This window comes from Pseudoalteromonas sp. ND6B (assembly GCF_000764215.1).
Classification (GTDB): Bacteria; Pseudomonadota; Gammaproteobacteria; order Enterobacterales; family Alteromonadaceae; genus Pseudoalteromonas; species Pseudoalteromonas tetraodonis.
Map to the genome: position 1 here is coordinate 1 of NZ_JQFL01000080.1, position 56,727 is coordinate 56,727.

Annotated in this window: 63 protein-coding genes, 3 tRNA genes and 1 riboswitch (1 of these 67 only partly in view); of the genes, 25 read left to right on the forward strand and 41 right to left on the reverse strand. The window is 40.7% G+C overall.

From position 1 onward, the window contains the following. The 6 genes from ND6B_RS01995 to ND6B_RS01970 all read right to left on the reverse strand — a co-directional run. Positions 1 to 396 (reverse strand): transposase (locus tag ND6B_RS01995; protein WP_033102530.1); only part of this gene is annotated, 396 nt, incomplete at its 3' end. Between the two features lie 34 nt (positions 397 to 430). Then, positions 431 to 676: a hypothetical protein gene (locus ND6B_RS01990; protein WP_033104246.1), complete on the reverse strand. Its 246-nt coding sequence runs from the start codon at positions 674 to 676 to the stop codon at positions 431 to 433. Between the two features lie 159 nt (positions 677 to 835). After that, the gene (locus ND6B_RS01985; RefSeq protein WP_152333070.1) at positions 836 to 1,870 is read right to left on the reverse strand and encodes a hypothetical protein; all 1,035 of its coding nucleotides are present in this window, start codon (positions 1,868 to 1,870) and stop codon (positions 836 to 838) included. A gap of 123 nt (positions 1,871 to 1,993) precedes the next feature. After that, positions 1,994 to 2,326 (reverse strand): hypothetical protein, encoded by a 333-nt coding sequence (locus ND6B_RS01980; RefSeq protein ID WP_033104248.1) that lies wholly within the window; start codon positions 2,324 to 2,326, stop codon positions 1,994 to 1,996. Between the two features lie 335 nt (positions 2,327 to 2,661). Further along, positions 2,662 to 3,750 carry an IS91 family transposase gene (locus ND6B_RS01975; RefSeq protein ID WP_033104249.1) on the reverse strand — a complete coding sequence of 363 codons (1,089 nt, stop codon included), beginning with the start codon at positions 3,748 to 3,750 and terminating at the stop codon, positions 2,662 to 2,664. Continuing rightward, positions 3,747 to 4,580 carry a tyrosine-type recombinase/integrase gene (locus ND6B_RS01970; RefSeq protein WP_033104250.1) on the reverse strand — a complete coding sequence of 278 codons (834 nt, stop codon included), beginning with the start codon at positions 4,578 to 4,580 and terminating at the stop codon, positions 3,747 to 3,749. The genes ND6B_RS01975 and ND6B_RS01970 overlap by 4 nt, the downstream gene beginning before the upstream one ends. Before the next feature lie 185 nt (positions 4,581 to 4,765). Between ND6B_RS01970 and ND6B_RS01965 the strand changes: the two genes are divergently transcribed. Both ND6B_RS01965 and ND6B_RS01960 read left to right on the forward strand, forming a co-directional pair. After that, entirely contained in the window at positions 4,766 to 5,095 is a 330-nt protein-coding gene (locus ND6B_RS01965) for a hypothetical protein (RefSeq protein ID WP_033104251.1), read from the forward strand. Next, positions 5,095 to 5,832, forward strand: coding sequence for a hypothetical protein (locus tag ND6B_RS01960; RefSeq protein ID WP_033104252.1), 738 nt, complete (start codon positions 5,095 to 5,097; stop codon positions 5,830 to 5,832). Before ND6B_RS01965 ends, ND6B_RS01960 begins: the two co-directional genes overlap by 1 nt. 202 nt (positions 5,833 to 6,034) lie before the next feature. Here the strand turns inward: ND6B_RS01960 and ND6B_RS01955 are convergent, their stop codons facing one another. From ND6B_RS01955 to prlC, 6 genes are all read right to left on the reverse strand, one after another. Next, a complete protein-coding gene (locus tag ND6B_RS01955) occupies positions 6,035 to 7,036 on the reverse strand; it encodes a TniB family NTP-binding protein (protein WP_033104253.1) in 1,002 nt (333 codons plus the stop codon). Next, positions 7,033 to 8,898 (reverse strand): Mu transposase C-terminal domain-containing protein, encoded by a 1,866-nt coding sequence (locus ND6B_RS01950; protein ID WP_033104254.1) that lies wholly within the window; start codon positions 8,896 to 8,898, stop codon positions 7,033 to 7,035. The genes ND6B_RS01955 and ND6B_RS01950 overlap by 4 nt, the downstream gene beginning before the upstream one ends. Then, positions 8,895 to 9,560, reverse strand: coding sequence for a TnsA endonuclease N-terminal domain-containing protein (locus ND6B_RS01945; RefSeq protein ID WP_235420579.1), 666 nt, complete (start codon positions 9,558 to 9,560; stop codon positions 8,895 to 8,897). Before ND6B_RS01945 ends, ND6B_RS01950 begins: the two co-directional genes overlap by 4 nt. A gap of 201 nt (positions 9,561 to 9,761) precedes the next feature. Next, complete coding sequence (locus ND6B_RS01940) at positions 9,762 to 10,517, reverse strand: class I SAM-dependent methyltransferase (protein ID WP_033104255.1); 756 nt, start codon at positions 10,515 to 10,517, stop codon at positions 9,762 to 9,764. Between the two features lie 65 nt (positions 10,518 to 10,582). Next, entirely contained in the window at positions 10,583 to 11,761 is a 1,179-nt protein-coding gene (locus ND6B_RS01935) for a response regulator (protein WP_033104256.1), read from the reverse strand. 162 nt (positions 11,762 to 11,923) lie between these two features. Next, the gene (gene prlC, locus ND6B_RS01930) at positions 11,924 to 13,975 is read right to left on the reverse strand and encodes an oligopeptidase A (protein WP_013463996.1); all 2,052 of its coding nucleotides are present in this window, start codon (positions 13,973 to 13,975) and stop codon (positions 11,924 to 11,926) included. A 252-nt stretch (positions 13,976 to 14,227) separates the two neighbouring features. Between prlC and gorA the strand changes: the two genes are divergently transcribed. Beyond that, on the forward strand, positions 14,228 to 15,589 hold the full coding sequence (gene gorA / locus ND6B_RS01925; protein ID WP_028834537.1) for a glutathione-disulfide reductase: 1,362 nt from the start codon (positions 14,228 to 14,230) through the stop codon (positions 15,587 to 15,589). 155 nt (positions 15,590 to 15,744) lie between these two features. Here the strand turns inward: gorA and zapE are convergent, their stop codons facing one another. Beyond that, entirely contained in the window at positions 15,745 to 16,833 is a 1,089-nt protein-coding gene (zapE, locus tag ND6B_RS01920) for a cell division protein ZapE (RefSeq protein WP_033104257.1), read from the reverse strand. Positions 16,834 to 16,966: 133 nt separating this feature from the next. On the opposite strand from zapE, the gene ND6B_RS01915 reads away from it, so the two are divergent. The 3 genes from ND6B_RS01915 (at position 16,967) to ND6B_RS01905 (ending at position 20,046) form a co-directional block, all read left to right on the forward strand. Beyond that, the gene (locus tag ND6B_RS01915) at positions 16,967 to 17,401 is read left to right on the forward strand and encodes a YhcB family protein (RefSeq protein ID WP_008115546.1); all 435 of its coding nucleotides are present in this window, start codon (positions 16,967 to 16,969) and stop codon (positions 17,399 to 17,401) included. 122 nt (positions 17,402 to 17,523) lie between these two features. Then, complete coding sequence (locus ND6B_RS01910; RefSeq protein ID WP_008465125.1) at positions 17,524 to 18,876, forward strand: Do family serine endopeptidase; 1,353 nt, start codon at positions 17,524 to 17,526, stop codon at positions 18,874 to 18,876. Positions 18,877 to 18,963: 87 nt separating this feature from the next. Beyond that, a complete protein-coding gene (locus tag ND6B_RS01905) occupies positions 18,964 to 20,046 on the forward strand; it encodes a trypsin-like peptidase domain-containing protein (protein WP_013463993.1) in 1,083 nt (360 codons plus the stop codon). A gap of 91 nt (positions 20,047 to 20,137) precedes the next feature. Here the strand turns inward: ND6B_RS01905 and murA are convergent, their stop codons facing one another. The 7 genes from murA to ND6B_RS01870 are packed head-to-tail and all read right to left on the reverse strand — an operon-like array spanning position 20,138 to position 24,804. After that, positions 20,138 to 21,397, reverse strand: a complete 1,260-nt coding sequence (murA, locus tag ND6B_RS01900) for a UDP-N-acetylglucosamine 1-carboxyvinyltransferase (protein ID WP_008465122.1) — start codon at positions 21,395 to 21,397, stop codon at positions 20,138 to 20,140. A gap of 14 nt (positions 21,398 to 21,411) precedes the next feature. After that, positions 21,412 to 21,669 (reverse strand): BolA family protein, encoded by a 258-nt coding sequence (locus ND6B_RS01895; RefSeq protein ID WP_033104258.1) that lies wholly within the window; start codon positions 21,667 to 21,669, stop codon positions 21,412 to 21,414. A gap of 5 nt (positions 21,670 to 21,674) precedes the next feature. After that, a complete protein-coding gene (locus ND6B_RS01890) occupies positions 21,675 to 21,968 on the reverse strand; it encodes an STAS domain-containing protein (RefSeq protein ID WP_008465119.1) in 294 nt (97 codons plus the stop codon). Then, positions 21,961 to 22,641 carry an MlaC/ttg2D family ABC transporter substrate-binding protein gene (locus ND6B_RS01885; RefSeq protein WP_024601339.1) on the reverse strand — a complete coding sequence of 227 codons (681 nt, stop codon included), beginning with the start codon at positions 22,639 to 22,641 and terminating at the stop codon, positions 21,961 to 21,963. The genes ND6B_RS01890 and ND6B_RS01885 overlap by 8 nt, the downstream gene beginning before the upstream one ends. A gap of 5 nt (positions 22,642 to 22,646) precedes the next feature. Beyond that, a complete protein-coding gene (gene mlaD / locus ND6B_RS01880; protein ID WP_013463990.1) occupies positions 22,647 to 23,195 on the reverse strand; it encodes an outer membrane lipid asymmetry maintenance protein MlaD in 549 nt (182 codons plus the stop codon). 14 nt (positions 23,196 to 23,209) lie between these two features. Further along, positions 23,210 to 23,989 carry a lipid asymmetry maintenance ABC transporter permease subunit MlaE gene (gene mlaE / locus ND6B_RS01875; RefSeq protein ID WP_013463989.1) on the reverse strand — a complete coding sequence of 260 codons (780 nt, stop codon included), beginning with the start codon at positions 23,987 to 23,989 and terminating at the stop codon, positions 23,210 to 23,212. Continuing rightward, positions 23,989 to 24,804, reverse strand: coding sequence for an ATP-binding cassette domain-containing protein (locus ND6B_RS01870; RefSeq protein WP_013463988.1), 816 nt, complete (start codon positions 24,802 to 24,804; stop codon positions 23,989 to 23,991). The genes mlaE and ND6B_RS01870 overlap by 1 nt, the downstream gene beginning before the upstream one ends. Positions 24,805 to 25,070: 266 nt before the next feature. On the opposite strand from ND6B_RS01870, the gene ND6B_RS01865 reads away from it, so the two are divergent. The 12 genes from ND6B_RS01865 to mgtE all read left to right on the forward strand — a co-directional run bounded on the left by ND6B_RS01865 (position 25,071) and on the right by mgtE (position 34,676). Next, the gene (locus ND6B_RS01865; protein ID WP_033104260.1) at positions 25,071 to 26,039 is read left to right on the forward strand and encodes a calcium/sodium antiporter; all 969 of its coding nucleotides are present in this window, start codon (positions 25,071 to 25,073) and stop codon (positions 26,037 to 26,039) included. 3 nt (positions 26,040 to 26,042) lie between these two features. Further along, positions 26,043 to 27,014, forward strand: coding sequence for a KpsF/GutQ family sugar-phosphate isomerase (locus ND6B_RS01860; protein WP_016900276.1), 972 nt, complete (start codon positions 26,043 to 26,045; stop codon positions 27,012 to 27,014). Beyond that, complete coding sequence (gene kdsC, locus ND6B_RS01855; protein WP_013463985.1) at positions 27,015 to 27,566, forward strand: 3-deoxy-manno-octulosonate-8-phosphatase KdsC; 552 nt, start codon at positions 27,015 to 27,017, stop codon at positions 27,564 to 27,566. It abuts the gene before it with no gap. Next, complete coding sequence (lptC, locus tag ND6B_RS01850; RefSeq protein WP_024601343.1) at positions 27,563 to 28,117, forward strand: LPS export ABC transporter periplasmic protein LptC; 555 nt, start codon at positions 27,563 to 27,565, stop codon at positions 28,115 to 28,117. The genes kdsC and lptC overlap by 4 nt, the downstream gene beginning before the upstream one ends. Further along, positions 28,107 to 28,646, forward strand: coding sequence for a lipopolysaccharide transport periplasmic protein LptA (lptA, locus tag ND6B_RS01845; RefSeq protein ID WP_033104261.1), 540 nt, complete (start codon positions 28,107 to 28,109; stop codon positions 28,644 to 28,646). The genes lptC and lptA overlap by 11 nt, the downstream gene beginning before the upstream one ends. Next, a complete protein-coding gene (gene lptB / locus ND6B_RS01840; protein ID WP_013463982.1) occupies positions 28,643 to 29,368 on the forward strand; it encodes an LPS export ABC transporter ATP-binding protein in 726 nt (241 codons plus the stop codon). Before lptA ends, lptB begins: the two co-directional genes overlap by 4 nt. A 380-nt stretch (positions 29,369 to 29,748) precedes the next feature. Continuing rightward, entirely contained in the window at positions 29,749 to 31,248 is a 1,500-nt protein-coding gene (locus tag ND6B_RS01835) for an RNA polymerase factor sigma-54 (protein WP_024601344.1), read from the forward strand. 26 nt (positions 31,249 to 31,274) lie between these two features. Continuing rightward, on the forward strand, positions 31,275 to 31,562 hold the full coding sequence (gene hpf, locus ND6B_RS01830) for a ribosome hibernation promoting factor (RefSeq protein ID WP_010390562.1): 288 nt from the start codon (positions 31,275 to 31,277) through the stop codon (positions 31,560 to 31,562). 4 nt (positions 31,563 to 31,566) lie between these two features. Then, complete coding sequence (gene ptsN, locus ND6B_RS01825) at positions 31,567 to 32,019, forward strand: PTS IIA-like nitrogen regulatory protein PtsN (protein ID WP_033104262.1); 453 nt, start codon at positions 31,567 to 31,569, stop codon at positions 32,017 to 32,019. Between the two features lie 19 nt (positions 32,020 to 32,038). Then, on the forward strand, positions 32,039 to 32,881 hold the full coding sequence (rapZ, locus tag ND6B_RS01820) for an RNase adapter RapZ (protein WP_010390558.1): 843 nt from the start codon (positions 32,039 to 32,041) through the stop codon (positions 32,879 to 32,881). 24 nt (positions 32,882 to 32,905) lie between these two features. Further along, positions 32,906 to 33,178 (forward strand): HPr family phosphocarrier protein, encoded by a 273-nt coding sequence (locus ND6B_RS01815; RefSeq protein WP_013463979.1) that lies wholly within the window; start codon positions 32,906 to 32,908, stop codon positions 33,176 to 33,178. A gap of 139 nt (positions 33,179 to 33,317) precedes the next feature. Beyond that, entirely contained in the window at positions 33,318 to 34,676 is a 1,359-nt protein-coding gene (gene mgtE, locus ND6B_RS01810) for a magnesium transporter (protein WP_024601347.1), read from the forward strand. An 87-nt stretch (positions 34,677 to 34,763) separates the two neighbouring features. Here mgtE and ND6B_RS01805 read toward each other — a convergent pair whose 3' ends face one another. Beyond that, positions 34,764 to 36,947, reverse strand: coding sequence for a YgiQ family radical SAM protein (locus ND6B_RS01805; protein WP_033104263.1), 2,184 nt, complete (start codon positions 36,945 to 36,947; stop codon positions 34,764 to 34,766). Between the two features lie 289 nt (positions 36,948 to 37,236). Here ND6B_RS01805 and ND6B_RS01800 point away from each other — a divergent pair, with 289 nt between their 5' ends. Together ND6B_RS01800 and ND6B_RS01795 are read left to right on the forward strand one after the other, a co-directional pair. Further along, positions 37,237 to 37,785, forward strand: coding sequence for an SRPBCC family protein (locus ND6B_RS01800; RefSeq protein WP_033104264.1), 549 nt, complete (start codon positions 37,237 to 37,239; stop codon positions 37,783 to 37,785). After that, on the forward strand, positions 37,754 to 38,635 hold the full coding sequence (locus ND6B_RS01795) for a TIGR03899 family protein (protein ID WP_033104265.1): 882 nt from the start codon (positions 37,754 to 37,756) through the stop codon (positions 38,633 to 38,635). Before ND6B_RS01800 ends, ND6B_RS01795 begins: the two co-directional genes overlap by 32 nt. An 83-nt stretch (positions 38,636 to 38,718) precedes the next feature. On the opposite strand, the gene ND6B_RS01790 is transcribed toward ND6B_RS01795, so the two are convergent. The 8 genes from ND6B_RS01790 to ND6B_RS01755 all read right to left on the reverse strand — a co-directional run bounded on the left by ND6B_RS01790 (position 38,719) and on the right by ND6B_RS01755 (position 44,223). After that, the gene (locus tag ND6B_RS01790) at positions 38,719 to 39,489 is read right to left on the reverse strand and encodes a TIGR04219 family outer membrane beta-barrel protein (RefSeq protein ID WP_033104266.1); all 771 of its coding nucleotides are present in this window, start codon (positions 39,487 to 39,489) and stop codon (positions 38,719 to 38,721) included. Between the two features lie 3 nt (positions 39,490 to 39,492). Then, the gene (locus tag ND6B_RS01785) at positions 39,493 to 40,479 is read right to left on the reverse strand and encodes a DUF2333 family protein (protein WP_013463973.1); all 987 of its coding nucleotides are present in this window, start codon (positions 40,477 to 40,479) and stop codon (positions 39,493 to 39,495) included. Between the two features lie 8 nt (positions 40,480 to 40,487). Beyond that, complete coding sequence (locus ND6B_RS01780) at positions 40,488 to 40,997, reverse strand: copper chaperone PCu(A)C (RefSeq protein ID WP_024601351.1); 510 nt, start codon at positions 40,995 to 40,997, stop codon at positions 40,488 to 40,490. A gap of 78 nt (positions 40,998 to 41,075) precedes the next feature. Next, positions 41,076 to 41,402 carry a hypothetical protein gene (locus ND6B_RS01775; RefSeq protein WP_016900286.1) on the reverse strand — a complete coding sequence of 109 codons (327 nt, stop codon included), beginning with the start codon at positions 41,400 to 41,402 and terminating at the stop codon, positions 41,076 to 41,078. A 10-nt stretch (positions 41,403 to 41,412) separates the two neighbouring features. Then, positions 41,413 to 41,619 carry a PspC domain-containing protein gene (locus ND6B_RS01770; RefSeq protein WP_013463970.1) on the reverse strand — a complete coding sequence of 69 codons (207 nt, stop codon included), beginning with the start codon at positions 41,617 to 41,619 and terminating at the stop codon, positions 41,413 to 41,415. A gap of 10 nt (positions 41,620 to 41,629) precedes the next feature. After that, positions 41,630 to 42,310, reverse strand: a complete 681-nt coding sequence (locus ND6B_RS01765; protein WP_033104267.1) for a PspA/IM30 family protein — start codon at positions 42,308 to 42,310, stop codon at positions 41,630 to 41,632. 236 nt (positions 42,311 to 42,546) lie between these two features. After that, positions 42,547 to 43,479, reverse strand: coding sequence for a tRNA dihydrouridine(20/20a) synthase DusA (dusA, locus tag ND6B_RS01760; RefSeq protein WP_013463968.1), 933 nt, complete (start codon positions 43,477 to 43,479; stop codon positions 42,547 to 42,549). Positions 43,480 to 43,602: 123 nt separating this feature from the next. Beyond that, positions 43,603 to 44,223 carry a MarC family protein gene (locus tag ND6B_RS01755; RefSeq protein ID WP_008115498.1) on the reverse strand — a complete coding sequence of 207 codons (621 nt, stop codon included), beginning with the start codon at positions 44,221 to 44,223 and terminating at the stop codon, positions 43,603 to 43,605. Between the two features lie 92 nt (positions 44,224 to 44,315). Between ND6B_RS01755 and ND6B_RS01750 the strand changes: the two genes are divergently transcribed. The 3 genes from ND6B_RS01750 to ND6B_RS01740 all read left to right on the forward strand — a co-directional run bounded on the left by ND6B_RS01750 (position 44,316) and on the right by ND6B_RS01740 (position 45,706). Further along, positions 44,316 to 44,750 (forward strand): transcriptional repressor, encoded by a 435-nt coding sequence (locus tag ND6B_RS01750; RefSeq protein ID WP_013463967.1) that lies wholly within the window; start codon positions 44,316 to 44,318, stop codon positions 44,748 to 44,750. Positions 44,751 to 44,813: 63 nt separating this feature from the next. Further along, positions 44,814 to 45,281 carry a chemotaxis protein CheX gene (locus ND6B_RS01745; RefSeq protein WP_033104268.1) on the forward strand — a complete coding sequence of 156 codons (468 nt, stop codon included), beginning with the start codon at positions 44,814 to 44,816 and terminating at the stop codon, positions 45,279 to 45,281. After that, positions 45,278 to 45,706, forward strand: coding sequence for a secondary thiamine-phosphate synthase enzyme YjbQ (locus ND6B_RS01740; RefSeq protein ID WP_024601659.1), 429 nt, complete (start codon positions 45,278 to 45,280; stop codon positions 45,704 to 45,706). Before ND6B_RS01745 ends, ND6B_RS01740 begins: the two co-directional genes overlap by 4 nt. A gap of 248 nt (positions 45,707 to 45,954) precedes the next feature. Here the strand turns inward: ND6B_RS01740 and ND6B_RS01735 are convergent. The 4 genes from ND6B_RS01735 to orn all read right to left on the reverse strand — a co-directional run bounded on the left by ND6B_RS01735 (position 45,955) and on the right by orn (position 47,273). Then, positions 45,955 to 46,030: transfer RNA gene (locus ND6B_RS01735), tRNA-Gly, on the reverse strand. A 106-nt stretch (positions 46,031 to 46,136) separates the two neighbouring features. Continuing rightward, positions 46,137 to 46,212 (reverse strand) — tRNA-Gly (locus ND6B_RS01730). Between the two features lie 284 nt (positions 46,213 to 46,496). Further along, positions 46,497 to 46,572 (reverse strand) — tRNA-Gly (locus ND6B_RS01725). A 155-nt stretch (positions 46,573 to 46,727) separates the two neighbouring features. Further along, a complete protein-coding gene (orn, locus tag ND6B_RS01720) occupies positions 46,728 to 47,273 on the reverse strand; it encodes an oligoribonuclease (protein ID WP_028834530.1) in 546 nt (181 codons plus the stop codon). A 122-nt stretch (positions 47,274 to 47,395) separates the two neighbouring features. Between orn and rsgA the strand changes: the two genes are divergently transcribed. Then, positions 47,396 to 48,454, forward strand: coding sequence for a small ribosomal subunit biogenesis GTPase RsgA (rsgA, locus tag ND6B_RS01715; RefSeq protein ID WP_033104325.1), 1,059 nt, complete (start codon positions 47,396 to 47,398; stop codon positions 48,452 to 48,454). A 14-nt stretch (positions 48,455 to 48,468) separates the two neighbouring features. Continuing rightward, positions 48,469 to 49,335 carry an archaetidylserine decarboxylase gene (gene asd / locus ND6B_RS01710; protein WP_033104269.1) on the forward strand — a complete coding sequence of 289 codons (867 nt, stop codon included), beginning with the start codon at positions 48,469 to 48,471 and terminating at the stop codon, positions 49,333 to 49,335. A gap of 86 nt (positions 49,336 to 49,421) precedes the next feature. Here asd and ND6B_RS01705 read toward each other — a convergent pair whose 3' ends face one another. The 8 genes from ND6B_RS01705 to ND6B_RS01670 all read right to left on the reverse strand — a co-directional run. Further along, entirely contained in the window at positions 49,422 to 50,195 is a 774-nt protein-coding gene (locus ND6B_RS01705; protein WP_033104270.1) for a HesA/MoeB/ThiF family protein, read from the reverse strand. Beyond that, positions 50,179 to 51,705 (reverse strand): thiamine phosphate synthase, encoded by a 1,527-nt coding sequence (gene thiE / locus ND6B_RS01700; protein ID WP_033104271.1) that lies wholly within the window; start codon positions 51,703 to 51,705, stop codon positions 50,179 to 50,181. The genes ND6B_RS01705 and thiE overlap by 17 nt, the downstream gene beginning before the upstream one ends. Positions 51,706 to 51,717: 12 nt before the next feature. Next, positions 51,718 to 52,509, reverse strand: coding sequence for a thiazole synthase (locus ND6B_RS01695; protein ID WP_013463960.1), 792 nt, complete (start codon positions 52,507 to 52,509; stop codon positions 51,718 to 51,720). Positions 52,510 to 52,513: 4 nt separating this feature from the next. Continuing rightward, positions 52,514 to 52,708 (reverse strand): sulfur carrier protein ThiS, encoded by a 195-nt coding sequence (thiS, locus tag ND6B_RS01690; RefSeq protein ID WP_033104272.1) that lies wholly within the window; start codon positions 52,706 to 52,708, stop codon positions 52,514 to 52,516. Between the two features lie 7 nt (positions 52,709 to 52,715). Then, the gene (locus ND6B_RS01685; protein WP_033104273.1) at positions 52,716 to 53,717 is read right to left on the reverse strand and encodes an FAD-dependent oxidoreductase; all 1,002 of its coding nucleotides are present in this window, start codon (positions 53,715 to 53,717) and stop codon (positions 52,716 to 52,718) included. Between the two features lie 110 nt (positions 53,718 to 53,827). Further along, positions 53,828 to 55,780, reverse strand: a complete 1,953-nt coding sequence (thiC, locus tag ND6B_RS01680; protein ID WP_033104274.1) for a phosphomethylpyrimidine synthase ThiC — start codon at positions 55,778 to 55,780, stop codon at positions 53,828 to 53,830. 141 nt (positions 55,781 to 55,921) lie between these two features. After that, positions 55,922 to 56,028: riboswitch (TPP riboswitch) on the reverse strand. Positions 56,029 to 56,126: 98 nt separating this feature from the next. Beyond that, positions 56,127 to 56,525 (reverse strand): META domain-containing protein, encoded by a 399-nt coding sequence (locus tag ND6B_RS01675; protein WP_035112592.1) that lies wholly within the window; start codon positions 56,523 to 56,525, stop codon positions 56,127 to 56,129. Between the two features lie 126 nt (positions 56,526 to 56,651). Beyond that, positions 56,652 to 56,727, reverse strand: partial view of an acyl-CoA thioesterase gene (locus ND6B_RS01670; protein WP_008465083.1) — the final stretch only. The gene runs 323 nt beyond the window's last position; 76 of the gene's 399 nt are visible here — the last part of the coding sequence; its start codon lies beyond the right edge, outside the window; its stop codon occupies positions 56,652 to 56,654.

Below are 56,727 nucleotides of genomic sequence, written 5' to 3' on the forward strand. Positions count from 1 at the left end.
CTTTATTTCTTGCTTAAGCTGTTTACTGTCTGACTTTACTGTTTTATTTGAAGGTGGTGTTACTAAGTCTTTCTTCCATTGCTGAATATGATGCGGATAAAGCCCTATATTACGGCAGTATTCATTTATGGCGGCTTCATCTAAACTTCCACACTCAATGACCGCGTTGAGCCTTTCTTCTAAACTCCAGTCTTGTGGTCGTTTTTCTGCTGTCATTTGGCTACCCGTCTGGTGTATTTCAAGTTGATGCTTTTTTGCCAGTGCTATCCAACGTTGTAACGTTGAATAACCGACACCTAAATCATCTGCAATATCTTCTAAGCGAACATCATCACATTGAGATAATGCTTTTTCAACAGCTTGAACTTTAAATTCTTGTGTAAATTGACGTCTCATTTTATTTGCCTCTGCTAAATGTTAGAGGCGACAACTATCCTGACACAGGGGGGTAATAGCCAAGTGATGTTCTTGTTGCATTAAATCCATCCCTAGTATTTTCAAAGTTGACATCACTTGGATCTGAAAGGCGAATAACTTCTCGTGCAGCTGCGATTACTTCCTCTTTATTGTGATTCTTATACTCCCTTAACTTCCACTCTTCCAGTGAAAGATCTGGACGTTGGCTCGCGCAGCCAGCTAATAATAGAATTGATGCAGCTACTAATGTTCTAACCATTTACTACTCCTTGGTTTCCTTGGTTATTATAAAATTCCTGATTGTATATCCGTGCCTTAGCACATAACGCCCTGTTAACAGGCAAAATAGTTGGTTAAAATTAGCGACGAAGGAGCAAAACCAACTGTTTTTGTCCTTGTTTAACAGCTTGTTATGTGTTTATTTAACAACACAGCTTCTAGGGGGGTATGCTGTGTTTTTACCATAATATTTACATGATGTTTTTTCACAACTTAATTTAGAGACACATCCAACAACACCATTAACCATTTGAACCCAAACGTTACCGTAATTAAACATGCGTTCTCCCGGGTAAGCATCCCCAGTTGATCTTTCTTTACCAGCCATTTCTCTTACTTCATTTAGAGTCATACCTCTTTCAACATAATTTAAAACCTTATTAGTTTTACTTCTTATTATCGATCTAATTTGATCTAGTCGGCTCTCAATGACTCTATGCTCAGCTTGATATTTCCTAAGTAAAGTCTCAGCCTTCTTTAATTCAAGTCGGATCTTAGATAGTTCATGTTCTTGCGAGGATTCGATAATAGCTTGTGTAGCAAGTTTTTTCTGTAAGTTAATAACTTGAGAACTTCTTAAATCAACCTCTTCAGACTTTTCTATAAGGAGGCTTTCTAATTTGACAATATCTCCTTTATTCGCCCGTATTTTTAATAACTCTGAGATCCCTTCTGAAACGCTATCAGGATCAACTAAGACACTAGCTTTAACGTAAAATGATTGCCCATCATATTTTTCTTCTAATATTTTTGTCTTTATGATCCCAGCTGTTACTGTTTTAATTTCTTGGCGAAAAGCATTTTTAGTGTTCTGGTTGCTAACGAATTGATTAATTTCTAAATAACTCTCAACAAAAACACCTATTTCTTCCAATATTAATACCTTAACTTGATTGAGTGCTTTTACCCTTGCGCTATTCTTACTGTCGTCATCACTGGTGTTATAGCTATAGTCTTTGATTATTTCTTTTACTCGAGTGTTATCTTTATTACTCGTATTAATATCATTAATACGAGTAATAATTTCTTGATATGAAATATCCTGTGTTTCATCCATCTGAACTTGATTTGGGGTATTGTTTATTACCACTTTTTTTTTACTTATCGGCGTGGTTGTACTTGTACAACCAAGTATTAGAAGTATAGGTACAGTGATGAATAAAAAACTTTTCAATTTAACCTCCATGAGGGTTTAAACACATAACGCCCACATTAACGGGCTAAGTAATAGTTGGCTAAAATAGCGAGGCACGAGCACGGCCAACTGTTGCGTGTCACGTTGAATTGCTTGTTAGCCTTACACTTTTACCAATCTAGCATTTCCGAAATACTTCTTAGCCTGATTAACCACATTGTCACATGATTTTTTAGGCAACCAAATATCTATGGCGTTTCCACTTTGAGTGAATAAACTAATACAATTATCCGCTAGTTGAATTTTTGTGATATTAGATTTAATAACGACTTTAGATGAAAAGCCATAGCATCGAGACAGCATTGTCGGGTTAACTATAACGTTATCTCCGTCTTCTATTAAAGCTTTATGGGAAGTAGATAAGTTGACTCTATTTTCAATAAACCAAATAATTATAAAAGCGATAATTATATAAATATACATTGATTCCAACACTAAACTCCTTGTAAGGCTAACATTTTAGTATTTATGCGGCACGCTGTTTGTGTTGCATAATCGCTTGTTGGACTGAGCCGCTACCTGCTCGGTGTGTCAGAGTTGGTGTTGTTTATGCTATGGGAATTTGCTTTTTGGAGGCTCTCACTTTTCTAGCTGATTTAATCAGCTTAGCTAGTGTTATGTAAGCTTTCCCTGCATTGCTCAGCGCTTATTATGTATTCATTACACCTAAATTTGCCTTAATAAGCAATTATATTTTTTACACGTACAGAGGCCGCTAGCCTGAGCAGTTAAGCAGGTTAACTAATTGATTTTAAGCAGCTACCTAGCTGCTAACTCGTTCGCTCTACTTTGGTCCTTGTTTCATATAACTGGAATACGCCAATTAACCGCAAGATACCTGCCTTACAATGCTGGCAAGGCCAATGCGGTATCAGTGTTACGTTTTCTGTCTTTAGCTTCTCCACTTTACCTCTGTGTGATTCTTGTGACCTTATTAATGCTAACTTTCGCTTGCGACACGCATTAGCTAAAAAGCCATAGTGGCGAATGCGCATAAACCCTTTGGGCAATACATGTTGTAAGTAGCGCCGTAAAAATTCATCACAACTCAGAGTCATGACTTTATCGCGGTTGTTATCTGCATAATCGCGGTATTTAAAGCTCACTGTTTCTTCAGTCGCTGACACTAATCGCGATTCTGACATCACGCCTTTTAGGGTATAACGAGCAAGGTAACTAACTAGCTTTTCACTGTACGTTAAACAGGCTTTGCTATACACGCACCATTTGGTTGGCGTGCTTACCTTCGCGAATGAACTATCGCATTCATTGAGCGCCGCCAGCATTTTCCCTCTGAACACTGTTGATAATGCTTTAACGGGGTATAAATAGCCTTTTTCTATTTCATGCCAGTGCGCTTTATCAAGCGCGCCTGCGGGTATCAAACAGTGTAAATGGATATGCTGACCTAAGTTTTGCCCCCACGTATGCAGTACACTTGTCATGCCTAACTGACCATGCCTCTTTCGTTTCGCAAATTTACTCAGCGTTTGCCATGTGGCTTTGAATAAACACTGATACAACGCGTTTGGGTTGTAGTGCGCAATGATATTCAACTCATGCGGGAGTGTAAAAACAAGGTGGAAATACCTACATGGTAATAAATCCTCCTGCTGTTTTTGCACCCATTTAGCCGTAGCCATGCCTTGGCAACGCGGGCAATGACGGTCTCGACAACTACATCCAATCTTTTGCGACTCCCCACAGCTATCACATTGCCATGCTTGATAACCGAGCTGACCCGTTCTGCATGATTGAAGGTGCTGACACACGCGCAGTTGTTGATAACTCACCGTATGATGTTGGTGATAACTCTCAAGGCTTGAGTTTAAAATATCAGCGAGGTGTAAGGCGTTCATTGTTTACTCCAGCTCGCAAGCAAATCAATGCCGCCATGACCTAACTCTGGTAACCAATGTAAGTAACTTTGTGTGGTTTTAATATCACTGTGGCCAAGCTGATGTTGCAGTTGATGAAGTGGCATACCTGATTCAAGTTGGTGTGTTGCATAAGCATGGCGTAAAGTATGTGGATTACAGTGCTTTAAGCCACACGCTTGTGCATGTTTTCTCAATGGCTTCCTGAAGGTTGATGCTGACATAGGTTTATCCATTAATAACCGTGAATAGAACATCCAACCTGTTGGGTGATACATTTTCCAATAACAACGTAATTGAGCCAGCACGCTATCTGATACAACCACATAGCGTGATTTATCCCCTTTACCCTGTTCAATTAAAATAGTTTTACGCTGTCCATCGATATCTTGCACTTTAATGCGTAGCAGTTCATTAATACGTAAGCCACACCCGTAACACACCACTATTAACGTTTTTAGTCGCATATCGGTGCAACTTTCTATAAGCCGTCGCATGTCATCGCGCGATAAATACGTGGGTGCGCGAAGTTTTACTTTTGGCAGTACAATATCTAAGTTAAGTGGCCGATGTAAAATATTCTTAAACAAGAACCAAATACTGTTTATCTGTATTTTTTGGCTTGCTCTAGAAAGTTTACGAATCGCAGGATCGTTAAAAAAGGCGTTAAGTTCCTCATCAGTAATCGAATCGAGCGGTTTATTAAAATAATGACTGAGTTTTAGTAAATGTTCACAGTAGCTTTTACATGTACTTTGCGAATAACCTCGATAGGCTATTTCAGTTTTGACTTGTTCAATGAGTGTATTCATGACTTACCTCCAAGTTATGGGATAACCCCAAGGTAAGTGTGGCTCAAATGATAAGAATAGGATCTCCGCGTAGCGGCTCAGTCCAACAAGCGATTATGCAACACAAACAGCGTGCCGCATAAATACTAAAATGTTATGCGTTTCTACGACGCAAGCTGAAAGAATAACGAGTAAAAGGAAAAAAGATGCCAAAATATGATCAAACCTTTGAACCTACCCGTCTTGCCTTGCTTGCCAAGCAGTATCCTGAGATTGTGAAATCAAACGGTGAAGTGCTTTTCTGTGCGGAAGATAATGAATCTCGCTTGAGCGGCACTCGTTGGACGATTGAAGACGATATTTTTGAGCAGGCTACTGAATCAGGATTCAAGGTTCACCTGATTGAATTGCTTGATAATTTTATTGAGTATCGGGGTCAATGTAATGAACTACCGAAAAAGGAAGGTGTCGTTCGTTTTGGTGATGGTAGCTTGAATATTGAATGGCTCCCTGATGGCTCTACGGAGCTTTCTTAATGGATGCATTGTTTAATGATTACGCAACGATATTGAGAGATGTTAATGTTGGCTTGTTCAATCTTGAAGAGGACAAATACTCTGGTGTGTTTTTACCAGTTCCATTTAATGAGTACTGGAGTTCAAGTTTAAAAATCATGTTGGTTGGTCGAGAGACTGCAGGCTGGAATACTGATAACAAAAAAAATAAAATAAGCAGAGTGGCTGAGTTCGTCGAAGAAGATAAGGTTTTTGAACTTTTATGCGAAGCAACTGGGCGCTACAAAAAACATCTTCCGGTATCCAAGGAAGGAAAAGTTATAACAAAAACTCGAAGTCGTTTTAAACAATACTTTTTTCGTTTGGCGAAGGAGCTAGACGTTAGCCCTAAGTCTATTGTCTATGGGAATATATTTGCGTGGGACTACGATAAGAAAAGCCCTAGAACACGCCCGAAAAATGAGCTTGAAGAAGTAACATCAATATCTAAAAAGCTTCTTGCAGCACAGATAAAGCACTTTCAGCCTGATGTTGTAATCTTTGCGGCTGGCTTTGTTGGCATTGACCCCATAATAAAGCAATTATTCAATGAAAACTTTTCTGGATATAAAAATAAAGAGGTGATTTCTGGTAAATTCTGGGAGTTTGAGGCAGGTAATGCTACATGCTTTAGAATTGCCCATCCGAGAGCAACGCATGGACATGGCAAGTTCCGCGATCAAGTGATTCAAAGGATTAAAGCTCGTGTGGCGGATTAAAAATTCGCATAACAAAGCATTGCAGCGGACAAGCCGCTGAATGCGGCGTTATCAATGTCCGCATCACGCCCTGAGGCACTCAACAAGCTTTTTCTACCACTAAAAGAGGAGAACCTTTCTCTTTTAGTGCTTTTAAATATTTTGATTCATCATAAGCTTTTCCTGTTTTCCAGCACCTTAATAGACCTTAGGCTAGTACAGCTTACTTTAGTATTGCGAATTTACGACCTGTGAGCATATGTTCAGGATCTAATGCATTAGGGTTGTAAGATGAGCTTTTAATTACTTCATAAATAACAATATCTTTAGCATCTTGTTCAAAAGGGTTTTTTAACTCCAATGGCTCTTTGTCATTAAAAAAATCAAACTTTTCATAAGCAGTTATAAAATGTTTATTTTCAAGATACTCGTTACAACTCAATGCTAATTTTAAAGCCTCCAACAGTAGATGTTTAAGAGCTCGATTCTCACCTCGACATGCAGCAAACAACGCTATTGTGGTATTTTTACTTTCAAGCTTAGGAGGCTCATCAAATGGCATTTTCTTAGCTAGCCCCATTAAATATTGACGAAAGTACTTGCTATCATTTTTTAAGCTAAAGTATTCAAGTTTTCTTTTTCTAACTAAGCGAGAAGCCCATTGTGGTTCTTCAGCTATTGTTGCAGCCCAAGGCATACCAACCAGTACTATTGGCACTTTGGCTTCTTCACTAATAAACTTTAACCCATTTGCGATTTGTTGCCGCTCTTGTATGCTTTTAAACTCTATTAACTCCTGAAACTCATTAATGATGAGTAACTCAACTTGAGCTTTAATTAAGCTTTCTACAAGCTTTTTAGTTAGGTCTGTTTTGTAGCCTCGCTTTTTAATTTGGCTACTTCCAAATAGCTCCAGATCTGCCAGCATTTGGATTAAAGTTGCATCTAAGCCTTTCCCCCTAGATATACGACTTATTAAGACTGGCATAGTATTTCGGCTATAATTCTGTGTAGCTAGAACTCTTTTTTTGTAGTGATTAATGGTATGGCTTTTTCCTACGCCTGTATCACCAATTAATAGCATACACTGCTGGTCTGACTGAAATATACGGTTTAATCTCAGCTCATCAAAGTCATTAAAAATTGTTTTGATTTGAGAGTGCATAACAATGCAATCGCTAAAGTTGCGCAACTGTTCGATCTGCAATTCTGTTAAGGCATTCATTCAAATGCCTCTAAGTCATCATCCCAATCATCATCCCAATCATCATCCCAATCATCAAAAATATCGTTACTTATATTTTTTTGTACAGGGGCTGCACTTTCTTCAGAAACCTTAATAGTGCCCGTTCCTGTATTGCTTACATCAGCTATTTGAGCTTGCTTTTTGACAGTTGTAATTTTTGCTTTAGTTTTTGATTCAATGAAAGCTTCTTGCTCTTGTCTTACTCGCTCATGAATAGCCATGCGTGCTTTAGCTAAGCCCAAACTATCTTTAGACTCCCGAATGATTTCCCTGTTAATTTTTTTTATTGTTTTATGTTCATAGATACTTAACCCGTCCGTATAGCCGGTAGGGTCTGTACACGGTACTTCTAGGTAGCTTTCCAGCTCTTCTAAGTAAACATAAATTTTTGAAATATCATCAGGATCAACTTTAATAAGTTTTTTTATAGTTTCTTTTGTTTGTGGATAATGTTTACGATAATCAGCCAAAGCTGTTGAGTCATACATTAACTCTTGATATTTAATACCATTTCTCGTTAAAGTTCTTGAGTCGGAGATGCGCATTAACATATCAAAGCGCGCTTCTTCTTCTTCACTCATAGTTAAAGGGGGGTATGCATCAAACCCTTGTTGCCAACGTTTAATTGGGATTCGAGTTTCACGTGAATTACTATCTTGATGATATACATCCACGATCCACCGGTGAAATTCTTCAACAAAAGTTGAGAAGCGCATAATTGCATCTTTCTCAGGTTTATATTCTTCTTTTTCTAAAATATTTGAAAATGTCTTCCCTGGTAATTCAGGTAAGAAATATTCATTAATCACCCCAAAAAAACGCTCTATAAATGGTTTGAGCCAAGGCTTGCGTACAGGGTTATATTGGATATTTACTCCTGCTGACTGACAAGCATGCTCTAGGTTTTTAGACCAAAACTCAGCACCATTATCTACAACTAAATTTTCAAATTTACCAAAGCAAGGCCAATCATTTTGTAGTTCTATATTCAGAGCATCAAGAGACTTTGGCTTAATCGCATGAGTAATAGCCTTAGCCGCAGATACATATGAAGGAGATTTATAGCTAAGATGAAAACCAAGAACACAGCCACTAAATACATCAATAAGTAATGTTAGGTAAGGTCTTCCTATAGGGATAAGTAACTCATCATCAAGTAGGATTAAATCAAGTGGTGTATGATCAATCTCTACACGCTCTAATATTCTTGTAGGGGGTACATGCGCAGCGCAGTAAGCAAACCATTGATCTGCTTTAAATTTACCATGCCTTGCGACCGCTACTGCATATGGGGGTATTGCTTTGATTCTTTTATTAAAGGCATTATAGGATATTATTGGAATCTTGCCTTCAACAATGCTCTCATTTTCAATAACAATAAGGTCTTTATAGTACTGATATGCAGTTGCTACAGTAGGTCTTTTAGCATCTAAAAATCGTTCTAATGCTTTATCAAAAAACTTATCATCCCCTTCTATACGGTTGCTTCTGTTTCCCATTTTATGGTTTTTATCAGCAAGGGAGGCAATATCACCGTTGCTTTCGATGTATTTTTTACGCCAACGAGCAACAGTTCGCCAGTTTGGCCGAATTTCCTCACACCCTTTAAAAAGCTCATCTAAAATAGGATCTAAATTTCGTTGGGTCCACCCACGTGAAAGTTTTTTATCTATAGAACTAATTAGCTTATACCTTTGTAGCGCTTGGTTTTTAAAGGTATCTGGAAAGGTATCCAAATCACGCTTGATTAAGTTGGCATCATCTAATTTGACATATTGTTTGGGTGTTTGTGGCTTTAATGGAGTTAGTGATCCATCAAACTCATTAAAAAAGTCAGTCATAGTCTAGCCCATAAAGTTGGATTATTAGTTAAATTATCATGCCCTAGGTCAGCTTCAATCAGCCCTTTATGCATTAGCCCAAAGACGAAGGATCGTGTTTCACCAATAGGTAAACCAACCTGAGAGCTTATATCATTTAGCTTAATAGCCCCTGACTTATGAATGAAACTGAGCAACTCATTTTGAATGCTACTTATACCGTAAACACCTGAATATCGGTGTAATAATTTTAAGTTGTTTAATATTGGGTTTACCCTAATTTGTCTATCAGTCACGAGGATAAGATCAATTCCCATTTTTAATGATGCAGCCCTTTTGGCAGCAAACTTTGCTCTAAATAATGGAGAAGTGATTTTTGAGTAGGGTTTATATTCGTGGTATTTTTGGGTTTTATCTGTATATGAAATAAGTGTATCTGGTGTGTAAGGTAAGGTTTTACCCATAAACTCATATTTAAAGCCTTCAGGCTGACTTCCAAAGCTCTCTATCAAGTCGTTATATTCATGATGAAAACATACATCAAACTCTAATGTACTTTCACACATAATTACATTACTAACTTTAGTGCTAGCAAATTTGAATACATTTTTATTCGGAGAAGGCTTTCTTAAGTTGCGTATATACATGAGTAAAATAACCATTTTCATTAATTTAGTACGCATACTATACAAACAAAAAATAACTATGTCACTCTATGGTTAAATAAAATAACAAGCTATTGATTATACTAAACTTAATTTTTAAACCTCACTTTTAAATTGGTTTTTATGTCAAAGTATGGTTTAATTATGTCACGGTATGGTTGTATTATGACAAACTATGGTTTCAGCGACACCTTTAACCTTTAACCTTTAACCTTTAACCTAAATCATCGCGGCTTTTACATACACATCAAAGCGGTTTTTCTTGGTTTTGATTTGCATACTCGGGGTTTTATCATTTAAAAATGGTGCGTAATCGGGGCGTTTCACTACTACACGCTTACTGGCAAGGGGGTAGGCAAACTCGAGTAAATCATCGGCGTCGGTATCGCCACCTACTAACTCTTGGAATACGCGCATTTCTTTTTTAACCAATGCTGATTTTTCACGGTGCGGAAACATAGGATCTAAATACACCACATCGGGCATGCTGTCACATTGAGCAAGTAAGGTATGGCTTGAGCCAAATATTAAGCTCATATTTTGCTGCATCCATGGGCCAATTTCACTATCGTTATAAGCACGTTGTAAGCCATCATATAACAGTGCAGCAACCACGGGGTGGCGCTCATGTAAAATTACTTTACAGCCTAATGAGGCTAACACAAAACCGTCGCGTCCAAGGCCTGCTGTGGCATCGAGTACCACTGGCGTTGCGCCCTTATTAAGACCAACGGCTTTGGCAATTGATTGCCCTTTACCACCACCAAATTTACGCCTATGTGCAACGGCACCAGTTATAAAGTCTACGTTAATAGCACCTAATTTTGGCTCGTCAGTTTTATACAGGCTTAGTCCTTTATCATCGTAATGCAAGCTAAAACCACTGCTTTGCTCTGCCCATTGAGCAAGCCCAAAGCGTGCTTCTAACTCATTTAAATAAGGTCGACACTCTTTAAACGCACACTGTATAACCACTTCACACTCCGATGATAAATTTCACCGTTATTATACCCAAACAAAGCCAATATACGATCTCTAGTTTAAAACAACTCAATATCGTTATTTTCGCTCTCAGGTTCTGGCTGCGCTTGTTGTTTACTTAGTTGTGTTTGAGTAATTAAGTCATCACGCTGTTGAGTAGTTGTTTTTAGTTGGTGCTTAATAAAGGCTAAATCATTCGTGGTTGCAACCAGCTGCTGTGATGTATGGCTAAGCTGAGTTATTTGCTCATTGAGCTGCGAAGCTGGTAAGTCATTTTGTGTTTGCATTAACGATTGGAGTTGCTCGAGCTGCTCTGTAAGCTGGCTAATCGCATTCGTTTGCATGGCGTTTTGATTTTTAAGCTGGGCAACAATATCTTTAAAAGCAAGGGTGAGCTCATTGTCGCGCATTAGTCGATATTGGTGCTGCTGTATAGTAACTACTTTTTCGTTAGTTACTTCTAAAATATGCGGAAATAAATCTTTATAGCGACCATACAGTGATGGCGTATCTATTGGCATATTTTTAATTAACAGTGAAATATTAGGGTAATTAATAATAGTACTATGACCAATATCAACAAAGCGCTCTGCATTTTTATGCTGCATGAGTAGCTCTTGCTCTAATGGGCATACGCCCGTCTCTTGGCTATAAAACACTCCCTGGTTATTTTGCCAAAAAACAACCACGACATTGAGATGTAATGGCGTAAAAAAGCCTAAAAAGTATTCACTTAATAGTTCTAAATTATCAGCATGGTAGCTTTGACAAACAAAGCGCATAATGCGTCCCATGTCACCGGTTTCAATCATCGCCATTTCAGCTGTTTTATTGGCCTTTGCTATATCATACTGCAGTGCTGCGCATTGCTTGCGGTACTGATAAAGAATTTTAATACGTGCCATCAGCTCCTGTGCGTTAAAAGGCTTTAAAATGTAGTCAGCCCCACCAACACTAAACCCTTTAATACGTTCGGCCTGTCCCACTTTGGATGATAAAAACATTACCGGAATATCTGTTGTGGCTTTATTTTGTTTAATACTTTGGCAGACTTCATAACCAGACATTCCTGGCATTTCAACATCAAGCAAAATAATATCGGGGTTATACTTATTTGCTTGTCTTATGCCATCTTCACCATTTTTGGCATGGAGCACTTTACAAAACCCAGCTAAAGACTCTTCAATAATATGGTGCATTAATTTATCGTCATCAATTGCCAGTATTAACTTTGCCATGCGTTAGTCCCTTTTAGTACTTTGTTCAAAGCATAGTACGCTATGTTGAAACTACTAAAATTTATTCAAAATATTCTTTAACAACACTGTGTTTTAGGCAATAAAAAAGCGCCACTGGGGCGCTTTTGTAATTATATTTTAATCCGCAAAGGTCAACAGACCCTAAGCGGCGATGCCGCTGTGGCGCAGTAGTGCATCTACACTTGGCTCACGACCACGGAAGTTTTTAAACAGTGCCATTGGCTCTTCGCTGCCGCCTTTTTCAAGAATATGCTGCATAAACGCTTGGCCAGTTTGTGGATTAAAAATCCCCTCTTCTTCAAATTTAGAATAGGCGTCTGCCGAAAGTACTTCAGCCCATTTATACGAGTAATAGCCTGCACTGTAACCGCCCGCAAAAATATGACTAAAGCCATGCTGAAAACGGTTAAACGCTGGCGGCTTAATGACTGAGGTACGACTGCGTACATCATCAAGTACAGCTTGAATGTTACATGGTTTGTCTGCCACGTAGTCATGGTGAATTTTAAAATCGAATAACGAGAACTCAAGTTGTCTTAGCATTTGCATACCTGAGTTATAATTTTTAGCCGCAAGTAGTTTATCAAGCAACTCTTTAGGTAGTGGCTCACCGGTTTCGAAGTGGCCTGAAATAAAGCTTAGGGCTTCTTCCTCGTAACACCAGTTTTCTAAAAACTGGCTTGGCAACTCAACAGCATCCCACGCTACCCCATTAATACCAGCAACGGGGGCTGCATCTACTTGGGTAAGCATATGATGAATACCGTGACCAAACTCATGAAACAGTGTGGTTACTTCATTATGGGTAAATAACGCCGGCTTATCGCCAATCGCTTTATTAAAGTTACAGACTAGGTAAGCAACCGGTGTTTGTAGCTCGCCATTTGCGCGCACTTTTCGACCCATACAGTCATCCATCCACGCACCACCACGCTTGTGATCGCGCGCATACAAGTCTAAGTAAAAACGACCACGTAAAGTGTTATTGCTGTCATAAATTTCAAAAAAGCGTACATCTTTATGGTAGCTATCAAAATCAGCGACTTCTTTTACAGTAATACCAAATAGGCGATTAACCGTTTCAAATAAGCCACTTAGTACTTTATTTGCTGGGAAGTACGGGCGAAGAACTTCATCTGAAATCGCGTACTTTTCTTGCTTTAGTTTTTCACTGTAATAACCAAAATCCCACGCCTGCAGTTCACTAATACCATGCTTTTGCTCTGCATATTGTTGCAGCTCTTTAAGTTCTTGCTCTGCTTGTGGTTTAGACTTAGCGGCTAAGTCTTCTAAAAATGAGAATACCTGCGCGGGTGATTCTGCCATTTTTGTAGCCAACGATTTTTCAGCGTAATTATTAAAGCCAAGTAATTGTGCTAACTCATGACGCAGTGCCAACTCTTCACTCATGATCGCAGAGTTATCAAACTCTCCCGCATTAGGGCCTTGATCGGATGCACGGGTAGAAAAAGCGGTGTATGTTTCTTTGCGAAGTTCACGATTATCTGCATAGGTCATAATCGGCAAATATGAAGGGAAATCTAGGGTAAATACCCAGCCGTCTAAGTCTTTACTTTTTGCCGTATCGGCCGCTAATGCAAGTGCTGATTCTGGTAAACCAGCCAATTGGCTTTCATCGGTAATATGCTTATGCCATGCAAGCGTGGCATCCATCACATTATTACCAAATTTTGAGGCAAGCTCTGATAAACGCGCACTAATTTCACCGTAGCGTTTTTGTTGCTCAGGATTTAACGCAATACCTGAAAGCTTAAAGTCACGTAATGCGTTAGTAATGGTTTTTTGCTGGGCAGTAGTGAGTGTTTTAAATTCGTCACTGTTATAAAGTGCGTTGTAAGCCTCGTACAAACCTTGGTGCTGACCAACAAAAGTAGAGTATTCAGAAATAAGCGGTAAACATTGCTCGTAGGCTTCGCGAAGTTCATCATTGTTCATTACTGAGTTCAAATGCGATACCGGTGAAAACAATCGCGATAGTTTATCGTCAGCTTCTTCAAGGGGTAATACTAAATCTTCCCATGTGTATGATTGCTTTGCTAATACATCATTAATTGCACTGCGACAGTGCTCAATACCTTTTTTTAGTGCCGGAACAACATGCTCTGGCTTTATTTTTGAAAAAGGCGGTAAACCTTCAAGCCCGATTAGGGGATTAGTATGTGCATTGGTCATAGTGATTCTCGGTTTATGCAAAATATAAAAATTTAAGTTGGGGCAAAATACGTAAATACAAGGGCAAACCTGCTTTACTAGTTAACGAGTGTGTATCTGTAAATGATCACCTAGCAGCTTGATCTGAAATAGCATACCTTTCGTTTGATGAAGGATGTTTGATAGATTTTAGCAGCCCCGAACAAGTGACTTGCTCATCGCATATGCTATCATCGGCACAGAAAAGTTAAATTAATATTTAGAGGATTAAACATGGCTCAGCATTTTGATTACATTGCAATTGGTGGCGGTAGTGGTGGTATTGCATCAGCTAACCGTGCAGCAATGCGTGGCGCAAAAGTAGCATTAATTGAAGCTAAACACATGGGTGGCACCTGCGTAAACGTAGGGTGTGTTCCTAAAAAAGTAATGTGGCATGGCGCTCAAGTTGCTGAAGCAATTAATCTTTATGCTCCTGATTACGGTTTTGATGTTGAAGTTAAAGGCTTTGACTGGTCAAAGCTAGTAGAAAGCCGTGAAGCCTATATTGGCCGCATTCACAAAGGCTATGATAATGGTTTAGCTAAAAATGGCGTAACTGTGATCAAAGGCTTTGCAAAATTTGTGGATAGTAAAACCGTTGAAGTAAATGGTGAGCATTACACTGCTGATCACATTTTAGTTGCCGTAGGCGGACGCCCTACTATTCCTAACATTCCAGGTGCTGAACACGGTATTGATTCAAACGGCTTTTTTGAGCTGAACGAACAACCTAAGCGTGTTGCCGTTGTTGGTGCCGGTTACATTGCCGTAGAAATCGCTGGTGTGCTACACAGCCTAGGGACACAAACCCATTTATTTGTTCGTAAGAGCAAGCCGCTGCGCACCTTTGACCCATACATTATCGACACACTGGTTGATATTATGGCAAAAGAAGGCCCTACTCTGCACACTGAGTGTTCGCCAAAAGAGGTGGTAAAAGAGGCTGATGGCAGCTTAACTATTCATTTTGAAAACGGTTACAGCGAAAATGTTGATCAGGTTATTTGGGCGATTGGTCGTACACCTACAACCGATAAAATTAACCTTGCTGCAGCAGGCGTTGAAGTAAACGAAAGCGGCTATGTAAAAGTAGATGAATACCAAAACACCACGGCTAAAAATGTATACGCTGTGGGTGATATTATCGAAAATGGTATTGAGCTTACACCAGTTGCTGTAAAAGCGGGTCGTACTCTATCGGAGCGTTTATTTAATAAAGCGCTGCCGGATGATTTGAAAATGGACTACAGCCTAGTACCAACCGTGGTATTTAGCCATCCACCTATCGGCACCATTGGCTTAACTGAACAAGAGGCGATTTCTCAGTACGGCGAAGAAAATGTAAAAGTATATAAATCAAGCTTTGCGGCTATGTACACCGCAGTTACTCAGCATCGCCAAGCATGTAACATGATGCTTGTGTGTGCAGGCGATGATGAAAAAGTTGTGGGCTTACACGGTATTGGTTTTACCGTTGATGAAATGATTCAGGGCTTTGCTGTCGCCATGAAAATGGGCGCGACTAAAGCCGATTTTGATGCGGTTGTAGCACTACACCCAACAGGGTCGGAAGAATTTGTTACCATGAGATAGGTCGAGGTTCGAGGTTCGAGGTTCGAGGTTCGAGGTTCGAGGTTCGAGGTTCGAGAAATAAAAAAACCTTGTGGTTAACATCGCAAGGTTTTTTTATTTAGAAGTTAGGTGTTTTGCTCGAGACGCGCAGCCCGTCGCCCGCTAACCTTCGTATTTTAAGCTAAATGCTCTCGGGCTAAATATTCTAACGATTGCATTTCTTGCAGGCGACTAATACAGCGTTTAAATTCAAAGTTTAAATTGCCTTGTGTATAGAGCTCGGTAATGGGTTTTTCTGCAGAGATAATTAAGGTAACGTTACGCTCATAAAACTCATCTACCAACGCAATAAAACGCCTTGCTGCATCATCATTATTTTGTCCAAGCTGTTTTACGTTTGATAAAATCACCGTGTTATATAATCGGCTTATTTCCATATAATCCACTTGGCTACGCGCGGTTTCACACAGTTCGCTAAATTCAAACATAACGATGCAATCAGACACCTTGCGGGTTTTGATCATCCGCCCTTCTATTTCAATTGGGGTGTCTACTTTACCGGCCTCAGGGGAGAGCTTATCAAAGTATTCAAATAGGTTTTTATCAGCTTGCTCATCAAGCGGGCTGTGAAAAATTTCTGCTTGTTCCAGTGTACGTAACCGGTAATCAACACCGGAATCTACATTAACTATTTCAGTATGCTTATTCACTAAGGCAATAGCCGGTAAAAAACGAGCGCGTTGTAAGCCATTGCGGTATAAGTCGTCAGGTACAATATTTGACGTGGCAACCAGCACAATACCACGAGCAAATAGCGCTTCCATTAAACCACCGAGCAGCATGGCATCGGTAATGTCTTGTACAAAAAACTCATCAAAACAAATAATGTCAGTCTCAGCTTTAAAAATATCGGCAACTGTTTCTAATGGGTTTGCTGTGTTGTTTAACTTTTTAAGCTCGTCGTGTACTCGGTGCATAAAACGGTGAAAATGCACTCGCATTTTTCTATCGCCCGGCAAAGCTTCGTAAAAAGTATCAACTAGGTAGGTTTTACCACGGCCTACGCCACCCCAAAAGTACAATCCTTTTATAGGTGCAGGGTCAGCTTTATTAAATAGCTTTGCAAAAAAGCCTTTCGATTGTGGTTTTGCTTGTGTTAAATCGTCGTATAAACGCTGTAAATGACGAACTGCATTTTCTTGTGCTGCGTCATGTACAAAGTCATCGCGTTGAAGGTCTTGCTGGTATGTTTGCCAAGGAGTCATATCTATTTACAGTTAAAACACAGTTTAATTTGTAAAGCATATTAACACGCATCAATACTCAGGGTATATTAGACTTAGTATGAATTATTATTGAACTAAATTTTTTTAGTTATTTTCGCATAGAGGTGAATTTATGGGTACATTTACATGGGTAGGTTTAGTGATAGTGGTTGCTATTGCTGCATTTTTCGTTGGTGCCTTTGTCACTAAAAAACAATTTAAACAAGATGAGTTAGAGCAACAAGCAGAGCAAGCTAAGCATTCGCTTGAGCAGTATCGTCAAGATGTTGCCGATCATTTAGCGAACACTGGTAAGTTAGTAAACAAAATGAAAGAAAACTACGACCAGTTATTAAGCCATGTTGAAGAAACCAATCAACTATTACTTGAAGACAGAAATAAAGCCCCTGCTGAACCGTTTTTCTCTAAAGAAACCACAGAGCAGTTACAAGCGTCATTAAAAGAGCGTAGTTCGGATCGCTCAAACGCCGATGCTCAACCAGCTGATTATGTGTCGGGTAAATCAGGATTATTTGCTGGTGATGTGAATACTTCTAAAGCATCTTGATGAACTTTTTTTTGACCCCATAGTCTTTAGATATAACAGCTTTGTTGTTTTATCTTACTGATATACTTTTTTGAGGCTGCTTATTGCAGCCTTTTGCTTTTTAAGTGGAGTAAACCCTGACTATGAAAATGAAATTATCACTTATCAGTGCTGCTATTTTATCTACTAGCTTATTACTAAGTCCAACCGCCTCGTTTGCTAAATTGCCGGTTGCCGTTAATGGTCAACAATTACCAACACTTGCCCCTATGCTTGAGCAAATTACCCCAGGTGTAGTGAGTATTCAGGTTTCAGGCTCTAAAGAGGTTCGCCGACGCGGTGACCCGCTCGATTTCTTTTTTGGCAACCCGCAGCCACGTAGCCAAAAGCGCCAGTTTAGTGGTTTAGGCTCAGGAGTTATTATTGATGCTGACAAAGGTTATGTCGTTACTAACAACCATGTAGTGCAAGACGCCGAAAAAATGGTGGTCACTCTTGAGGATGGCCGCGAATATGAAGCAACAAAAATTGGTAGCGATAAAGAGTCTGATATTGCGCTACTACAAATAGACGCAGATGAATTAACCGCAGTAAAGCTAGCTAACTCAGATGACTTACGTGTCGGTGATTTTGCTGTAGCTATTGGTAACCCTTTTGGTTTAAGCCACACGGTTACCTCAGGTATTGTTAGCGCATTAGGCCGCAGTGGCTTAAATATTGAAGGCTACGAAGATTTCATTCAAACCGATGCCGCGATAAACCAAGGCAACTCAGGTGGGGCTTTAGTTAATTTAAACGGTGAGCTGATTGGTATTAATACCGCTATTTTAGGTGCATCAGGCGGAAATGTGGGGATTGGCTTTGCTATTCCGTCAAATATGATGAAAAACCTTGTTGATCAAATTGTAGAGCATGGTGAAGTACGCCGTGGTTCGTTAGGTATTTCAGGCCGCCCTCTTGATGCAGGTCTTGCTAAAGCACAGCAGCTTGATGTTAAACAAGGGGCTTATGTTATGCAGGTAATGGATGACACCGCAGCCAGCAAAGCGGGAATTAAAGCAGGCGATGTAATTATTAGCATTAACGGCAGTGAAATTAGCGGATTCCATGAGCTACGCAGTAAAATTGCCACCTTAGGTGAAGGCCGCGAAGTACAGTTGGGGATTTACCGTGACGGTAAAGTTAAAAATGTGGAAGTAACCCTTGATGGTGCATCAGGCATTACCGCTGCGGGCGAAGAGTTACACCCAGCATTCCAAGGTGCAACGCTTGAAAACGTGAAGAAGAACAAAATGAAAGGGATTGAGGTGACCTCTGTCGATCCTCGTTCGCCATCAGCACGAGTAGGCCTTGAAGAAGGCGATGTTATTGTGCAAGTAAACCGTCAACGAGTAGAAAGCATTCGCGACATGAACAAAATTATCGAAGATATTCAAGGTAATATTGTGTTAGGTGTGAAACGCGGACGTGAATCTATTTTTGTATTAATTCAGTAATAATACAATAAAAGTAACAGCGGCACTTGCCGCTGTTATTTTTTTTGTGCCATCATAAAGGGATTGCTCACTAACAATAAGAATACCGTGCTAAAACTTCTAAAATTTGTACTTCCTCCTCTATTTGCCGGTTTAGGCATTGCTTTTTTAGTGGTTTTTTTTAGCCCTAACATGCGCACTGCATTGCTACCTAACGTGCCGCTACCCAGTGCAATGACTGCAAGTCATTTGAGCTTTTCTGATGCAGTTAAGCGCGCAGCGCCATCGGTTGTCACCATTTTTTCAGAAAGCATTTCTAAAGAGCCACGCTATAAACGCCAAAATACGGTGCAAGAGCTTGGTTCTGGGGTGATCATGTCACCTGACGGTTATATTTTGACTAATTACCATGTGATCAATAATGCCGATCAAATACTGGTTATTCTTACTGACGGCAGACGTTTTTTTGATGTGCAACTCATTGGCTTTGATACTATTACCGACTTAGCATTATTAAAAATAAATGCCAATCACCTGCCTGTTATACCCGTTAACGATAACTACAGTTCGAGTGTAGGCGATTTAGTATTAGCCATCGGAAACCCACTTAACTTAGGGCAAACCATTACTCAGGGGATCATTAGCGCCACCGGTAAGCAAAAAATTACCGATAGTCCTTACAATAACTTACTGCAAATGGACGCTGCTATTAACGTAGGTAACTCTGGTGGTGCACTGGTAAATTCTAATGGCGATTTAGTAGGGATCACCTCTGCCCAGTTTAAAACCCGTGAAAACTTAAATATACAAGGGATCTTTTTTGCGGTGCCTTACACCTTGGCAAAAGAGGTAATGGGTAAGCTTATACGCCATGGTCGTGTTGTACGCGGCTATTTGGGCTTTGAAGGCACAGCGGTAGACAGTACAGGCAAAGAAGTCAATGATAGCTTAACGCCTGTTGCAGGCATGCGTATTACCAACCTAGACCCTTTAGGTCCTGCATGGCAGGCGGGTATAGAAGAGCAAGATATTGTGATTAAAATTGCTGGGCTTTCAGTGGCTAATCCACAAAATGTATTGAAAAAAATAGGCAGTACCGAACCGGGGAAAGAAATTGAATTTGAGCTTTACCGTAACGGTGAAATACAAAAAATAATGGTGAAAGTAGCAGAGCTTGAAACCAAGCTATAAAGCGCTTATTTATACTTTGGCATTAGACATAAAAAAACGCGATAGATCATCGCGTTTTTTATGGATTAGAATAATAATTGTATTAGTATAACTAATTGCTTTTGCGTTTGATGTTAGCACCTAGCGCACTGAGTTTATCTTCAATACGCTGATAGCCTCTATCTACATGATAAATACGATCAACAACCGTTTCGCCTTGAGCCACAATCCCCGTCAGAATAAGGCTCGCTGATGCGCGTAAATCGGTTGCCATTACTTGCGCACCCGATAAGCTTTTTGTTTCACCACAAAAGGCCGTATTGCCTTCTAAGCGAATATTAGCGCCCATACGTTGTAGCTCAGGCACATGCATAAAACGATTTTCAAAAATAGTTTCGGTAATCGTCGCACTACCATTAGCCACCACATTTAATGCGGTAAACTGCGCTTGCATATCGGTTGGAAAACCAGGATGAGGCATAGTTTTAATATTCACCGCTTTAAGCTCTCGGCCTCGCATGTCTAAATAAATACTGTCATCGTGCACTTCTAATAACGCATTGGTTGCACGTAGTTTTTCTATTACTGGCTCAAGTGAATGAAAGTCGGTCATTTTACACAGAACTTCGCCGCCAGCCATCGCTGCAGCCACTAAAAAGGTACCTGTTTCAATACGATCCGGTAATATGCGGTGTTCACAACCTGATAAACGCTCAACCCCTTCAATCTCAATACGGCTTGAGCCCGCACCACTGATTTTAGCCCCCATAGCAATTAAGCAATTGGCTAAATCGATAATTTCTGGCTCGCGGGCAGCATTTTCTAGTACTGTTTTACCCTCGGCGAGCGTTGCCGCCATCAGTAAGTTTTCAGTAGCACCTACGCTAATCATTTCCATGAAAACTTCAGCGCCTTTTAAGCGACCATCTACTTTGGCATTAATATAACCGTTTTCAACGGTTATTTGAGCGCCCATACGCTCTAAGCCTTGAATATGAATATCAACCGGGCGCGCACCAATAGCACAGCCACCTGGTAAGGATACTTGTGCCTCACCAAATCGAGCGACTAAAGGGCCAAGTGCAAGCACTGACGCACGCATTTGCTTTACTAAGTCATAAGGCGCTAACGTGCTATTTACCGTTGCACCATCAATAATGAGTGAATCGCCCTGCCACTGAACATCAGCGCCTAACGTTTTTAATAAGGCTTCGGTCGTAATGATATCGCGAAGATGTGGTACGTTAGTAAAAGTACTTTTGCCATCAGCTAATAAAGCTGCAAATAGAATCGGAAGAGCTGCGTTTTTAGCGCCAGAAATAGTTACTTCACCAGCGAGTGAAGTGCCACCTTGAATTACAAATTGATCCATCTAAGGGGCCTTATTTATTGCGGTAAAATGAATTTTTGCTCACGTTTCCACTCTGTCGGAGTAAAAGCGCGGATAGAAACAGCATGAATGGTACCGTCTGAAATAGTGTTCATTAATGGCCCATATACTAGCTGTTGCTTTTTAACACGATTTAATCCGTCAAAGCATTCACCGACAGCGATTACTTCATAATGACTGCCATTGGCTTTTACATGTACTTCAGCTAACTGAAGTTCGTCGCGTAATAATGTTTCGACTTGACTCGTTTCCATAACTCTCACTCAAATAGGGTTGTAACCTGGCCTAACTGCATAAGGTTTTGCAGTTGTTCAGGTGGGTTTTGCAATTCAAGGCGAATGCCTTGTTGCTTAAATTCTGTAAAAGAGTGAATTAACCAAGCTAAGCCGGCTGTGTCAACCCTTGTCACCTCACTTAGGTCAAAATAAAGGGTTTTATGCTCAGTTTGTCGCTTGGTATTCAGAAGCCGTTCATTGCCAATTGAATTATGAGTCAATTCACCACTGACTCGTAGATGCTGTTCATCGACTTGGCTGATTGCCAATTTAGTCATTTGTGTCACTGCCTCTAAACTGAACCGGTAACTTACTTTTTTGCTCTAACAGGTCGCTAACGTGGTCAATACCTTGTTGGCGTAAAATGCCCTGAAGCTCACTTTGTTTTGCATCAAGTAAGCTAATGCCTTCAGCAATCATATCGTAAGCGCGCCATTCGCCACTTCTATCTTCACGTACTTTAAAATCAATTTTAATATCAGGCTTACCGGCTTCTACAATTTTGGTTTTTACCACCACCACATCTTTGCCTTTAAAAGGCTGCTCGGCAGCAAATTCAACTTGTTGATTAGTATACTGGGTAAAAACGCCAGCATAAGTGGCAACAAGGTACTCTCTAAACGCGCCAATAAAACGCTGAATATCTTCAATTGCTTTTGCTTTTTCTGCTTTGTCGGTAATGGCGCGTACCTTAGATACTTCGCTACCTAACACTCTCAGTGCAGCATATTTGTAGTCAATGTAGGGCATCAGTTCTTCTTCAACGATGACCCGTAAATGCTCTTTGTTAGTGGTTATTAACGGCTGGTCTTTGGTAATACGCTCAAAGGTATTATCAGCAACCTGACGTACCATTTTATTAGGATCAGTCAATTTCACTTCACCGGCATGTACACTTTGTACTAGCGTGACAGTTACTAATGCGATACTTGCTAAAAATGTTTTCAACATAATAATTACTCACTACCTTGGTTGAATAAAAACTGGCCTATTAATTCTTCTAGTACCAATGCTGACTTGGTATCTGTAATAGAATCGCCGTTGGCTAATGCTTTACTTTGAACACCAAATAAATCGTCAATGGCTTGATCTTGTTCGCTGTTCGCTACATCTTCGCCTAAGCATCGCTGTTTAGCTGAATCTGATGCGATCACAGGGTTAATACCTAAGTATTGCTCACCTAAAATACCCGAGGTTAAGATAGAGATGGAACTAGTGTCTGAAAAACGACATAAATACTGCGCATCAATACTCATATTTACTACTGGTAAAAACTCTTGTGGGTGTACATAAATTGACTCTACACGACCAATAACAACGCCGCCCACCTTAATGGGTGCACGTGTTTTTAATGATCCTATATTTTCAAACTTGGCGTTCAATGTGTAGGTTTCACCTGAGCCGCTAATACCCGAATTAGCCACTTTGAGCGCCAGCATTGAAAATGCCAAAATGCCCAATGCTACAAAAAAACCAACTAAAATTTCTAATTTCCGTGAATTCATTATTTAATACCCTATTAGCTGGTAAACATTACCGCTGTCAAAATAAAGTCAAAACCTAATACCGCTAGTGATGAGTGCACCACTGTCTCTGTTGTTGCCTTGCTGATCCCCTCTGATGTGGGAACACAGTCATACCCTTTGTAAAGCGCAATCCAGGTAACAACAATCGCAAATACGATACTTTTAATTAAACCGTTTAGTATGTCTTTTTCAAACGACACCTGAGATTGCATAATTGACCAGAAACTTCCCGTATCAACGCCTAGCCAATCAACCCCCACTAAATGAGCACCAATAATAGCTACAGCAGAAAAAATAAGTGCCAACATTGGCATACTAATCAAACCAGCCCAAAACCGCGGCGCTATAATTCGTCTAAGCGGGTCAATGGCCATCATCTCAAGCGATGATAACTGTTCGGTGGCTTTCATTAAGCCAATTTCAGCGGTTAACGCACTGCCTGCCCTACCGGCAAATAATAATGCGGTTACTACTGGCCCAAGTTCACGCAATAAACTGAGCGCCACTAAAGGGCCTAGGCTGTCTTCAGCGCCATAATCAACTAAAACAGTATAGCCTTGCAGGGCTAATACCATGCCGATAAACAATCCTGATACAACAATGATCAATAATGACTGTGAGCCAACCATATATAATTGGCGCACGAGTAAAGGTGTGCCTTTTTTAAAATTGGGTACATGCCATAACGCACTTGCCAGCATTTGGGTTGAACGCCCCAGTGCAGCAAATCGGCCCAGCGTTTTGTGGCCTATTTTTTGTAGTAAATCCAACATTACTGCTGCTCTCCTAACAGTTCATCTGCATAGGTTTGTGCTGGATAATGAAATGGCACTGGACCATCTGATAACCCTTTTAAAAACTGTTGAACAAGTGGTGATTCGTGCTCTCGCATCTGCTCTGGTGTACCACTGCCAATAACGCCTTGATCAGCAATAATAATAACGTGGTCGGCAATACTCATTACTTCTGTCACATCGTGCGTGACAATTAAAGAAGATAAGCCAAGTACTTCGTTTAAAGATTTGATCAGCTTAACTAAAACCCCCATTGAAATAGGGTCTTGTCCTGCAAAAGGCTCATCATACATAATAAGTTCAGGATCAAGCGCTATAGAGCGAGCCAAAGCTGCACGACGTGCCATACCGCCAGATAACTCTGAAGGCATTAAATCTTTAGCACCACGTAAGCCAACAGCTTGTAGTTTCATTAATACCACTAAACGGATTAAATCTTCACTGAGTTGCGTGTGCTCTCGAATGGGGAATGCAATGTTATCGAACACCGACATATCAGTAAATAAGGCACCGCTTTGAAATAACATACTCATGCGTTTACGTGCCGCGTAGAGTTCTTTGCGCGACATAGCGACAATGCTGTCGTTTTTAAATAAAATATCACCGGAGTCTGGTTTAAGCTGGCCACCTATTAGGCGTAGCATCGTGGTTTTGCCAATTCCGCTTGGCCCCATAATGGCAGTAATTTTACCCTCAGGTACGTCAAAGCTCATATTTTTATATATGACCCTATCGCCTCTAGAAAAGGTAACATCCTTGACTTCAACTATTGATTGCGACAAGTCGCTCTCCATAACAATACTCTCTCATATTTCTATTTTAAGGGTTTTTTAACCAATATGGAAAAAACAATTCGTAAGATTTTGTAATAGTGTCGCAAAAACAGTTATAAGATTGATTCAAGCAGCCTTAACTTTGGCTTAAAATTTCATATAAAAAGCGCCAAAGAATTCTTAAAATAACCACCTAATGTATTACACCTTATTCTTTTATTTATACTTTTATGGTGGCTTTTGTTACTATTCGCGCTATCTGAATTTACATTAATTGGCTTATCACAATGGTTACCTCGTTTGTCATTTTAATTCTTGGTTTTGCGGCTCTCGTATGGAGTGCAGACAGGTTTGTTTATGGTGCAGCAGCACTGGCTAAAAACTTTGGCGTGCCAACGCTAATTGTAGGTTTAACCGTGGTAGCTATGGGCTCTTCAGCGCCTGAAATGATGGTATCGGCTTCAGCAGCTTTGGCAAATAAAACCGATACTGCCGTGGGTAATGCAGTTGGTTCAAACATCACTAACATCTTATTAGTTTTAGGTATTACCGCCCTTTTAAGACCCTTATCAGTATCTTCAAGTACGTTAAAACGTGAAATTCCACTGGTACTGCTGGTCTCCATTGCAACTTGGTATATTTTTTCAGATAACTATTTTTCATTTTTTGAAGGTGCAGCCTTATTATTTGGCTTTGTTGTTTTTATTGGCGGACTTATTTTTGTCTCACTGCGAGCTAAAAACCAAGACGATCCGTTTGTGAGCGAAGCCTGTGACGAAGTACCTGACAATGTACCAACCAAAAAAGCTGTTTTTTGGCTGGTAGTGGGTATGATTTTACTGCCGGTTAGTTCACACTTTTTAGTTGGCTCAGCCGTTGATATCGCAAAATATTTTGGCTTAAGTGACTTGGTGATTGGTTTGACCATTATTGCTATAGGCACCAGCTTACCTGAACTTGCAGCTTCAATTGCAGGTGTACTTAAAAATGAAGATGACTTAGCGCTGGGTAACATAGTTGGTTCGAATATTTTTAATATTTTAGCGGTATTACCGCTGGCAGGATTAATTAATCCATCGGTTATTGACGCATCAGTAGCTAACCGTGATGTTATTATTATGATTGGCGCAACCTTGGCGCTAATTGCTATGTCATTGAACTTTAGAGGTCAAAGACGTATCAATAGAATAGAAGGTGGTTTGCTCATCGTCGCATTTATGATTTACCAAGGTTATATTTTTAGTCAAGTAGGATAGCCCATGGCAACGCTAAACTTTATTCAACAAGGGTTACGTGTTCTAGAGATTGAACGCCAAGCACTCAGCGATATTACACAATACGTTAATGAAAGCTTTAACCAAGCCTGTCAATTAATGTATGACTGCTCAGGTCGTATTATTGTTATTGGCATGGGTAAATCAGGCCATATTGGTAACAAAATAGCCGCCACTCTTGCCAGTACCGGCAGCCCCGCATTTTTTGTTCACCCGGGTGAAGCAAGCCATGGTGATTTAGGAATGATCACAGCAAATGACGTGGTTATCCTCATTTCAAACTCTGGTGAAACCAGCGAAGTACTTAATATTATTCCAGTATTAAAGCGCATTGGTGCCAAAATGATTGCCATGACAGGCAACCAAGGCTCAACCATGGCAACATTGGCAAATGTGCATGTGTGTATTAAAGTTGAACAAGAAGCCTGCTCATTGGGCTTAGCACCTACTGCAAGTACCACTGCCACACTCGCTATGGGTGATGCCATGGCGGTGGCATTATTAGAAGCACGCGGCTTTACTGCTGATGATTTTGCACTATCGCACCCTGGTGGTAGCTTAGGCAAGCGATTACTCTTAACTCTTAAAGATGTTATGCACAGTGGTGCTGATACGCCTATCATTAACGAGACGCAAACGATTAAAGATGCCTTAATTGAAATGTCGGCCAAAGGACTCGGCATGACCGCTATTGTTGATAGTGACCAGCAATTATCAGGCCTGTTTACCGATGGCGATTTACGCCGTATTTTAGAGCAACGTATTGACATTCATAGCACTGAAATTAATGTTGTGATGACCAAGTCGTGTACTACAGCCACCCAAGAGATGCTCGCGGCTGAAGCGTTAAATATTATGGAACAAAAACGTATTAATGGTTTAATTGTAATTAATGAGCATAATCAACCGATTGGCGCACTAAATATGCAAGACTTACTTAAAGCCGGAGTGCTATAAATGCAATTTGAAGATCTCTATCAACCGCTAAGTGATGATGCAAAGGCGCGCGCAAAAAAAGTAAAGCTATTAATTTGTGATATTGATGGTGTATTTTCTGATGGACGTATTTATCTTGGAAACCAAGGTGAAGAACTCAAAGCATTTAACACCAAAGACGGATTTGGTATCAAAGCCCTGATTAACAGCGGTTTTGAAGTCGCCGTAATCACTGGGCGCCATTCTCATATAGTGCAGCAGCGAATGAGCAGTTTAACCGTACAACATATATATCAAGGCCAAGAAGACAAGCTCATAGCCTATCAAGAATTAAAACAAAAATTAGCGCTTAGCGATGAGCAAATTGCTTATATAGGTGATGATGGCCCAGACATGCCAGTAATGGAGCAAGTCGGTTTTGCGGTTGCCGTAAACGATGCTCATCCACTTATTAAACGTTTATCACATTATGTAACCCAACTGCCCGGCGGTTTTGGTGCGGTAAGAGAGCTGACAGACTTACTTATGCTCGAAAATAACAAGCCATTAACTAGCCAAGGAACGAGTTCATGAATGTAGCGCGCATTATACTGAGCGTTTTATTCATAAGCTGTATGGTTTGGCTCTGGTATCCTTATTTTACTAAGGTTGATATTACTGCAAGCGAAGAAACACAAGTTATTGCTAAGCCTGATTATACCGCTATTGAGCTAAAACAAACGGCTTATAATGAACAAGGTAAAGTGAGCCATAAGGTAACTGCGGTAAAAATGGAGTTGTATCAACAACTCGGTTTTACCTTTTTTGAAAAGCCTATATTCACTTTATACAACGAGCAGCAAACATGGCGTATTAACGCCGATGAAGCCACCCTATACGACGACCGTCAACTGGTGTTAGAGGGTAATGTAACCGCTCAAAACTTAGTAGATAACGCCATGATCGATACGATCACCGCCCAGACCATCAATGTTGATATAAAACTATTAACCATGCAATCACAGCAGCCTGTCGTTATTACAGGACCTAATTTAAAAATCACAGGTAAAGGCCTTGAGGCCGATTTAAAAACCGAGGTGATTAAACTTATTAACCATACGCGAACCCTATATTATGACCAATAACCTATTTAAAATTCTAATTGTTCCTTCATTACTGATTGCATTTCATAGCCATGCAGAGGAAACCACTGAAGCTCCTGCGGCTAATCAAATCTCAATTAGTGCTGACAGGCAGGAAGGTCAATTAAAAGAAAACGTAGGCATTTTTGAGAAAAATGTTGAAATTATTCATGGTAATCGCCGTATCACAGCTGACCGTTTAGAAGTGCATAAACGCGATGACCTAGGCGATAACAAACAGTTATTAATTGCCACAGGCAGCCCTGCATATTTTGAAGAAACACAAGCCGATGGCACCATAATGAGCGCCAGTGCGAATGAAGTGCGTTACGATGTGTCGCTGCGTTTTTTAACCTTAATCGGCGATGCAAGCATTGCTCAAGCAGGTCAAAAAATAACAGCTAAAAGTATCACTTACGATATCGAGCAGCAGTTAATTAGCGCAGAAAAAGACGAAAACTCAACAGACCGTGTACACACTATTTTAGTGCCTGTTGAAAATAAAAAAGAAGATGATAAAGGCCAACCATGAGCACATTAAAAGCAGAGCTATTAGCTAAAAGCTACAAAGGTCGTGAAGTTGTAAAAAACGTTGGCCTAGAGGTTGAAGCTGGCAGTATTGTGGGGTTACTTGGCCCTAATGGTGCAGGTAAAACCACCACTTTTTATATGATTGTAGGCCTTGTCCCTAGTGATAAAGGCAAAATATCAATTGATGATAAAGATATTACTTTATTACCGATGCACAGCCGAGCGCGTTTAGGGATTGGTTATCTACCGCAAGAGTCGTCTATTTTTAGAAAGCTGACTGTTTATCAAAACTTAATGGCTATCTTAGAAACACGTAAAGAATTAAACAAACAACAACGCGAAGATACCTTAAATAATTTACTTGATGAATTTAGCATTCAGCATATTCGTGACAGCCAAGGTATGGCCTTATCAGGTGGTGAACGTCGCCGCGTTGAAATTGCGCGAGCATTAGCAGCAAACCCTAAATTTATCCTTTTAGACGAACCCTTTGCGGGGGTTGATCCTATCTCAGTATTAGATATTAAAAAGATTATAGAGCATCTTAAAAACCGTGGCATTGGCGTACTTATTACAGACCATAACGTGCGCGAAACACTTGATGTTTGTGAAAAAGCCTACATAGTTTCTCATGGGGAGTTAATTGCATCAGGCACTCCTGAATACGTATTAAACGATAAAACAGTACGCGATGTTTATTTGGGCGAGCAGTTCAAGCTCTAATATGTGTGTTATTCCACTAAGCATCTGCTAAGATTAATCATACTTAGTCTGTTGACCTTTCAAGGTTGAATTTGCAGCAGTCTGTTTGGTATTTAGGCAAGGCAGAGCCTATGTGGTGTGGTATTCCCCATAAATAGGCGATAACGCAGCATCAATGCCAAACAGGCGCTGCCCTTCGGGTTCTGCCTAGGGACGATTTACTCTTTGTTGCCTACATGGATGTAGGTAAGGAGCGTGAGCAGGACGCGGAAGCTTTGCTCGGTTTTGACTTAGCCCACTAGGTTACAAACCTCGCGCCGCAATTAAACCGCCCCTAGTTTGAACAAATTTTAATCCGTAAAGGTCAACAGACCGTAATTTAAAAGGATTGTTAGAGATAAATGAGGCAATCATTACAGCTGCGCATGGGCCAGCAACTTACAATGACTCCACAGTTGCAACAAGCAATTCGCTTATTGCAACTCAGTACATTGGATCTCCAGCAAGAAATTCAAGAAGCGCTCGATAGCAACCCCTTGCTTGAAGTTGAAGAACACGATTACAGCGAAGACACTGCAGGTAAAAACGAACAAAAAGCCGATAACGATGACTTAACGCTAAGTGCCTCAGCTGACGATAAACCTAGCGAGTATGAGCAAGATAGCGGCGAAGCAATGACCAAAGACACCATTAGCGATGATATGGCTATGGATGTTACTTGGGATGAATATATGAGCGCTGCGCCTGCCTCTTCATCGGGCCCAATGCCAGAAGATGAATCTATTTATCAAGGCTCTTCGACTGAAACGCTGCATGAGTATTTAATGTGGCAACTTCAACTGACGCCGTTTAGTCCTACCGATGAAGCGATAGCTATTGCAATTGTAGAAGCTGTGGACGACTCAGGGATTCTAACCCTTAGCTGTGAAGAAATATTAGAAAGCTTTAACCAAGAAAACGACGGCGAAGATGAAGTTGAACTTGACGAAATAGAAGCGGTACTAAAGCGTATTCAACTATTTGATCCAGTGGGAATAGCCGCGCGTAGTTTACAAGAGTGCTTGTGTATTCAGCTAAATCAATTTGATAAAGACACACCTTTTTTAAACGAAACAAAAATGATCTTAACCGATCATATTGATTTACTTGCTGCACGTGACTATCGCACGTTGATGAAAAAAACAAAGCTTAAAGAAGATGAGCTTAAAGAAATCATGACGTTGATTCATACGCTCAGCCCAAAACCGGCAGACACTATTGTTAGAGAAGAGTCTGAATACGTTATTCCTGATGTGTCGGTTAAGAAAGTTAAAGGTCGTTGGGTAGTTGAATTAAACCCAGATAGCATGCCTAAGATCAGAGTAAATAGCCAATATGCAGCTATGTCGCGTACGGTTAAATCAAGTGGTGATAGCCAGTTTATTCGCTCGCACTTACAAGAGGCTAAATGGTTTATAAAAAGCTTAGAAAGTAGAAATGACACGCTACTTAAAGTAACCAACTGTATTGTGCAACAGCAACAGGCCTTTTTTGAACACGGTCCTGAGGCTATGAAGCCTATGGTGCTTAACGATGTGGCTGAAATGGTGGAAATGCATGAGTCGACTATATCGCGTGTTACTACGCAAAAATACATGCATACACCACGTGGCATTTTTGAGCTTAAATATTTCTTTTCAAGCCATGTAAGTACTGAAAATGGTGGCGAATGTTCATCAACAGCAATACGTGCATTAATTAAAAAATTAATCGCTGCAGAAAACTCAGCTAAACCATTGAGTGATAGTAAAATTGCAGATATATTGGCAGAGCAAGGAATTAAAGTAGCGAGGAGAACTATAGCAAAATATCGCGAATCTCTAGCTATTCCCCCGTCTAATCAACGTAAAAGTTTGATTTAAGGCGTACAACAAAGAGGAAAATGTTTATGCAACTGAATTTAACTGGTCGCCATGTAGATATTACCGACTCGCTTAGAGACTACGTAAATAGTAAATTTTCGAAGTTACAGAGGCACACTGATCACATAACGAATGTGCACGTTATTCTCGATGTAGAAAAACTAAACCAAAAAGCTGAAGCAACCGTTCATGTAAGTGGCGCTGAGATTTTTGCCTCTACTGAGCATCAAGATATGTATGCCGCTATAGACTCGCTCATTGACAAGCTAGATCGTCAAGTAATTAAACACAAAGAGAAACTTGCTCGACACTAACACTATGAAACTAAGCTCACTTATCTGTCAGGACTGCAGTAAAGCTGCGGTCCTTTTTAATAGTAAAAAAAGAATTTTAGAATTTATCAGTGAATTGGCTCACAATAAGCTGCCCTATTTAACACAACAAGATATTCTTAATGCATTAACTGCAAGAGAAAAGCTTGGAAGTACAGGCATTGGCCGAGGCATTGCTATTCCACATGGTCGCATGAGTGGAGCTCAAGAGCCCCTTGCTTTGATTTTAGTGAGCGAAACAGCTATTAATTTTGATGCGATTGATAACCGGCCGGTTGACATTTTTGTCGCGTTAATTGTTCCCGATGGCGATAATCAGCAGCATTTGAAGACGCTAGCCACGATTGCTGATAAGCTCAATGATAAAGAATTTTGTAAGCAATTACGAGCAGCAAAATCCGACAATGAGCTGTATCAAGTAATTGTAAGTCAACCGTAGTAACAATTAAGGGTGATAAATGGAATTAATAATTATAAGTGGTCGCTCAGGTTCTGGTAAATCTGTTGCGCTGCGTGTTGTTGAGGATTTAGGTTATTATTGTGTAGATAATATTCCTTTAAATTTATTGCCATCTCTTGTTCGTAGTGTTTCCGACAGCTACAACAAAATAGCCGTAAGTGTTGATGTGCGTAATTTACCTAAAGAGCAGCAACAGTTTAATGAAATCATTGAATATTTACCTGGTTTCACTAAGCCAACGGTGTTTTATTTAGACAGTGACGATCAAACCTTAATTAAACGTTTTTCAGAAACACGGCGTCTCCACCCTTTATCTATTGATTCTTTGCCGCTTGATTTAGCCATAAAAAAAGAAAAACAACTGCTTGATGTATTGATTAATCGTGCTGATTATATGATTGATACCACAGATTTAAGTGTGCATCAGCTTGCTGAATCTATTCGTGAAAAAATACTCGGAAAAAAAGATAAACAACTGATCATTACCTTTGAGTCATTTGGTTTCAAACACGGCATCCCTAAAGAAGCAGATTACGTATTCGATGCCCGTTTTTTACCAAACCCGCATTGGGAGCCTGAACTTAAGCCACTTACGGGGCTGGATCAACCAGTAAAAGACTACCTAGCAAGTCACAGCATAGTGCAAAAATTTACATGGCAAATTCAAACATTTGTGCAAACATGGCTGCCGCATTTAGAACGAAATAACCGCAGCTACTTAACCATTGCAATTGGCTGCACAGGTGGGCAACACCGCTCTGTTTATTTAGCGCAAACCATTGGCGAAAGCTTTGCAATGAGTCATCCTAATGTAAAAATTCGCCACCGAGAACAAGAATAAAATCAAAGCTTGCGAGAACATGTCATGCGCTTAGAAAATACATTTTTAATAAAAAACAAATTAGGATTACACGCTAGAGCGGCGACAGTACTAGCTCAGCTTTCTGTGCAATTTGATGCCACAATCACTTTATTTCAAGATGACAAACAAGCCGCTGGCGATAGCGTGCTGGCACTTATGTTACTCGAAAGCAGCCAAGGCAAAGAAGTTAAGGTGGTATGCGAAGGCCCCGACGCTGAGCCTGCACTTAGCGCAATAGGTGAACTCATCGACCAACGATTTAATGAGCAAGAATAAAAAAGTTCATTATTAATTCATCATCCTAAGCTTAGGTTAATAGTGGTTGAGTTAGTTTGCTCACATAAAGTAAGATAAACTAAAATTGAATAGCATTTATACCCTTCCAGCATGTAATACAATTTAATTAAGGACGCCAATGCCTGAAGCTTTAGAACAAGATATTCCACTACAACAACTAAAACAGGTGACTAAGTCACTAAATAGTGGTCAATTTGTTCAAGTTAGACGCATGCTGGCAAAAACGGCGCCTTGTGATACCGCACTTCTTTTAGAATCATCCCCGCATAAAATTCGCCGTATGCTCTGGCAGCTTGTTGATCCTGATGTACAAGGTGATGTGCTTGAAGAGCTGTCTGAAGATGTACGTTTGGGCATTATTGCGCAAATGGCACCCGAGCACATTGCTGCCGCAACCGAAGACATGGGCCATGATGACTTAGGGGAAGTACTACGTAGCCTACCTGACACCGTTTATAAAGATGTTGTTAGCGCTATGGATATTCAAGATAGAGAACGTGCAACGCAGGCTTTATCGTATCAAGAGCGCTCTGCTGGCGCATTGATGAATATAGATACCGTTACTATTCGCCCCGATGTGACTCTAGATGTGGTACTGCGTTATATTCGCTTACGCGGCGAATTACCTGAGGGTACAGATGACTTATATGTGGTTGATGAAAATAACTGCTTTTTAGGCGCCCTATCGCTGAGCACTTTATTAACCAACCCCCCTGAAAAAATTGTTCATGATTTAATGGATGAAGACTGTGAGTCTATTCCTATTTCAATGGATGAGAGCGAAGTTGCACAATTGTTTGAGCGTCATAACTGGATATCGGCACCGGTTGTTGATGACAACGCACACTTGCTTGGGCGGATCACCATTGATGATATCGTTGATGTTATTCGTGAAGACGCTGAGCACAGTTTACTGGGTTTAGCGGGTTTAGATGATGAAGAAGATACCTTTGCACCTGTGTTGAAAAGCTCTAAAAAGCGCTCAATTTGGCTGGGTGTAAACTTACTAACTGCATTGCTGGCTGCAATTGTGGCGAGCTTTTTTGAAAACACCTTAGCTATATTACCAATTCTTGCTGTGCTCAATGGCATTGTCCCGTCAATGGGTGGGGTTGCAGGCAGCCAAACCTTAACTTTGGTTATTCGCGGTATCGCGGTGGGTCATATCAACCAAACTAACCAACGTTTTTTATTATTAAAAGAACTCGCTATCGGTGCGATTAACGGTATGGTTTGGTCTATCCTAATTGCCGGTGTTGTTGCGCTTTGGCAATGGGATTTCAAACTCGGTGGTGTTTTAGCGTTTGCTATGTTTATGAATTTAGTTGCAGCAGGTATTGCGGGTGCTAGTATCCCACTATTGCTTAAAAAAATGAAAATAGATCCAGCACTTGCAGGCAGTGTGGTACTAACCACGGTAACTGATATTGTTGGTATATTTGCCTTCTTAGGTACTGCGACTTGGTTATTGATTTAATCTTTTTATAAACGTTTTTAAACAAAAACACCGCATCAATACGCGGTGTTTTTGTTTAAGCCGATAGTTACTTTACATAAGTTAAGGCTACTTAGCGCGTTGGCGATTACCACCTACCTTAGGTTTAGTGTTGGCTTTTTTAAACTGGCTAAAGCCAGTATGACGAGTCAGCGCAGGACGACCGCCCTTGTTACCTTTTCCGCCTTTGGTTTGTCTTTCATCTCGCCCTTCTTCAGGGACTAAACAGTTAGGTCCTTTACCAATAAGCTTGGCTTTGCCCATGTTACGCAGGGCTTCGCGGATCATTGGCCAACCGGCAGGATCGTGATAGCGTAAAATTGCTTTATGCAAACGACGTTGACGCGCTCCCTTAGGCACAGCAACTTGCTCAGTATTATTTTTAATATTACGAAGCGAGTTCATTTCTGTGTGGTAAATGGTGGTAGCGTTGGCCATCGGTGATGGATAAAAGTTTTGTACCTGATCAAGCTTAAAATCATTCGATTTCAGCCACAAAGCCATGTTTACCATGTCTTCATCTTTAGTCCCCGGGTGAGCAGAAATAAAGTATGGAATTAAATACTGCTTTTTACCCGCTTCTTTTGAGTACTTATCAAATAACACTTTAAATTCATCATAGGCGCCCATACCTGGTTTCATCATTTTTGATAATGGGCCATCTTCTGTGTGTTCAGGTGCTATTTTTAAATATCCACCAACATGATGGGTTACTAGCTCTTTAACGTAACGAGGATCACGTACTGCAAGGTCATAACGCACGCCCGAAGCAATTAAGATCTTTTTGATCCCTTTAACCTCACGCGCCTTTTTATATAAGTCGATAGTGGGTGTGTGATCGGTATCCATATGCTTACAAATATCAGGATACACACACGACAAGCGACGGCACGTACTCTCTGCTTTTTTACTGGTACAACGCAGTTTGTACATATTTGCAGTTGGCCCACCTAAATCAGAGATAACCCCAGTAAAGCCCGGCACTTTATCTCTAATTTGTTCAATTTCTTCGATAATCGATTCTTGAGAACGGCTTTGTATTATGCGCCCCTCATGCTCGGTAATAGAACAAAACGAACAGCCGCCAAAACAGCCGCGCATAATATTTACCGACGTTTTAATCATATCGTAAGCGGGAATTTTATTATCGCCATAACTTGGATGTGGTATACGCTGGTAAGGTAAACCAAACACGTCATCCATTTCCTGAGTTTCAAGCGGATAAGCCGGCGGATTCACCCAAATAGAACGATCGCCATGACGCTGAAATAACGCCCTTGCACAACCTGGGTTGGTTTCTTGATGTAAAATACGTGATGCATGGGCATACAAAGGCTTATTAACGCTAACCTGCTCAAATGCCGGCAGTTTAACGTAAGTTTTTTCCCACGGCTTAGGACGAGCAGGCTGGATGGTAATTGGTTTTGCAGCTTCTGCTTGTAAATCGATGCCGGCTTGCTTAAATTCTGATTTAGCACAGCCCACATCATCCGCGCCATAAGGATTAGGAATAGGGTCTATTTTACCAATTTTATCAATGGCTGTTGAGTCACTGCCACGCCAACCAGGTAAAGGCTCTTTACGAATAACTGCCGTGCCTCTAACATCCTGTATGGTATCGATGGTTTCACCGGCAGCGATACGATGCGCTACTTCAACTAACGGGCGTTCGGCATTACCATAAATTAAAATATCGCCTTTAGCGTCAAATAATACGCTACGACGTACTTTTTCTTGCCAGTAATCATAATGAGCAATACGGCGCAGACTGGCTTCAATGCCCCCTAACACTAATGGCACATCTTTGTAGGCTTCACGACAGCGTTGTGAATAAATGATCACTGCGCGATCTGGGCGTTTACCACCGACATTTCCTGGTGTGTATGCGTCATCATGGCGCATTCGTTTTTCAGCGGTGTAACGATTGATCATCGAGTCCATATTACCGGCTGTAATACCAAAAAATAAGTTAGGCTTACCCAATGCCATAAACGCATCTTTAGAGTTCCAATCTGGTTGAGCAATAATACCCACTCTAAAACCTTGCGCTTCTAGCACTCGGCCAATTACGGCCATCCCAAAACTAGGATGGTCTACATAAGCATCACCGCTAATAATAATAATATCGCAGCTATCCCAGCCAAGCGCGTCCATTTCTTCGCGTGTTGTTGGTAAAAATGGAGCTGTGCCATAACACTCAGCCCAATACTTGGGGTATGAGAATAAGGCGCGTTCAGCTTTTAATGTGCTCATAAAATTGGCCGTTCAATAACAAAAGGCGCGAATTATACCCTATCGACATCCCCGTTGATATAGCACAAAATGAAAGCGCTGATTAAAAATTGTTTACCTTTATGGCATTACTAAAACTAATAAATCATCTAAACTTATTACGGCTAATGTCTGCTTTTGGAATAATACAAGGTAGATAAAATAGATCAAAAGCAACCGTGACTTCGTTAAACTATTAAATAATTAATAATTGATAGACGCTGTAAATTAAAATAGATGAGGAATACCTATTAAACTACTTAAAAAAATAATGCAGTTTTCAATCATATTGCTTCTGGTTTTTGTTGTCGTTGGATTATTGTTACCACAAAATTATCATGTGCAAAAAAGTATAAAAATTAATGCACGCGCTCCCGTAATAAAGTCATTAGTGGAGGACTTTACCCAGTGGTATAAATGGTCGCCGTGGCAACAAATAGACCCTAATATTAAGTTTAATATTGGAGAACCGAGCTCTGGCGCAGGAGCCTACCAATCTTGGGAAGGTAAATGGGGCAATGGCGAAATGACAATATCGTCATTAAGCGATAATGAAGTTGTATTTAGTGTGTTATTTAATCAAGAGCATATTATCACTAGCAAATTGCTATTTAGCCCGCACACAAAAACCGTCACGTGGCATATAGAAGGACAAGCAACGATGCCGCTTATTTCTGGGTACGTTGCTATATTTGCTGAAAATATATTAGGTAATATAGTGACCCTAGGATTAAATAACCTAAAAACGGTCGCTCAACTCAGTGATGCACAAGCAATAATGGAAAGCCATGACAGTCAAAACCGCACAAGCCAGGATTAAACTTGCCAATATTATTGAGTCACTGCTAGGTTACTCGGTCACAAAAGTGAGCAATACGCCTGCCATTGATGAAAAAACCTATAATCCTCAAGGTAAAGCCAAATCGCTTTATAGTATTAATAGCGAGCATTCAATTTTAGCGCGTGCTCAAAAACGACAAGACTTACTACTGATTAAACAGCAACAAAATATTGAGACTATTTTAGCCTTAGCAATGGAGTTTTGTCCTGATGTTGCTTGCGCTAAGCAGCCCGATGCTGATTGGGTGGAGCACTTTATAGCCTTATGTGAAGATACCTCAAATCAATCTATGCAAGTGTTGTGGGCAAAAATTTTTACTGGCGAAACCATTAGCCCAGGTACTTTTTCTATTAAAAGTTTACAAACACTTAAGCACATGACCCAGCGCGAAGCCGATTCATTAAGAAAGTGCGTGTCTATTTCTGGGTATAACGAAAAGGATAGCAGCCACCTAATATTCTTGGGGTATTACAAAAAACCCTCATTATTTGATTTACTAGGTAAAGGCAATAAAGTGTCATTAAGCATAGGTAAAAGCGGCGTGAGCTTTCCAGACGTACTAACTTTAATGGATTTAAACTTGCTGTATCGTAAAGAAATAGAGTCAGCGGCATTAAAAGTAGGACAAGAGTTCACCCTATCCTTTTTATCACAAAAACTAATCTTAAAAGCAAAAAGTAACGATTTAGTGCTTAGCTATTATAAGTTTACTCAAACAGGTGATGAACTATTTAGATTAATGAACTACCCAATTAACAAGGTGTACAAACAGTTAATTGGTTCAGCATTTGAAGGGGAATTTGAATTAGTTTGGCATTCTTTAAAATAGCAAACAGAGATGACTAATAATAAAAGCGTGTGTTAGCTTTTAAAAATAAGAGCCACACAAGGTGGCTCAAAATAAAACTTTAATTAAAAGTGAACCTGAATACCGGCAAACGGCCCCGATGCATCAATATCAGTATTAATATCATCGACATCATCAAGTTCTAAAACCATAGAGCGGTAGCCCGCTTTAACCGCAACATCAACGGCTAGGTTATCAATAAATTCCCAAGCAATACCCATTTGGTAATCTTGTACTTTACTGTCATCTATGGCTAAAAAGCTGCCTTCAGCAAAAACACTTAAACCACTAAATGGTAAACCCGCTTCAAAACGTCCATATACTAACGGCACAACACCAGAGAACTCTTCGATTTCAGTAAAGTTAGCGCCACCTTGTTGTGATGTACCTGTTACAACAAGCTCACCATCAAACTGCTTAGCATTAAGACCTAAATCAATTGAGATTAAATCGTTATCAAAAATCTCGTAGTAAAAAATATAATCGATATGCGATAAGTCAGTCACTGAATTAACATCAGTGCCAACAATATAATCAGTACCGTTAAAACTAAATGTGTCTTCAAGCACTGTTGAACCGGTTAATTCAAGCTCAGTGTATTTTAACTTTAAATTTGGCACTAATGGCACTGGGTGCTCAAGCGCAGCGTAATAACTTACAAAGGTTTCATCTTCAAAGTTGAAGTTTTGCAGGGCATTATTGTTATCAGAAAAGCTACCGTCATTATCTGCTTTCCAACCATCAACCCCTACATATAAACCCAATACAGTGTCGGCTTGTGCTACAGGGGCTAAACATGCCATTGATAAGGCTGCTGCTATACAATACTTTTTCATTTTTTATCCTTGCGCTAATAATTCGCTAAGTTCAATTAGTGCCGCATTGGCTCTAGAAATATAATTTGCCATAACAAGTGAATGGTTGGCGACATAACCAAATCCATTACCGTTTAAAATCATTGGGCTCCATACCGTTTCTTGGGTTGCTTCAAGCTCGCGAATAATTTGTTGCAAGCTGACACGGGCGTTCTTTTTATCAAGCACATCGGCAAAATCATATTCAACCGCCTGTAAAAAGTGCAGTAAAGCCCAAGTGGCCCCACGTGACTCATAAAATACATCATCAATTTCCCACCATGATGTTTTTATTTGTTGTTGTAAAGGCGTATAGGTGGCCTGTGTATTTGAAGAGTTACCGGCGAGGTCAGTGTTAACCTTATCTTGACCCACGCTTGCACTTAAACGCTGACTTAAGCTGCCTAAACGCTTTTCAGCTTCTTTTAACCAACTGCGTAGGTTATCTGCACGAGAGTAAAATTGGCTATCGCGCTCATGCTGATTGGCTATTTGAGAACGATATACCATTAAATAATCAATTCCTTTTTGGTATTCACCCTCAGCACTTGGCCATGCCCATGCTTCAGAGCTGATATTAAATTGTGGCTGAGCTTTTTTGAGCGCTTCGTGTTCAGTTGATTGCGATTGTGAGCGGCTAAAATCTTTTCGCATAGACAACGCTAAATCACGCACCATTTCCAGCGCACCATACTCCCAGGCCGGCATATTGTCCATTATTACGCTCGGTGGTAGCACATCATTTGATAAGTAACCGCCTGATTTAGTTAAAAGCGTATCAGCTACAGTGATGAGTGTTGAAGTTGTTACATAACCTGTGACTAGTTTTTCACTGCGTTGCTGCGCTTGTTGCTTAGCATTTTGCACAACATCAAAACGTGAAGGCTCTATACTCCAGTACACTGCAATGGCGTAAAACACGACAAATAACAGTACCAGTGCCGTTATTATTTTTCCTTTATGCTGTGACATTTATCCTCCTAATGATGACTATGATCTTTCGATGCTTTTACCGGCTCTGCTTGTGAGGCTAACGAAACGACTTTTGCATTGGTAAATACTCGGTTCCCGTCTTCAAAATATAGCGTGAGTTTACGTTCTTGACCTACTTTTAACGGTTCTTGTGGTTCAAACACCATTAAATGATAGCTGCCTGGCTTAAAATCGAGTTGTTGGTGAGCTTTAATAAGCAATGATTCGACTTTTTGCATTTTCATCATACCGTCAGCGTGAACGTGCTCATGAATTTCAACACGCCCTAGGCCATCAATTGTCGCTTTAGTCAAGGTTGCTGGTACATTGCTGTGGTTTTTAATACTAAAGTAAGCCACACTGGCTTTGGTTGCCGGCAAAAACTCTCTTACTTGCGCATGTGTTACTTGTAGCTGCGCAACAACACTATCGTGTTCATGTCCTTCGTGCGCCATTAACGAAGACGAAAAAACACCCACCATTAATGCACTTGCTATCGAAATACATTGTTTAATCATCAGTAAAATCCTTGTTAAAACAAAAAAATATAGTTCAAATTTATCATAATTCCCCTATGTTAGGCAGCTAATTTAAGCTCAAGAGACGACTTTTTTGTTATCTGCGATTAACCAACACAGCCCTGCTACAAACAATAACGGCCAAGCAATCATCAATGATCCGAATAAAAAAGCTAAAATAGTACCAGCCAGTGCCACCATCGCCGCGCCAACTAACCCCATCGTCACTAAAGCAACAATCGCAATAACAACGATAATAGCAACTAATGCACCAATGAGCTCTATACCTGTCCAGCTAATATCTGAGATCCATAGCGGAAACTGCCACACATCAAAGTGAATAATTGAACCGCTATTAATTAAAAACAACGCAACAATAACTAGGCACACGGCGAATGTTTTCATGCTACTCTCCTTACACTGCTTTTTCTTCAAGGCAACAGTGAGCAATTAAATAACCTAGCGCCACTGCAAACGGAAAACTTAAAAATAATAAAACAGTCACTAAGCGAGTAGACCATACCGGAAAGTCTAGTCGGTAAGCTAACCCACTACAGACGCCTGATATTTTTTTGTTAAGCGTATTTTTGTACCAACGACGGTGTGTATTAAAACTATTCATAACAATCTCCTTAAGCTGTTTGTTTATTAGCAGTATTTAAACTTGCTTTTAAACTAGCCAGTTCTGCATCAATTTTTTCGTTTTTAACCAGTGACTCAATTTGCATAGCTGTATTGCTCGCAGTATCTGTGAGCTCATACGCTTCAACTTGCGACTCTACACTTTCAACGCGGCGCTCTATTTGCTCAAATCGTGATAAGGCAAAAGCCACTTTATCGCTTTGTAGTTGCGTATTTATTTTTGCCCTTGCTTCAACTACGTTTTCACGCTTTGTAAGTTGTGCTTGTTTTGCTTTTGCCTGCATCATTTTTTGTTGTAAGCGCTCGCAGTCTTCTGTGATTTTTACAATTGATTGCTGCAATGTTTCAAGCTGCGTTTGCAAGCACCCTATGCTTTGTTCAACTGTGTGTTTTTCGGCTAATGCTGATTTAGCTAAATCGTCACGATTTTTTGCCACAGCATGCTCAGCTTTTAATTGCCAATTTGCGAGCGCTTGCTGTTTGTTACTTATTTGACGTTTAATGCTCTTTTCTTCACATAAAAGTGCAGCTGCCGTACTACGACACTCATTAAGCGCTTCTTGCATTTCAGTAAGCATCAAATTGAGTAACTTTTCTGAGTCTTCTGCTTTATCAAGCATAGCTACGATATTTGCTTGAATGACGTCGTTTACGCGGTTAAATATGCCCATGTTATTCTCCTGATGATTTTTATTTATACATCAACAGGATTCCAAGAGTTATGCCAACAACTTAAAATGGTTTTATTTTCATTAAATATCATGTGGTTAAGTTATTTTAAGTAGGTAAATTAATGACTCACCACTGAATGAAATTAAGTCGAATTGGCTAATAAATTAAACTTTTGACCAAAATTTGGGATCAAAAAAAGCCACCTGAGGTGGCTTTTTTCTATACAGAGGATCTGTTATTCGGGTACGTAACTTAGTGCTTTATCCATAACACTCAAATCAGCTTGCTTGCCATGGCCATTTTCAGATAAATGGCGTCTAAAACCACGCGCACCGGGTTGTCCCTGAAAAATACCTAACATATGGCGAGCAACATGCCAAAAGTTAGCGCCTAAACGCATCTCTTCTTCAATGTAATCATACATAGAGCGCACAACATCATGACGTGTCTGAGTATTAGCAGCGTCACCATATATTTTTTCATCCACTTCATTTAGCATAAATGGATTGCTGTAAGCCTCTCGCCCAACCATCACTCCATCTATGTACTGTAAATGCTCAAGGCTTTGCTCAATGGTTTTAACACCGCCATTAATACTTAAATCAAGTTGTGGATAATCTTTTTTAAGCTGGTAAACGCGGGGGTAGTTAAGCTCAGGAACTTCGCGATTTTCTTTTGGACTCAATCCTTTTAGCCATGCCTTACGGGCATGAATAATAAAATCATCACAGCCTACTTTATGCGATGCTTCAATAAGCGCACATAAAAATTCATAGGAATCTTGCTCATCAATACCAATGCGCGTTTTTACCGTAACAGGAATACTGACTTCACTTTTCATTGCAGCAACACACTCTGCCACAAGCTCGGGCTCTGCCATTAAACAGGCACCAAAACGCCCATTTTGCACACGATCAGACGGACAACCTACGTTAAGGTTTATTTCATCATAACCGCGCTCACCTGCAAGCTTGGCACACTGTGCTAGCGCTTGCGGATCTGAGCCCCCCAGCTGCAGCGCTACTGGGCCTTCATGTTGATTAAAGTGCAAATAGTCACCACGGCCAAACAAAATAGCACCTGTGGTGATCATTTCAGTGTAGAGCACGGTGTGCTTTGTCATTTTACGATGAAACGTACGACAATGGCGATCAGTCCAATCGAGCATGGGGGCAACAGAAAAGCGTCGATTTAAAGTACGTTTATCCAAAATGTAGTCCTCAAAAATTTATAATTTAAGCACAGCTTAAAAGGCGCTGCATTTTACACAAAAGCCCCATGCGCAGCAATATTAAGCAAACACCTGCAAGCCAAAGTATTGTGCGATACCGTTTAAAATATTCGTTACTGCGACTGAGCTTAAAATTAACCCCATAATTCGACTAATAATACTTGCCCCACTATCACCTATTATTTTATGTACATGCGTAGCAAGTAATAACAAAATAAGTACCACCACTAAAACGGCCAGCATCATTGATGAGGTAATCATTTGTTCAACCCAGGTATATTCTTCATTACGCGTCATTAATACAGCACCTAACATAGCGCCTGGGCTTGCAATTGAGGGTATAGCCAGCGGAAAAATAGCGGTTTCAGTGCTATCGCGAACACTTTTAATTTCAGCTTCGGGTTTACTTTCACCAAACGTCATGGAGAGTGCAAAAATTAATAAGATCAACCCACCGGCTATTTGAAATGCCGATAGTGGAATCTCAATCACATTGAGTAATTGCTCACCGGCAACCACAAAAAACAACAGTACTAAAGCAGATACACCCACTGCTTTAAAAATCACTTTACGCTTAAACTTGTCGTCATCACCCCGAGTTACGGCGATAAAAACCGGAATTGTGCCGATTGGATCGATAACTGCAAAAAAGAAAATAAATATGGCTAATAGTTCATGCATTAATGAATACCTTTTCACAAAAGCGGTTAATAAAACGCTGCAACTACAATACAGTATGTTAGTATATCACGGCAAAGTAAGGATGAGAGAAGATGAATATAGAATCACTCGTAAGTAAAGCAAAACAAGTATGCGACAACCGTGGTGCGCGATTCACACCTATTCGCGAAAAGGTATTTCGTTTATTAGCAAGCGCTCAAGGTGGTGTGGGTGCATACGATTTGCTAGAGCAATTAAAAGTCACTGAAACAGGCGCAAAACCTGCGACAATTTATCGTGCTTTAGACTTTTTAGCAGAACTCGGTTTTATTCATAAAATTGAAAGCACTAACGCATTCATGTTGTGTCATCACTTTGATCATATTCATCCTGTTCAATTACTAATTTGCGATACATGTGGGTTTGTTAAAGAGCTGCATTCAACAGTAATTTCACATGAGCTCAATAACTTAGCAGCCGAAAGTGGCTTTGTAGTTTCTGGGCAAACCATAGAAGCACACGGTAAATGTGACGCTTGTCGAGCATAGCTGAGCGACTATAGCTATACTTTACGTATACCCTCTATCAGTACCAATTTAAGGATATATAATATGAATGTAGAGTTCATTAATCCCTTTTTATCTTCTTTGATGAATGTATTGAGCACCATGGCTCAAACTCAGTTAAAACCAGGTAAACCTCGCATTAAAACCGATGAAGTAGCCTGTGGTGATGTATCGGGATTAATTGGTATGGTCGGCCCCCAAACTCGCGGTTCATTTTCAATAACCTTCGACGAAAGTTTAGCGCTAACTATAATGGAACGTATGTTAGGTGAGCGACCTGACAGCGTAAATGAAGAAGTCACTGACATGGTCGGCGAAATAACCAATATGGTCACCGGTGGTGCTAAAAACCTATTAGGTGAAAAAGGCTATGACTTTGCCATGGCAACCCCCGTTGTTGTGTCTGGTAAAAACCATACTATTACGCATAAAAGTGACGGCAAAAAAATTATTATGCCATTTACCAGTGATGCAGGTAATGCAAACATTGAAGTGAGCTTCGATAAGCTATGAGCTGGTCGCAAACCACGATTACATTAAAACCTCGCTCGCGGGGCTTTCACTTAATTGATAACGACATACTGACTAAACTCCCACAGCTGAGCCAACTAAAAATAGGTTTATTACACTTATTTATTCAACACACCTCTGCCAGCTTAACCATTAATGAAAATGCCGATCCGACCGTGCGTATGGATATGGAAAGCCACTTCAATCAGTTTGTACCTGAGCGCCAGCCTTATTATCGTCATGACTATGAGGGCGATGATGATATGCCTGCTCATATTAAAACCAGCACTTTAGGTTGCGAGTTAACGATACCTATTAATGATGGTCAATTAGCGCTGGGGACTTGGCAAGGAATATATTTAGGCGAACATCGCGACCATGGCGGGGCTAGGCGTATTATTGCCACTTTGCAAGGCGAAACGTTTTAGAGCTAGGTTTTAGGTTTTATACCAATTCGCTTAATTAAGCGGTCTATTTTGAGGCAGGAAAAACGGGTTGATAGCTAGGCAAAAAATTCGCTATTTAGTTGTTCTAAATGAGAATTTTTTAACACAGATCGTTCGCACCCATTGAGCACTTCAAATCTAATAAAAATTATATAAATTAAATTTATAATGATTCACATGTGGATTATTGTTTGCTATTTGAGAATGAATATCTGGAAAGTAAATAAGATTGGAGCGGTACACGAGGCTCGAACTCGTGACCTCGACCTTGGCAAGGTCGCGCTCTACCAACTGAGCTAGTACCGCATTATATGAAGATTCTAGGTCCTAGGTTCTGTCAAAATTAAACCTTGTTCCTTTCGCCTTTCATCTTGAATCTTTATTTCTACTACAATTTCTTTTGGTGAGAAATTGGAGCGGCACACGAGGCTCGAACTCGTGACCTCGACCTTGGCAAGGTCGCGCTCTACCAACTGAGCTAGTGCCGCATTCAAAATAGTCAGTAATTCGTCCGTTAGTGCGCGACGGGTCGCGTCCTACATTCTGGCAACTGAGCTAGTGCCGCATTCAAAATAGTCAGTAATTTGTCCGTTAGTGCGCGACGGGTCGCGTCCTACATTCTGGCAACTGAGCTAGTGCCGCATTCAAAATAGTCAGTAATTTGTCCGTTGGTGCGCGACAGGTCGCGTCCTACATTCTGGCAACTGAGCTAGTGCCGCATTATATCAATTTTAACTTTTCATCTTGAACTACAATTTCTTTGGTGAGAAATTGGAGCGGCACACGAGGCTCGAACTCGTGACCTCGACCTTGGCAAGGTCGCGCTCTACCAACTGAGCTAGTGCCGCATATCTAGGTTATAGGTTCTATCAATATTAAACCTCGTCCCTTTAACCTTTCTTCTTGAATCTTTAACCTGCACTCAAACACACTAACCCCGCGGGGGTTATCGTCTTGAGCGGGGCAGGATTCTACAATAATTAGGGTGCTTTGCAAGTGTTTTTTATAAATTAAAAAACTTTTCTCGGTAAACCTTTAATTCCATAATCGAATCTTTAATGTCGTCTAACGCTAAATGTGACCCTTTTTTATTCACTTGAGCCAATACATCTGGTTTCCAACGACGAGCAAGTTCTTTAATGGTACTTACATCTAAATTACGGTAATGAAAAAAGTCTTCAAGCTCACGCATATACTTATTCATAAAACGACGATCTTGGCCAATCGAGTTACCACACATAGGTGAAGCACCCGCTGGTACCCATTGCTTTAAAAACGCGAGGGTTTGATCAACGGCATAAGCTTCATCGAAAGTACTTGCCTTACAACGCGCTGTAAGCCCTGATTTGCCATGCTGAGTTGTACACCACTCATCCATACCATCAAGTAGTTCATCACTTTGATGAATGGCAATGGTTGGGCCTTCGGCTAATATATTCAGATCAGCGTCAGTGACAACAGTTGCAATTTCAAGTATTTTGTCAGTCTCTGGTTCAAGTCCGGTCATTTCCAGATCGAGCCAAATTAAATTTGATTTATTAATAGTCATAATTACCTTAAACGGTGCTTTTCTTTAGATCCAACGCATTTCGATATATCATATTAGCATCAACCGTCGAGCTAAAGCTTTTTTTGGCAAACTCGGCATTTAACTCAGATTATAGGCCTCAAGTGGCAAAACAGAAAAAATTAAGTAAAGGCCAATCCCGTAGGATCAAGGCCAATCATCAAAAGCGTTTATCGAATGCCGATAAAAAACCGGCAAAAGTCGGCGCGCAAGAGTGGCATACAGATAATTTAGGTCAAGTGGAAAATGCGATTGTTATTAGCCGCTTTGGCCAACATGCCGACGTAGAAACCCAAAATGGCGATGTTCTTCGCTGTAATATTCGCCGTACCGTATCGAATTTAGTATGTGGCGATGAGGTATTATTTCGTCGTGCAAAAGTAAGTGAAGGCGATTTAGCGGGTGTTATTGAAGCAACTCAAGAACGTCGTTCACAGTTAACGCGCCCTGATTTTTATGATGGGGTTAAAGTGATTGCCGCTAACATTGATCAAATTTTAATGGTTTCAGCGGTACTGCCAGAGTTTACGCCAAGCATTATCGACCGCTATTTAATTGCCTGCGAAGACATGGGCATTGAGCCGATTTTAGTACTTAATAAAATTGATTTAATTGATGAAACTGGTTTAAACGAAATCCAACAAATACTCGATATTTACCGTAAACTTAATTACCAGGTGCTGCTAGTTAGTAATATAACCGGCGAAGGCATTAATGAATTAAAAGAAGTACTTGTAGAAAAAAACAATATTTTTGTTGGCCAAAGTGGTGTGGGTAAATCTACCTTAGTAAACACTGTGCTGCCGGATGCTGAAATTTTGACTAAAGAAGTGTCTGAAAACAGCGGTCTAGGCCAGCACACCACCACAGTATCGCGTCTGCATCATTTACCAAGTGGCGGTAACTTAATTGATTCACCGGGTATTCGTGAGTTTGGTTTATGGCATTTAGATGTTGAACGAGTCACTTGGTGCTTTAAAGAATTTAGAGAGTTTATAGGTGGATGCCGTTTTAGAGACTGTAAACACTTAAACGATCCAGGCTGTATAATTCAGCAAGCAGTCGCTGATGGCGATATCTCAAAGTTACGTTTTGAAAGCTATCACCGTATTTTAGAAACCATGGCCGATGGCCGTGCCGGCGCGCGTGCGCCTCGCGTATAATTAGGGAAAAACCTGTGAGTTTAGATAAATTTAAAATCGCCATGCAATATGCTATGCCAAAGCACTTTATTTCTCGTGTAGTAGGTAAGCTTGCAGCTGCAAAAGCGGGCGCATTAACCACAACATTAATTAAATTATTCATTAAACAATACAAAATAAATATGAGTGAGGCTAAATATTCTGATCCAGCTCATTATAAAACCTTTAATGAATTTTTTACCCGTCCTTTAAAAGACGGTGCTCGTCCCATGGTTGAAGATGACGATATTATTATTCACCCTGTTGACGGCGCAATCAGCCAGCTTGGCGATATTGTTGACGGTCAACTAATCCAAGCTAAAGGTCATGATTACAGCTTACAAGCGTTGCTAGGTGGCTCACAAGACGACACAACACCGTTTTTAGGCGGTAAATTTGCAACTATTTACTTGGCGCCAAAAGACTACCACCGTATTCATATGCCAATTGATGGCACGTTAAGCAAAATGATTTACGTACCGGGCGATTTATTTTCGGTAAATCCACTTACCGCGCAAAACGTACCGAATTTATTTGCCCGTAACGAGCGTGTAGTAGCAATTTTTGAAACTGAAATTGGCCCGCTTGCTATGGTCCTTGTAGGCGCAACAATTGTTGCTAGCATAGAAACTATTTGGGCTGGCACAGTCACTCCACCAGCTGGCAGTGATGTGTTTAGCTGGAACTACCCAACTAAAGGCGAAAACGCGATCACCCTTAAGAAGGGGGAAGAAATGGGCCGCTTTAAATTAGGCTCAACAGTTGTGCTTGCATGGGGTGCAGATAAAGCCGATATTTTTGATGATCAACGCCCTGAAACGGTAACCCGTTTAGGCACTGCGTTTGCAAAAATTGATGATTAATAAATAAATCAGTTGTCAGGCCGAAATTAAAAAGCACCGCGTTTATTGTAATGAACGCGGTGTTTTTTTGTAGACGTAGAGCTTGCTCAGGTTAAGCACTCTCTACACGCTAAATTTTTAGCCATCTTAAAATGCTGTTGCTTTAAGCTTAATGCGTCAAAGGTTATAAACACACTCCCCCCAAAATGACCTAACAACATATTAAGAGTTAGCTGTGCCTGCATAGAGCCAATTACACCAAGTAAGGGACTAATAACGCCCGCATTGTCGCAATTAACAACAGGGTTAGCATCATTTTGTGGAAATACGCAGCCATAGCAAGGGCTATCTGTTTGCCTAAAGTCAAAGCCCATTAATTGCCCTTGGGTTGCTAGCGCTGCTGCAGAAATTAGTGGTGTTTTGTTGTTTACGCAAAAACGATTGACGGTGTAACGAGTCGCAAAGTTATCAGAGCAATCAAGTACGATATCGGCGTTACTGAATAGTGCATCACTGTTAGCATCGCTCAACTTTTGCGAGTGAGTCACTATGTTTATTTGATTATTCAGGCTCGCAAGCACCTTCCCTGCTGCATTTACTTTTTGCTGCCCTAAGTGATTCACTTTATACAGTATTTGCCGCTGTAAATTAGAGAGTTCAACGGTATCGTCATCAATTAATATTAGTGTGCCGATACCAGCAGCTGCTAAATAAAGTAGCGCAGGACTTCCTAGTCCACCTGCACCTACCACAGCAACGGTTGCCGCTTTAAGTGTTAACTGCCCCTCAAGCCCCACCTCTTTTAATAATAAGTGGCGGCTATAACGTAGAGTTTCTTTGTCGCTGAGCTGCTGCGTTTGCATGTTAGCAGGCATTCTCATTTATCACCGATTTTAAGGTATTGATTGCCTCTACATAATCATCAGCCTCGGTAATAGCACGTACCACGGCTACACTGCCCACGCCAGTTTTAGCAACCTCTTGCGCCCTATTTAAATCAATTCCACCAATAGCCACAGTAGGATAACTTTGCATTAATGGCACAAATCGAGTTAGCTTTTCAAGCCCTTGAATTTGCCCTGCCATGTCTTTGGTGGTGGTAGGGTAAATCGCGCCAAAGGCCATGTAGCTTGGGCGGTAATTATGCGCCCGAAGCATTTCATAAAAGCCATGGGTAGAAAGCCCAAGTCGCAGGCCTGCTTCTTTTATAGCCGCTAAATTTGCGCTCTCTAAGTCTTCTTGTCCTAAATGCACACCATAGGCGCCATGTTTAATTGCCAGCTGCCAGTAATCGTTAATAAACACATGCGCACTGTATTGCTGACCCAAAGCGACCGCGCTTGCGACTAATTGTTCCAGCTCATCTTCGCTTTTATTTTTAACTCTTAACTGTGCTGTTTTAATACCATTTTGTAAGCATTTTTCTAACCACTCTACACTATCGACTACCGCATAAGCGCCAAGCGCTTTGCTTTCACACGCAGCAAAGTCAGCTGCCATATTAAAATCAAGCGGTACATCAAAATCTAGCTCATCACCCAACCAACTACCCGCTTCAATCACTTGAGGGTAATGCGCTAGGTCAGTCGGAAACGACGTTTGTGCAACCGGCCCTATCCCCTCGCCATAGCGAACTGATTGCTTTAAACCTTGGTTTATATAGGCTTTAGCTAAAATAAACGCATCTTTTAACGGATAGTCCTTTGCAAGGCATGCAGCAATAACGGACGCCATACTACAGCCAGTGCCATGATTGTGCGGAACCTGAATTTTTTCATTACCCAACCAGTACTCTTCATTACCTTGTGAGCAGTAATCAATACAGTAACCACTTGGGTAATCCCAATGTCCGCCTTTAATCACCACCGCTTTTGCGCCCCACGCCATCAGCTTACTCGCCGCTTCTTTAATCGCTGCAGGGCCAATTAAATACACACCCGTTAATAACTGGGTTTCGTGGGTATTTGGGGTTATTACATCCACCAGCGGTAGTAAACATTCTTTTATCGCGCTTACGGTGTCTTCTTCTGTTAGTAAGTCACCGCTTGAGGCAATAGCAACAGGGTCATACACAATAACCGGCGGGGTTGGCCATTTGGTTTTGTAGTGGCTTATGTGCTCACTGATCAACTGAATTTGCTGCACATTAGCAAGCATGCCAATTTTTATCACTTTGGCTTTCATGTCTTTTTCAAGTGCAAGCAACTGGGACTCAATAATATCGGTAGACACTGCATTAATAGCCTCTACACCTAAGCTATTTTGAGCGGTAAGCGCGGTGATCGCAGTACAAGCATGCACACCAAAACTTTGCATTGCCTTGATATCGGCTTGAATGCCCGCACCGCCGCCAGAATCAGAGCCAGCAATTGTCCACACTACGTTTGTCATATTTTTATTTCCTTACTGCTGATGCCAAAATGGCATACCCATTGTTGGGGTTGAGGGGGTTGCAACGTCTTTTTCGGGCATTGCTTTGGCATTGTATGCAAAACGCCCTGCCTCTACCGCAGCTTTAAATGCACGGCTCATAGTCACTGGGCAACCCGCCCCTGCAATGGCTGAATTTAATAATACCGCATCATACCCTAATTCAAGTGCTTGGCAGGCATGCGATGGTAAACCTAACCCGGCATCAACAATTAATGTTGTGTTAGGCAGGCGTTCTCTAATGGTTTTTAAATTATAACTATTTAACAACCCTTTACCGGTGCCAATAGGCGCGCCCCACGGCATTAGCACCTCACAGCCTAATCCATTCAAGCGCTGACACAGCACTAAATCATCAGTGCAATAAGGCAGTACTTTAAACCCATCATCAATCAATATTTTTGTGGCTTCAAGTAATGCAAATGGATCGGGTTGTAAATTATAGTCATCGCCTATTAATTCAAGTTTTATCCAATCGGTAGCAAATACTTCTCGGCACATTTTAGCTAGGTTAATAGCCTCTTTGACGCTGTGGCATCCGGCAGTATTAGGCAGTATTTTTAAACCGGTGTTTTTAATTAATTGCCAAAAATCATTCCCTGCCGCCGCGTTTTGTTGTCGCCTAAGTGACACGGTGACTATCTCAGCACCTGAGGCTTTAATTGATTGCGTCATTATATCTGGTGACGGATATAACGCAGATCCAATTAACAAGCGACTATTGATTGGCTCACCATAAATTGTTAAACAGTCTTTGCTTTGCATAGCACTATCCACCTTGGATAGGTGACAATAACTCAATACTGTCACCTTCATTTATAACAACGTGGCTATGGCGACTCTGAGGAATAAACTCTCCATTTACAGCCACGGCATAAGGCGCCATTGCGCCCACGTTTTTTACTATTTCCAGCAGCGCATGGCTAGTCACATTTAAAAGCTCACCATTAATTGTAATGTTCATTTAATACTCACTCTATTTGCGATAGTGCTTGTGCTACAAGCGCGGGTGCCAACATATAGCCGTGGCGATACAAGCCATTAATACTGATAACCTTATTCGTTTTTTTTACCTGTGGGCGATTATCGCTAAACGCTGGGCGTAAGCCTGTTTGAATATTTAATAATCGCGCTTCGGCAAAACCACTGTGAACAGTGTAGGCCGCCGATAATAGTTCAAGGGTTGAGCGCACAGTTGCAGGACCTGTATCTTGCGATTCGATCTCCGTTGCCCCTATGACATATTCATGATTAGGTTTAGGTGCAATATAAATAGGGTAACGCGGATGCATTAACCGCACAGGCCGCGTTAAGTTAACCTCGGGTGCATAGAGTCTTGCAACTTCCCCGCGCACGCCTCGAAGTGGCTGATCTTGTTTGGCTCCAAGCCCTCTGCAATCAATAATGTAATCAAACTCTCGATTATTCACTTTATTATCAAAGATGCTGGCGCGTTGATTAAACACAAACTTTACTTTGCGCTTATTTAGCAATCTAAAGCTGGCTTTATAAAAAGCTTGGTTATCTATTTGCGCTTCACTGGGTAAAAATAGCCCTTGATTAAAACGCCCTGTAAGCTCAGGTTCTAAATCCGCTATTTGCTGCGCATTAACCGCTTTGGCACTAAAATTTAGTAACGGCTTTATTCGCTGAGAAAAACTTTGTAAGTCGCCTTTATCTTGCGTATGAGCAACCACCAAGGTGCCCTGCTGTTGAAAGAACACCTCACTGTTTAACTCATCTAAAATAGCAGGCCAGCGAGCAATAGAATCTACTCCCAATAGCGCTAAATCATGTTCACACATAACCGATTCAGCTAGCGGTGCCAGCATAGCCGCCGCCACTTTACCCGCACTATTTTGGGTATGCTCATCATCAGCTTCAAATACAGTAATACGGTGCTGCTTACTTAATTCAAGCGCCGCCAACCGCCCCGCTAAACCAAAACCCAGCACAGCAATGTCATAAAACATAAACACTCCTACATTTAGCTGCGAGCTGCGGGTCTCTGGCTTCGAGCAACAAGATGTTAAGATAAACATTTCGCTACTCGATGCTCGCAACTCGCAACTCGCAACCTATTTTATATTGCTTTATGGTAAATCTCTGAGCCTGTTTGCTTAAACTCTTCAGATTTAGCTTTCATCTCGGCCTCTACATCAACCATTTTGATTTCAATGGCATCACCCACGTTATTAGGATCAATACCGCGCGCTTCTAGATCTTTGGCGTAGTCGCGTACTTCTTGGGTTATTTTCATCGAACAAAATTTAGGGCCACACATGGAGCAAAAGTGGGCTACTTTTCCTGATTCTTGCGGCAGTGTTTCATCATGATATTCACGAGCGCGAACAGGGTCTAAACCAATGTTGAATTGGTCGTGCCATCTAAATTCAAAGCGTGCTTTTGATAAAGCATTGTCTCGCTCTTGTGCACCGGGGTGACCTTTGGCTAAATCGGCGGCATGAGCGGCAATTTTATAGGTGATAAGGCCTTCTTTAACGTCTTCTTTATTTGGCAAACCTAAATGTTCTTTCGGTGTTACATAACACAGCATGGCACAGCCATACCAAGCTATTTGCGCAGCCCCAATCCCTGAGGTTATATGGTCGTATCCCGGTGCAATATCTGTGGTGAGTGGGCCTAAGGTATAAAAGGGCGCTTCGTCACAATGTTTAAGTTGCTCTTCCATATTGGCTTTGATCATATGCATAGGCACATGCCCAGGGCCTTCTATGAACACTTGTACATCATGCTTCCAAGCTATTTTAGTCAGTTCGCCTAAGGTACGAAGCTCACTAAATTGCGCTTCATCGTTAGCATCAGCAATAGAGCCTGGGCGAAGGCCATCGCCTAGTGAGAAACACACATCGTATTGTTTTAAAATTTCACAAATATCTTCAAAGTGCGTGTATAAAAAGTTCTCTTTATGGTGCGCTAAACACCATTTGGCCATAATAGAGCCACCGCGCGATACAATGCCTGTTACGCGTTTTGCTGTCATTGGCACATAACGTAGCAGCACACCAGCATGAATGGTAAAGTAATCAACGCCTTGCTCTGCTTGTTCAATTAGGGTGTCGCGAAATATTTCCCACGTTAAGTCTTCAGCTACGCCATTTACTTTTTCAAGGGCCTGATAAATGGGTACAGTACCAATAGGGACTGGCGAATTACGCACTAGCCATTCACGGGTTTCGTGAATGTAACGCCCTGTTGATAAATCCATTACGGTGTCGGCACCCCAGCGGGTTGACCACACCATTTTTTCAACTTCTTCTTCTATAGATGAACCCACTGATGAATTACCAATATTGGCGTTAACTTTAACTAAAAAGTTACGACCAACAATCATAGGCTCGGTTTCTGGGTGATTAATATTGTTAGGTAAAATAGCGCGTCCACGAGCAATTTCATCACGCACAAATTCAGGAGTAATAAACTCAGGGATACTCGCGCCAAACGATTCCCCTTTATGCTGCGCAGCTAGTAACTCTTCACGTATTTGCGCGCGCCCCATGTTTTCACGTATCGCTACATATTCCATTTCTGGGGTGACTACCCCTTGGCGGGCATAATGCATTTGGGTGACATTTTTACCTGCTTTTGCACGGCGAATTTTTGGTAAATGTTCAAAGCGAATATGATCTAGCCCATCATCAGCCATACGCTGCTGTGCAAACTGTGAGGTTACCGACTCGAGTACTTCGGTATCATTACGGCTCTCAATCCATTGTTCACGGTACTTATTAAGTCCCTTACGTACATCTAATTTAAACTCAGGATCGGTATACGGGCCTGATGTATCGTAAACACGCAGTGGTGCATTTGACTCATACACTGGGTTTTGTTCATCACCACCAATAAAAGTATCGCTCAATGTGATTTCACGCATACCCACACGTACATTTTCTTGCGTGCCTTCAACATACACTTTATGAGAACTTGGGAATGGTTGCCCTGTAAGGTTATAAATATAATCTGATGCGGCCGCACGAGTTTCACGGCGAGTAGCTTTATTTGTTGTATTTGACATGACTTACCTCATTGCTAAAGGGTTGTCTTGTCAGATATTCCGCTGAGGAATAGAGAAAGATCGTAAAGTAGCTTTATGCGACTTTGCGGCCTAAGACGGATGTTGCTTTTTTGTGCGCATAAAAAAAGACGCACAAGCGTCCTAGTTAGGCAGCTTGTTCCCTACGCAGGTATTAACCTGATCAGGTTCACGGATCCCGCTTTCGCGATCTCAGCCTAAATAAAACTTAGGCACTCCGACAAGTATTTGAATTGTTCGTTGATTTGATAATGTTTTGATCAAATCTGCGATGAGTGTACGTCAGTTGAAAATTCCCTGCAAGGGGCTGTTTTTCAAAACTCAAAAATTATTTTGGGATAAACACAAATTTTTGTTCAGCTTGCATCACCAATTTTTGGTCTTGCAGGTTAAGCACTGCACCTTGCTGCAGAGCTTGTAAAAACTGTTGTTCAAACTCATCCAGTTCAGGGCCACATGATTTACGTGTCATACCTAATTTGCTTACGCTCAAGCTGCTATCTTCAAGTGAGCCTTCACCAAAAAACTTATTACATCCGGCAAAGCCGTTTATTTGTAGCGCTTCTATAAAGCTCATTGATGCTTTAAAAGATGCGGGAATGGCCAAACCATCAACCTTTGATAATTGCCATTGTGTATATTTTAGCTGCTCAGTGGTAACTGTCCCTGTTGATGCGCAACCAACACATAAACCGATTACAAGCATCGGTATTGCTGCTAATTTCATGTTACTACTAACTTATTGTCTAATTAATGTAATAGTATCAATATTTGTCAGGTTTATCCGTTAAAAATGCATGTTTTAAATGTAAATTTTTGTTCTAAGCTAGTTTAAAAGCAGTGCTATTTGGAATTATGCAATTGCTTGGAATAAGTTATCTATCTGTGGTGGTAAAAATGGACGACCTTTCTCGTTAACCGACGTGCCT

Coding starts and splice junctions, on each gene's coding strand:
- ND6B_RS01800 (WP_033104264.1), top strand. CDS start 37,237: ATGCAGTTTTCAATCATATTGCTTCTGGTTTTTGTTGTCGTTGGATTA.
- ND6B_RS01835 (WP_024601344.1), top strand. CDS start 29,749: ATGAGGCAATCATTACAGCTGCGCATGGGCCAGCAACTTACAATGACT.
- ND6B_RS01935 (WP_033104256.1), bottom strand. CDS start 11,761: ATGGCAAAGTTAATACTGGCAATTGATGACGATAAATTAATGCACCAT.
- orn (WP_028834530.1), bottom strand. CDS start 47,273: ATGACTATTAATAAATCAAATTTAATTTGGCTCGATCTGGAAATGACC.
- dusA (WP_013463968.1), bottom strand. CDS start 43,479: ATGCTCGATTGGACTGATCGCCATTGTCGTACGTTTCATCGTAAAATG.
- mgtE (WP_024601347.1), top strand. CDS start 33,318: ATGCCTGAAGCTTTAGAACAAGATATTCCACTACAACAACTAAAACAG.
- ND6B_RS01705 (WP_033104270.1), bottom strand. CDS start 50,195: ATGAGAATGCCTGCTAACATGCAAACGCAGCAGCTCAGCGACAAAGAA.
- ND6B_RS01790 (WP_033104266.1), bottom strand. CDS start 39,489: ATGAAAAAGTATTGTATAGCAGCAGCCTTATCAATGGCATGTTTAGCC.
- zapE (WP_033104257.1), bottom strand. CDS start 16,833: ATGACTCCTTGGCAAACATACCAGCAAGACCTTCAACGCGATGACTTT.
- ND6B_RS01910 (WP_008465125.1), top strand. CDS start 17,524: ATGAAAATGAAATTATCACTTATCAGTGCTGCTATTTTATCTACTAGC.
- thiE (WP_033104271.1), bottom strand. CDS start 51,705: ATGACAAACGTAGTGTGGACAATTGCTGGCTCTGATTCTGGCGGCGGT.
- ND6B_RS01915 (WP_008115546.1), top strand. CDS start 16,967: ATGGGTACATTTACATGGGTAGGTTTAGTGATAGTGGTTGCTATTGCT.
- kdsC (WP_013463985.1), top strand. CDS start 27,015: ATGCAATTTGAAGATCTCTATCAACCGCTAAGTGATGATGCAAAGGCG.
- ND6B_RS01975 (WP_033104249.1), bottom strand. CDS start 3,750: ATGAACGCCTTACACCTCGCTGATATTTTAAACTCAAGCCTTGAGAGT.
- ND6B_RS01765 (WP_033104267.1), bottom strand. CDS start 42,310: ATGGGCATATTTAACCGCGTAAACGACGTCATTCAAGCAAATATCGTA.
- ND6B_RS01695 (WP_013463960.1), bottom strand. CDS start 52,509: ATGCAAAGCAAAGACTGTTTAACAATTTATGGTGAGCCAATCAATAGT.
- prlC (WP_013463996.1), bottom strand. CDS start 13,975: ATGACCAATGCACATACTAATCCCCTAATCGGGCTTGAAGGTTTACCG.
- ND6B_RS01675 (WP_035112592.1), bottom strand. CDS start 56,525: ATGAAATTAGCAGCAATACCGATGCTTGTAATCGGTTTATGTGTTGGT.
- lptC (WP_024601343.1), top strand. CDS start 27,563: ATGAATGTAGCGCGCATTATACTGAGCGTTTTATTCATAAGCTGTATG.
- ND6B_RS01950 (WP_033104254.1), bottom strand. CDS start 8,898: ATGACTGACTTTTTTAATGAGTTTGATGGATCACTAACTCCATTAAAG.
- ND6B_RS01755 (WP_008115498.1), bottom strand. CDS start 44,223: ATGCATGAACTATTAGCCATATTTATTTTCTTTTTTGCAGTTATCGAT.
- ND6B_RS01750 (WP_013463967.1), top strand. CDS start 44,316: ATGAATATAGAATCACTCGTAAGTAAAGCAAAACAAGTATGCGACAAC.
- ND6B_RS01945 (WP_235420579.1), bottom strand. CDS start 9,560: ATGCGTACTAAATTAATGAAAATGGTTATTTTACTCATGTATATACGC.
- mlaD (WP_013463990.1), bottom strand. CDS start 23,195: ATGAATTCACGGAAATTAGAAATTTTAGTTGGTTTTTTTGTAGCATTG.
- ND6B_RS01780 (WP_024601351.1), bottom strand. CDS start 40,997: ATGATTAAACAATGTATTTCGATAGCAAGTGCATTAATGGTGGGTGTT.
- ND6B_RS01745 (WP_033104268.1), top strand. CDS start 44,814: ATGAATGTAGAGTTCATTAATCCCTTTTTATCTTCTTTGATGAATGTA.
- gorA (WP_028834537.1), top strand. CDS start 14,228: ATGGCTCAGCATTTTGATTACATTGCAATTGGTGGCGGTAGTGGTGGT.
- ND6B_RS01970 (WP_033104250.1), bottom strand. CDS start 4,580: ATGAATACACTCATTGAACAAGTCAAAACTGAAATAGCCTATCGAGGT.
- hpf (WP_010390562.1), top strand. CDS start 31,275: ATGCAACTGAATTTAACTGGTCGCCATGTAGATATTACCGACTCGCTT.
- ptsN (WP_033104262.1), top strand. CDS start 31,567: ATGAAACTAAGCTCACTTATCTGTCAGGACTGCAGTAAAGCTGCGGTC.
- ND6B_RS01885 (WP_024601339.1), bottom strand. CDS start 22,641: ATGTTGAAAACATTTTTAGCAAGTATCGCATTAGTAACTGTCACGCTA.
- ND6B_RS01990 (WP_033104246.1), bottom strand. CDS start 676: ATGGTTAGAACATTAGTAGCTGCATCAATTCTATTATTAGCTGGCTGC.
- murA (WP_008465122.1), bottom strand. CDS start 21,397: ATGGATCAATTTGTAATTCAAGGTGGCACTTCACTCGCTGGTGAAGTA.
- ND6B_RS01860 (WP_016900276.1), top strand. CDS start 26,043: ATGGCAACGCTAAACTTTATTCAACAAGGGTTACGTGTTCTAGAGATT.
- ND6B_RS01740 (WP_024601659.1), top strand. CDS start 45,278: ATGAGCTGGTCGCAAACCACGATTACATTAAAACCTCGCTCGCGGGGC.
- ND6B_RS01785 (WP_013463973.1), bottom strand. CDS start 40,479: ATGTCACAGCATAAAGGAAAAATAATAACGGCACTGGTACTGTTATTT.
- rapZ (WP_010390558.1), top strand. CDS start 32,039: ATGGAATTAATAATTATAAGTGGTCGCTCAGGTTCTGGTAAATCTGTT.
- ND6B_RS01805 (WP_033104263.1), bottom strand. CDS start 36,947: ATGAGCACATTAAAAGCTGAACGCGCCTTATTCTCATACCCCAAGTAT.
- ND6B_RS01795 (WP_033104265.1), top strand. CDS start 37,754: ATGACAGTCAAAACCGCACAAGCCAGGATTAAACTTGCCAATATTATT.
- ND6B_RS01685 (WP_033104273.1), bottom strand. CDS start 53,717: ATGTTTTATGACATTGCTGTGCTGGGTTTTGGTTTAGCGGGGCGGTTG.
- thiS (WP_033104272.1), bottom strand. CDS start 52,708: ATGAACATTACAATTAATGGTGAGCTTTTAAATGTGACTAGCCATGCG.
- ND6B_RS01965 (WP_033104251.1), top strand. CDS start 4,766: ATGCCAAAATATGATCAAACCTTTGAACCTACCCGTCTTGCCTTGCTT.
- ND6B_RS01865 (WP_033104260.1), top strand. CDS start 25,071: ATGGTTACCTCGTTTGTCATTTTAATTCTTGGTTTTGCGGCTCTCGTA.
- mlaE (WP_013463989.1), bottom strand. CDS start 23,989: ATGTTGGATTTACTACAAAAAATAGGCCACAAAACGCTGGGCCGATTT.
- ND6B_RS01770 (WP_013463970.1), bottom strand. CDS start 41,619: ATGAATAGTTTTAATACACACCGTCGTTGGTACAAAAATACGCTTAAC.
- ND6B_RS01955 (WP_033104253.1), bottom strand. CDS start 7,036: ATGAATGCCTTAACAGAATTGCAGATCGAACAGTTGCGCAACTTTAGC.
- ND6B_RS01815 (WP_013463979.1), top strand. CDS start 32,906: ATGCGCTTAGAAAATACATTTTTAATAAAAAACAAATTAGGATTACAC.
- lptB (WP_013463982.1), top strand. CDS start 28,643: ATGAGCACATTAAAAGCAGAGCTATTAGCTAAAAGCTACAAAGGTCGT.
- lptA (WP_033104261.1), top strand. CDS start 28,107: ATGACCAATAACCTATTTAAAATTCTAATTGTTCCTTCATTACTGATT.
- ND6B_RS01895 (WP_033104258.1), bottom strand. CDS start 21,669: ATGGAAACGAGTCAAGTCGAAACATTATTACGCGACGAACTTCAGTTA.
- ND6B_RS01890 (WP_008465119.1), bottom strand. CDS start 21,968: ATGACTAAATTGGCAATCAGCCAAGTCGATGAACAGCATCTACGAGTC.
- thiC (WP_033104274.1), bottom strand. CDS start 55,780: ATGTCAAATACAACAAATAAAGCTACTCGCCGTGAAACTCGTGCGGCC.
- ND6B_RS01960 (WP_033104252.1), top strand. CDS start 5,095: ATGGATGCATTGTTTAATGATTACGCAACGATATTGAGAGATGTTAAT.
- ND6B_RS01775 (WP_016900286.1), bottom strand. CDS start 41,402: ATGAAAACATTCGCCGTGTGCCTAGTTATTGTTGCGTTGTTTTTAATT.
- ND6B_RS01870 (WP_013463988.1), bottom strand. CDS start 24,804: ATGGAGAGCGACTTGTCGCAATCAATAGTTGAAGTCAAGGATGTTACC.